Origin of the sequence: Pseudomonas sp. 2hn (genome assembly GCF_019646095.1) — a bacterium.
Classification (GTDB): domain Bacteria; phylum Pseudomonadota; class Gammaproteobacteria; order Pseudomonadales; family Pseudomonadaceae; genus Aquipseudomonas; species Aquipseudomonas peradeniyensis.
This window is the reverse complement of the sequence record NZ_CP081016.1, coordinates 4373556-4429133: the sequence shown is the minus strand read 5'-3', so window position 1 is coordinate 4429133 and position 55578 is coordinate 4373556. Positions and strand designations below refer to the sequence as shown.

Annotated in this window: 55 protein-coding genes (2 of these 55 running past the window's edge); 29 read left to right on the top strand and 26 right to left on the bottom strand. The window is 65.7% G+C overall.

Going from position 1 to position 55578, the window contains the following annotated elements; translation table 11 throughout:
• The 16 genes from cobO to K2O50_RS19965 form a co-directional block, all read left to right on the top strand.
• Positions 1-513: the 3' portion of a cob(I)yrinic acid a,c-diamide adenosyltransferase gene (cobO, locus tag K2O50_RS20035; protein WP_028690903.1), read on the top strand. The gene continues 99 nt to the left of window position 1, outside the view; 513 of the gene's 612 nt are visible here — the last part of the coding sequence; its start codon lies off the left edge, out of view; the stop codon is at positions 511-513.
• The gene (locus tag K2O50_RS20030) at positions 510-1805 is read left to right on the top strand and encodes a cobyrinate a,c-diamide synthase (protein ID WP_050704547.1); all 1296 of its coding nucleotides are present in this window, start codon (positions 510-512) and stop codon (positions 1803-1805) included. Before cobO ends, K2O50_RS20030 begins: the two co-directional genes overlap by 4 nt.
• Positions 1802-2452, top strand: a complete 651-nt coding sequence (bluB, locus tag K2O50_RS20025; protein ID WP_050704548.1) for a 5,6-dimethylbenzimidazole synthase — start codon at positions 1802-1804, stop codon at positions 2450-2452. The genes K2O50_RS20030 and bluB overlap by 4 nt, the downstream gene beginning before the upstream one ends.
• A complete protein-coding gene (gene cbiB / locus K2O50_RS20020; protein WP_050704549.1) occupies positions 2449-3357 on the top strand; it encodes an adenosylcobinamide-phosphate synthase CbiB in 909 nt (302 codons plus the stop codon). Before bluB ends, cbiB begins: the two co-directional genes overlap by 4 nt.
• The gene (cobD, locus tag K2O50_RS20015; RefSeq protein ID WP_050704550.1) at positions 3350-4342 is read left to right on the top strand and encodes a threonine-phosphate decarboxylase CobD; all 993 of its coding nucleotides are present in this window, start codon (positions 3350-3352) and stop codon (positions 4340-4342) included. The genes cbiB and cobD overlap by 8 nt, the downstream gene beginning before the upstream one ends.
• Complete coding sequence (locus K2O50_RS20010; RefSeq protein WP_050704551.1) at positions 4339-5793, top strand: cobyric acid synthase; 1455 nt, start codon at positions 4339-4341, stop codon at positions 5791-5793. Before cobD ends, K2O50_RS20010 begins: the two co-directional genes overlap by 4 nt.
• Before the next feature lies 1 nt (position 5794).
• A complete protein-coding gene (gene cobU / locus K2O50_RS20005) occupies positions 5795-6316 on the top strand; it encodes a bifunctional adenosylcobinamide kinase/adenosylcobinamide-phosphate guanylyltransferase (protein ID WP_050704552.1) in 522 nt (173 codons plus the stop codon).
• The gene (gene cobT, locus K2O50_RS20000) at positions 6313-7368 is read left to right on the top strand and encodes a nicotinate-nucleotide--dimethylbenzimidazole phosphoribosyltransferase (RefSeq protein ID WP_050704553.1); all 1056 of its coding nucleotides are present in this window, start codon (positions 6313-6315) and stop codon (positions 7366-7368) included. The genes cobU and cobT overlap by 4 nt, the downstream gene beginning before the upstream one ends.
• Complete coding sequence (cobC, locus tag K2O50_RS19995; RefSeq protein ID WP_050704554.1) at positions 7365-7934, top strand: alpha-ribazole phosphatase family protein; 570 nt, start codon at positions 7365-7367, stop codon at positions 7932-7934. The genes cobT and cobC overlap by 4 nt, the downstream gene beginning before the upstream one ends.
• A gap of 1 nt (position 7935) precedes the next feature.
• Entirely contained in the window at positions 7936-8670 is a 735-nt protein-coding gene (locus K2O50_RS19990; protein ID WP_050704555.1) for an adenosylcobinamide-GDP ribazoletransferase, read from the top strand.
• Between the two features lie 298 nt (positions 8671-8968).
• Complete coding sequence (locus K2O50_RS19985) at positions 8969-10093, top strand: glycoside hydrolase family 5 protein (protein WP_371263130.1); 1125 nt, start codon at positions 8969-8971, stop codon at positions 10091-10093.
• A gap of 42 nt (positions 10094-10135) precedes the next feature.
• Positions 10136-10540 carry a MarR family winged helix-turn-helix transcriptional regulator gene (locus K2O50_RS19980; protein WP_050704557.1) on the top strand — a complete coding sequence of 135 codons (405 nt, stop codon included), beginning with the start codon at positions 10136-10138 and terminating at the stop codon, positions 10538-10540.
• 64 nt (positions 10541-10604) lie between these two features.
• Complete coding sequence (locus K2O50_RS19975; RefSeq protein ID WP_050704558.1) at positions 10605-11807, top strand: MFS transporter; 1203 nt, start codon at positions 10605-10607, stop codon at positions 11805-11807.
• Positions 11804-11926 (top strand): hypothetical protein, encoded by a 123-nt coding sequence (locus K2O50_RS26740; RefSeq protein WP_256205968.1) that lies wholly within the window; start codon positions 11804-11806, stop codon positions 11924-11926. The genes K2O50_RS19975 and K2O50_RS26740 overlap by 4 nt, the downstream gene beginning before the upstream one ends.
• Before the next feature lie 46 nt (positions 11927-11972).
• Positions 11973-12533: a glutathione peroxidase gene (locus tag K2O50_RS19970; RefSeq protein ID WP_050704559.1), complete on the top strand. Its 561-nt coding sequence runs from the start codon at positions 11973-11975 to the stop codon at positions 12531-12533.
• 100 nt (positions 12534-12633) lie between these two features.
• Positions 12634-13536 (top strand): RHS repeat-associated core domain-containing protein, encoded by a 903-nt coding sequence (locus tag K2O50_RS19965; RefSeq protein WP_177330830.1) that lies wholly within the window; start codon positions 12634-12636, stop codon positions 13534-13536.
• 186 nt (positions 13537-13722) lie between these two features.
• On the opposite strand, the gene K2O50_RS19960 is transcribed toward K2O50_RS19965, so the two are convergent.
• From K2O50_RS19960 to K2O50_RS19950, 3 genes are all read right to left on the bottom strand, one after another.
• Complete coding sequence (locus K2O50_RS19960; RefSeq protein WP_050704560.1) at positions 13723-15000, bottom strand: OmpP1/FadL family transporter; 1278 nt, start codon at positions 14998-15000, stop codon at positions 13723-13725.
• A gap of 145 nt (positions 15001-15145) precedes the next feature.
• Positions 15146-15628: a hypothetical protein gene (locus K2O50_RS19955; RefSeq protein ID WP_050704561.1), complete on the bottom strand. Its 483-nt coding sequence runs from the start codon at positions 15626-15628 to the stop codon at positions 15146-15148.
• 258 nt (positions 15629-15886) lie between these two features.
• Positions 15887-16111 carry a hypothetical protein gene (locus K2O50_RS19950; protein ID WP_050704563.1) on the bottom strand — a complete coding sequence of 75 codons (225 nt, stop codon included), beginning with the start codon at positions 16109-16111 and terminating at the stop codon, positions 15887-15889.
• 941 nt (positions 16112-17052) lie between these two features.
• On the opposite strand from K2O50_RS19950, the gene K2O50_RS19945 reads away from it, so the two are divergent.
• Positions 17053-17472 (top strand): tetratricopeptide repeat protein, encoded by a 420-nt coding sequence (locus K2O50_RS19945; protein WP_050704594.1) that lies wholly within the window; start codon positions 17053-17055, stop codon positions 17470-17472.
• A 333-nt stretch (positions 17473-17805) separates the two neighbouring features.
• Positions 17806-19164 (top strand): DNA recombination protein RmuC, encoded by a 1359-nt coding sequence (gene rmuC / locus K2O50_RS19940; protein WP_162232952.1) that lies wholly within the window; start codon positions 17806-17808, stop codon positions 19162-19164.
• Here rmuC and K2O50_RS19935 read toward each other — a convergent pair.
• Together K2O50_RS19935 and K2O50_RS19930 are read right to left on the bottom strand one after the other, a co-directional pair.
• Entirely contained in the window at positions 19136-22612 is a 3477-nt protein-coding gene (locus K2O50_RS19935) for a PAS domain-containing hybrid sensor histidine kinase/response regulator (protein ID WP_050704565.1), read from the bottom strand. The genes rmuC and K2O50_RS19935 overlap by 29 nt on opposite strands.
• A gap of 120 nt (positions 22613-22732) precedes the next feature.
• Complete coding sequence (locus tag K2O50_RS19930; RefSeq protein ID WP_050704566.1) at positions 22733-23914, bottom strand: MFS transporter; 1182 nt, start codon at positions 23912-23914, stop codon at positions 22733-22735.
• A gap of 172 nt (positions 23915-24086) precedes the next feature.
• Between K2O50_RS19930 and K2O50_RS19925 the strand changes: the two genes are divergently transcribed.
• Positions 24087-25226 (top strand): TDT family transporter, encoded by a 1140-nt coding sequence (locus K2O50_RS19925; RefSeq protein WP_050704567.1) that lies wholly within the window; start codon positions 24087-24089, stop codon positions 25224-25226.
• Between the two features lie 198 nt (positions 25227-25424).
• Entirely contained in the window at positions 25425-27299 is a 1875-nt protein-coding gene (locus K2O50_RS19920; RefSeq protein ID WP_050704568.1) for an MFS transporter, read from the top strand.
• A gap of 16 nt (positions 27300-27315) precedes the next feature.
• On the opposite strand, the gene sugE is transcribed toward K2O50_RS19920, so the two are convergent.
• The 7 genes from sugE to K2O50_RS19885 all read right to left on the bottom strand — a co-directional run bounded on the left by sugE (position 27316) and on the right by K2O50_RS19885 (position 33103).
• Positions 27316-27633 carry a quaternary ammonium compound efflux SMR transporter SugE gene (gene sugE / locus K2O50_RS19915; RefSeq protein WP_050704569.1) on the bottom strand — a complete coding sequence of 106 codons (318 nt, stop codon included), beginning with the start codon at positions 27631-27633 and terminating at the stop codon, positions 27316-27318.
• Between the two features lie 235 nt (positions 27634-27868).
• Positions 27869-28522: an HAD family phosphatase gene (locus K2O50_RS19910; RefSeq protein ID WP_050704570.1), complete on the bottom strand. Its 654-nt coding sequence runs from the start codon at positions 28520-28522 to the stop codon at positions 27869-27871.
• A 13-nt stretch (positions 28523-28535) separates the two neighbouring features.
• Positions 28536-29525, bottom strand: a complete 990-nt coding sequence (locus tag K2O50_RS19905) for an ABC transporter ATP-binding protein (RefSeq protein WP_050704571.1) — start codon at positions 29523-29525, stop codon at positions 28536-28538.
• A gap of 1 nt (position 29526) precedes the next feature.
• On the bottom strand, positions 29527-30321 hold the full coding sequence (locus K2O50_RS19900; RefSeq protein ID WP_050704572.1) for an ABC transporter permease: 795 nt from the start codon (positions 30319-30321) through the stop codon (positions 29527-29529).
• The gene (locus K2O50_RS19895; protein ID WP_011532723.1) at positions 30311-31150 is read right to left on the bottom strand and encodes an ABC transporter permease subunit; all 840 of its coding nucleotides are present in this window, start codon (positions 31148-31150) and stop codon (positions 30311-30313) included. The genes K2O50_RS19900 and K2O50_RS19895 overlap by 11 nt, the downstream gene beginning before the upstream one ends.
• The gene (locus K2O50_RS19890; protein ID WP_050704573.1) at positions 31147-31953 is read right to left on the bottom strand and encodes an alkaline phosphatase family protein; all 807 of its coding nucleotides are present in this window, start codon (positions 31951-31953) and stop codon (positions 31147-31149) included. Before K2O50_RS19890 ends, K2O50_RS19895 begins: the two co-directional genes overlap by 4 nt.
• A gap of 91 nt (positions 31954-32044) precedes the next feature.
• Positions 32045-33103 carry an ABC transporter substrate-binding protein gene (locus K2O50_RS19885; RefSeq protein ID WP_050704574.1) on the bottom strand — a complete coding sequence of 353 codons (1059 nt, stop codon included), beginning with the start codon at positions 33101-33103 and terminating at the stop codon, positions 32045-32047.
• A 327-nt stretch (positions 33104-33430) separates the two neighbouring features.
• Here K2O50_RS19885 and K2O50_RS19880 point away from each other — a divergent pair, with 327 nt between their 5' ends.
• Positions 33431-34144, top strand: coding sequence for a UTRA domain-containing protein (locus tag K2O50_RS19880; protein ID WP_050704575.1), 714 nt, complete (start codon positions 33431-33433; stop codon positions 34142-34144).
• A 99-nt stretch (positions 34145-34243) separates the two neighbouring features.
• Here K2O50_RS19880 and K2O50_RS19875 read toward each other — a convergent pair whose 3' ends face one another.
• The 7 genes from K2O50_RS19875 to minC all read right to left on the bottom strand — a co-directional run bounded on the left by K2O50_RS19875 (position 34244) and on the right by minC (position 40876).
• The gene (locus K2O50_RS19875; RefSeq protein ID WP_050704576.1) at positions 34244-36397 is read right to left on the bottom strand and encodes a mechanosensitive ion channel family protein; all 2154 of its coding nucleotides are present in this window, start codon (positions 36395-36397) and stop codon (positions 34244-34246) included.
• 44 nt (positions 36398-36441) lie between these two features.
• Positions 36442-36612, bottom strand: coding sequence for a hypothetical protein (locus tag K2O50_RS19870; protein ID WP_167388396.1), 171 nt, complete (start codon positions 36610-36612; stop codon positions 36442-36444).
• Between the two features lie 134 nt (positions 36613-36746).
• Positions 36747-38036, bottom strand: coding sequence for a M18 family aminopeptidase (locus K2O50_RS19865; protein WP_028690868.1), 1290 nt, complete (start codon positions 38034-38036; stop codon positions 36747-36749).
• Positions 38037-38199: 163 nt separating this feature from the next.
• Positions 38200-38835, bottom strand: a complete 636-nt coding sequence (locus tag K2O50_RS19860; protein ID WP_050704577.1) for an RluA family pseudouridine synthase — start codon at positions 38833-38835, stop codon at positions 38200-38202.
• A 112-nt stretch (positions 38836-38947) separates the two neighbouring features.
• Complete coding sequence (gene minE / locus K2O50_RS19855; RefSeq protein WP_011532731.1) at positions 38948-39202, bottom strand: cell division topological specificity factor MinE; 255 nt, start codon at positions 39200-39202, stop codon at positions 38948-38950.
• 3 nt (positions 39203-39205) lie between these two features.
• A complete protein-coding gene (gene minD / locus K2O50_RS19850) occupies positions 39206-40018 on the bottom strand; it encodes a septum site-determining protein MinD (protein WP_050704578.1) in 813 nt (270 codons plus the stop codon).
• Between the two features lie 96 nt (positions 40019-40114).
• Positions 40115-40876 (bottom strand): septum site-determining protein MinC, encoded by a 762-nt coding sequence (minC, locus tag K2O50_RS19845; protein ID WP_050704579.1) that lies wholly within the window; start codon positions 40874-40876, stop codon positions 40115-40117.
• 100 nt (positions 40877-40976) lie between these two features.
• Between minC and K2O50_RS19840 the strand changes: the two genes are divergently transcribed.
• Together K2O50_RS19840 and K2O50_RS19835 are read left to right on the top strand one after the other, a co-directional pair.
• Positions 40977-41912 carry a lipid A biosynthesis lauroyl acyltransferase gene (locus K2O50_RS19840; RefSeq protein WP_050704580.1) on the top strand — a complete coding sequence of 312 codons (936 nt, stop codon included), beginning with the start codon at positions 40977-40979 and terminating at the stop codon, positions 41910-41912.
• A 144-nt stretch (positions 41913-42056) separates the two neighbouring features.
• Positions 42057-43205, top strand: coding sequence for a patatin-like phospholipase family protein (locus K2O50_RS19835; RefSeq protein ID WP_050704581.1), 1149 nt, complete (start codon positions 42057-42059; stop codon positions 43203-43205).
• 132 nt (positions 43206-43337) lie between these two features.
• Here K2O50_RS19835 and K2O50_RS19830 read toward each other — a convergent pair whose 3' ends face one another.
• Positions 43338-44153, bottom strand: coding sequence for a VacJ family lipoprotein (locus tag K2O50_RS19830; protein ID WP_050704582.1), 816 nt, complete (start codon positions 44151-44153; stop codon positions 43338-43340).
• The gene (locus tag K2O50_RS19825; protein ID WP_050704583.1) at positions 44146-45444 is read right to left on the bottom strand and encodes a serine/threonine protein kinase; all 1299 of its coding nucleotides are present in this window, start codon (positions 45442-45444) and stop codon (positions 44146-44148) included. Before K2O50_RS19825 ends, K2O50_RS19830 begins: the two co-directional genes overlap by 8 nt.
• A 217-nt stretch (positions 45445-45661) precedes the next feature.
• Between K2O50_RS19825 and K2O50_RS19820 the strand changes: the two genes are divergently transcribed.
• Positions 45662-46030, top strand: a complete 369-nt coding sequence (locus tag K2O50_RS19820; protein ID WP_050704584.1) for a hypothetical protein — start codon at positions 45662-45664, stop codon at positions 46028-46030.
• 88 nt (positions 46031-46118) lie between these two features.
• Here the strand turns inward: K2O50_RS19820 and K2O50_RS19815 are convergent, their stop codons facing one another.
• Positions 46119-47666: a beta (1-6) glucans synthase gene (locus K2O50_RS19815; protein ID WP_050704585.1), complete on the bottom strand. Its 1548-nt coding sequence runs from the start codon at positions 47664-47666 to the stop codon at positions 46119-46121.
• Between the two features lie 217 nt (positions 47667-47883).
• On the opposite strand from K2O50_RS19815, the gene K2O50_RS19810 reads away from it, so the two are divergent.
• The 3 genes from K2O50_RS19810 to K2O50_RS19800 all read left to right on the top strand — a co-directional run bounded on the left by K2O50_RS19810 (position 47884) and on the right by K2O50_RS19800 (position 50964).
• The gene (locus K2O50_RS19810) at positions 47884-48744 is read left to right on the top strand and encodes a glycine betaine ABC transporter substrate-binding protein (protein ID WP_050704586.1); all 861 of its coding nucleotides are present in this window, start codon (positions 47884-47886) and stop codon (positions 48742-48744) included.
• A 247-nt stretch (positions 48745-48991) separates the two neighbouring features.
• Positions 48992-49303 (top strand): DUF485 domain-containing protein, encoded by a 312-nt coding sequence (locus tag K2O50_RS19805; RefSeq protein WP_028690856.1) that lies wholly within the window; start codon positions 48992-48994, stop codon positions 49301-49303.
• Complete coding sequence (locus K2O50_RS19800; RefSeq protein ID WP_050704587.1) at positions 49300-50964, top strand: cation acetate symporter; 1665 nt, start codon at positions 49300-49302, stop codon at positions 50962-50964. Before K2O50_RS19805 ends, K2O50_RS19800 begins: the two co-directional genes overlap by 4 nt.
• A 77-nt stretch (positions 50965-51041) precedes the next feature.
• Here the strand turns inward: K2O50_RS19800 and K2O50_RS19795 are convergent, their stop codons facing one another.
• A complete protein-coding gene (locus K2O50_RS19795) occupies positions 51042-51194 on the bottom strand; it encodes a DUF3309 family protein (RefSeq protein ID WP_082337667.1) in 153 nt (50 codons plus the stop codon).
• A 201-nt stretch (positions 51195-51395) separates the two neighbouring features.
• On the opposite strand from K2O50_RS19795, the gene K2O50_RS19790 reads away from it, so the two are divergent.
• Both K2O50_RS19790 and K2O50_RS19785 read left to right on the top strand, forming a co-directional pair.
• Positions 51396-52211, top strand: a complete 816-nt coding sequence (locus tag K2O50_RS19790; RefSeq protein WP_050704588.1) for an SDR family oxidoreductase — start codon at positions 51396-51398, stop codon at positions 52209-52211.
• A gap of 124 nt (positions 52212-52335) precedes the next feature.
• Positions 52336-52521: a carbon storage regulator gene (locus K2O50_RS19785; RefSeq protein ID WP_050704589.1), complete on the top strand. Its 186-nt coding sequence runs from the start codon at positions 52336-52338 to the stop codon at positions 52519-52521.
• A 7-nt stretch (positions 52522-52528) separates the two neighbouring features.
• Here the strand turns inward: K2O50_RS19785 and K2O50_RS19780 are convergent, their stop codons facing one another.
• From K2O50_RS19780 to ngg, 3 genes are all read right to left on the bottom strand, one after another.
• Positions 52529-52756, bottom strand: a complete 228-nt coding sequence (locus tag K2O50_RS19780) for a YheU family protein (protein ID WP_050704590.1) — start codon at positions 52754-52756, stop codon at positions 52529-52531.
• A 201-nt stretch (positions 52757-52957) separates the two neighbouring features.
• Positions 52958-54142: an osmoprotectant NAGGN system M42 family peptidase gene (locus K2O50_RS19775; protein WP_050704591.1), complete on the bottom strand. Its 1185-nt coding sequence runs from the start codon at positions 54140-54142 to the stop codon at positions 52958-52960.
• A 67-nt stretch (positions 54143-54209) separates the two neighbouring features.
• Positions 54210-55578 carry the 3' portion of an N-acetylglutaminylglutamine synthetase gene (gene ngg / locus K2O50_RS19770; RefSeq protein WP_050704592.1) on the bottom strand. It continues 377 nt past the right edge of the window, so the window shows 1369 of its 1746 coding nt (coding positions 378-1746); its start codon lies beyond the right edge, outside the window; the stop codon is at positions 54210-54212.

Below are 55578 nucleotides of genomic sequence, written 5' to 3'. Positions count from 1 at the left end.
GGGCTGCTGCTGGTGCTGACCGGCAATGGCAAGGGCAAGAGCAGCTCGGCCTTCGGCATGCTCGCCCGCGCCCTGGGCCATGGCATGCAGTGCGGCGTGGTGCAGTTCATCAAGGGCCGCAACAGCACCGGCGAGGAGCTGTTCTTCCGGCGTTTCCCCGAGCAGGTGCGCTATCACGTGATGGGCGAGGGCTTTACCTGGGAAACCCAGGACCGCCAGCGTGACATCGCCGCCGCCGAGGCCGCCTGGGCGGTCTCGCGGCAGTTGCTGCAGGATCCGTCTATCCAGTTCGTCGTGCTCGATGAGCTGAACATCGCCCTCAAGCACGGTTACCTGGACCTGGATCAGGTGCTTTCCGATATCCAGGCCCGCCCGCCGATGCAGCATGTGATCGTCACCGGTCGCGCCGCCAAGCCGGAAATGATCGAATTGGCCGACACCGTCACCGAGATGGGCATGCTCAAGCACGCCTTCCAGGCCGGTATCCGCGCGCAGAAGGGCGTCGAACTGTGAGTGAGTCGCGCCACTGTCCCGCCGTGCTGATCGCCGCCCCGGCCTCGGGCCAGGGCAAGACCACGGTCACCGCCGCCCTGGCCCGTTTGCACCGCAACCTCGGGCGCAAGGTGCGGGTGTTCAAGTGCGGGCCTGACTTTCTCGACCCGATGATCCTCGAGCGTGCCAGCGGCGCGCCGGTCTACCAGCTCGACCTGTGGATGATCGGCGCCGACGAGAGCCGCCGCTTGCTCTGGGAGGCGGCGGGTGAGGCCGACCTGATCCTGATCGAGGGCGTGATGGGCCTGTTCGACGGCACCCCGTCGAGCGCCGACCTGGCGCGCCACTTCGGCGTCCCGGTGCTGGCAGTGATCGACGGCACGGCCATGGCCCAGACCTTCGGCGCCCTGGCCCTGGGCCTGGCGCGCTACCAGCCCGACCTGCCGTTCGCCGGGGTGCTGGCCAACCGGGTCGGCAGCCTGCGCCATGCGCAACTGCTTGAAGGCAGCCTGACCGAAGGCCTGCGTTGGTACGGCGGGTTGTCCCGCGAGCGCGGCATCGAGCTGCCCAGTCGTCACCTTGGCCTGGTCCAGGCCAGCGAGTTGAATGACCTGGATGCACGCCTGGATGCCGCCGCCGAAGCACTGGGCGACAGCTGCGATGCCGCGTTGCCGCCTCCGGTCCGTTTTGCCGGGCCTGAGCCGGTGAGTATGACCTCGTCGCTAGCTGGGGTGCGTATCGGCGTGGCCCGTGACGAAGCCTTCGCCTTTACCTACGGCGCCAACCTCGAGCTGCTGCGTGGCCTCGGCGCGCAGTTGGAATTCTTCTCGCCGTTGCATGATCGCGAGCTGCCCGTGGTGGACAGCCTCTACCTGCCCGGCGGCTACCCCGAGCTGCATCACCAGACGCTGGCCGCCAACGCACCGATGCTGGAAGCGATCCGCGCTCATCATGCCGCCGGCAAGCCATTGCTGGCCGAGTGCGGCGGCATGCTCTACCTGCTCGATGCACTGACCGACGTGGCAGGCGAGCGCGCCGCGCTGCTGGGCCTGCTGCCGGGTGAGGCGACCATGCAGAAGCGCCTGGCGGCCCTGGCCCTGCAGGCGGTCGAGCTGCCCGAAGGCACCCTGCGTGGCCACACCTACCACCATTCGCTGACCAGCACCGAGCTGGCGCCGATCGCCCGCGGCCTGAGCCCCAACGGTGGGCGGGGCAACGAGGCGGTCTATCGCCTGGGGCGCCTGACCGCCTCCTACGTGCACTTCTATTTCCCCTCCAACCCCGACGCGGCGGCGGCGCTGCTGCGACCATGAGCCGACACGCCTACAGCGAAGCCGAGCGCCAGGCCATCTACCGGGCCATTGGCGAACGCCGCGACATGCGCCATTTCGCCGGGGGCGAGGTGGCCCCCGAGTTGCTCGGGCGCCTGCTCGCCGCCGCCCATCAGGCGCCCAGCGTGGGCCTGATGCAGCCGTGGCGGTTCATCCGTATCAGCCAGCGTGCCTTGCGCGAGCGGATCCAGGCGCTGGTGGAGCAGGAGCGGGTGCGCACCGCCGAGGCCCTGGGCGAGCGCTCCGATGAATTCATGAAGCTCAAGGTCGAAGGCATCAACGACTGCGCCGAAGTGCTGGTGGCCGCGTTGATGGACAAGCGCGAGGCGCATGTCTTTGGCCGCCGCACCCTGCCCGAGATGGACCTGGCCTCGCTGGCCTGCGCCATCCAGAACCTGTGGCTGGCGGCACGCGCCGAAGGGCTGGGCATGGGCTGGGTGTCGCTGTTCGACCCCGAGGCCCTGGCCGAGCTGCTGGGCATGCCCGTAGGCGCCAAGCCCATGGCGGTGCTGTGCCTGGGGCCGGTGACCGAGTTCTATCCGGCGCCGATGCTGGTACTGGAAGACTGGGCCGAGCAACGGCCCTTGAGCGAGATGCTGTACGAGAACCATTGGGGAGAGCGCCCATGAGCGTGGCCTTGCTGACCGTGGCGGGCGTGGCCCTGGATGCGCTGCTGGGCGAGCCGCGCCGGCGTCATCCACTGGTGGGCTTCGGCAACTTCGCCTCGCGCCTTGAACAACGGTTCAACGCCGGTGGGCGCGGCTGGCGCAGCCATGGCGTTACCGCGTGGTTCCTGGCGGTGGTGCCGCTGACCCTGCTGGCGCTGATCCTGTCCTGGCTGCCGTACATCGGCTGGCTGGTGGATGTGCTGGCGCTGTACTGCGCCCTGGGCCTGCGCAGCCTGGGCGAGCATGTGCTGCCGGTGGCCCAGGCATTGCGCCAGGGGGACCTGGCCGAGGCGCGGCGGCGCGTCGGTTATCTGGTCAGTCGCGAGACCCGCGAGCTGGACGAGCCCGCCGTGGCCCGGGCGGCCACCGAGTCGGTGCTGGAAAACGGCAGCGACGCGGTGTTCGCCGCGCTGTTCTGGTTCGTCGTGGCCGGTGCGCCGGGGGTGGTGCTGTACCGCCTGAGCAATACCCTGGATGCCATGTGGGGCTATCGCAACGAGCGCTTCGAACGCTTCGGCTGGTGCGCGGCGCGCATCGACGATGGGCTGAACTATATTCCCGCCAGGCTGGTGGCGCTGACCTATGCGCTGCTGGGCAAGACCCGCCTGGCCCTGGCCTGCTGGCGCAACCAGGCGCCGCTGTGGGACAGCCCCAACGCCGGCCCGGTGATGGCGGCGGGGGCTGGCGCTTTAGGCGTGGAACTGGGCGGCCCGGCGGTGTATCACGGCGAGTTGCACGAACGGCCGCGCCTGGGTGAAGGGCCGATGGCCGACGCCGAGGCCATCGAGCGCGGCTGGAGCCTGGTGCAGCGCGGCGTGTGGCTGTGGGTGCTGTTGATCTGCGTGGGAGCCTATCTGAATGCTTGAACACGGTGGCCGCCTGCTGCGGGCGGTGAAACAGTACGCCATCCCACGGGAGCAGTGGCTCGACCTGTCCAGCGGTATCGCGCCATGGCCTTACCCGATACCGTCGATTCCGCTGGAGGCTTGGGCCCGCTTGCCGGAGACCGAGGACGGCCTGGAGACGGCGGCGCGGCAGTACTATGGCGCGCAGCCGTTGCTGGCGGTGGCCGGTTCCCAGGCAGCGATCCAGGCCTTGCCGTACCTACGCCCGAGCGGGCGGGTCGGGGTACTCTCGCCTTGCTATGCCGAGCACCCGCATGCCTGGGCACGGGCAGGGCACACGCTGGTCGAGCTGGACGAGAGCAAGGTCGAGGAGGTGCTCGACAGCCTCGACGTCCTGGTGCTGGTCAACCCCAACAACCCCACTGGCCACCGGGTAACCCGCCAACGCCTGCTGGCCTGGCATAGGCGTCTGGCCGAGCGCGGTGGCTGGCTGCTGGTGGACGAAGCCTTCATGGACACCGCGCCCGAACACAGCGTGGTCGAGCAGGCCGGGCAACCGGGCTTGATCGTATTGCGCTCGTTCGGCAAGTTCTTTGGCCTGGCCGGTGTGCGGTTGGGCTTTGTCGTCGCCCAGGCCGATGTGCTGCGGCGCCTGGCCGAGGCACTCGGGCCCTGGACCGTCAGCGGCCCGACCCGTGTGCTGGGGCAGGCCTGTTTCGCCGACGACGCGGCGCATAAGGCGCAGATTGCCCGTTGCGCCCAGGCCAGCCAGCGCCTGGCTTCGTTGCTCGACGACGCAGGCCTGCCACCCAGCGGCGGCTGCGATTTGTTCCAGTACGTGCGTGATGAGCGCGCCGCGCACCTGCATGACTTTCTCGCCCGCCGCGGCATCCTGGTGCGCCTGTTCGAGCAGCCGCCCGCGCTGCGTTTCGGCCTGCCCGCCACGGCCGCCGACGAACTACGCCTGGCCCAGGCCCTGGCGGACTACCAGAAGGAATCGGCATGACCACCCTCATGGTGCAAGGCACCACCTCCGATGCCGGCAAGAGCACGCTGGTTACCGCCCTGTGCCGCTGGCTGCTGCGCCAGGGCATCGCCGTGGTGCCGTTCAAGCCGCAGAACATGGCGCTCAACAGCGCCGTGACCGCCGACGGCGGCGAGATCGGCCGCGCCCAGGCGGTGCAGGCCCAGGCCTGCCGGCTGGCGCCGCACACCGACATGAACCCGGTGCTGCTCAAGCCCAACAGCGACACCGGCGCCCAGGTGATCGTCCATGGCCGCGCGGTGACCAGTATGAACGCCGTCGCCTACCACGACTACAAGTCCATCGCCATGCAGGCGGTGCTGGCATCCCACGAGCGCCTGAGCGCAGCCTACCCGGTGGTGATGGTCGAAGGCGCCGGTTCCCCGGCGGAGATCAACCTGCGTGCCGGCGACATCGCCAACATGGGCTTCGCCGAGGCGGTCGACTGCCCGGTGATCCTGGTGGCCGATATCAACCGGGGCGGCGTGTTCGCGCACCTGGTCGGCACCCTGGAGCTGCTGTCGGCGAGCGAGCAGGCGCGGGTCAAGGGCTTTGTCATCAACCGTTTCCGTGGCGACATCGCCTTGCTGCAGCCGGGCCTGGACTGGCTGGAGCAGCGCACCGGCAAGCCGGTGCTGGGCGTGCTGCCCTATGTCACCGACCTGCACCTGGAGGCCGAGGACGGTATCGATACCCGCCAAGGGGCGAAGGGCGAGCGCGTGCTCAAGGTGATCGTCCCGGTGCTGCCGCGGATCAGCAATCACACCGACTTCGACCCGCTGCGCCTGCATCCGCAGGTGGACCTGCAGTTCATCGGCCCGGGCCAGCCGATCCCGCCCGCCGACCTGATCATCCTGCCAGGCTCCAAAAGCGTGCGAGGCGACCTGGCGCAACTGCGCGAGCGTGGCTGGGACGCCGCCATCGCCCGGCACCTGCGCTACGGCGGCAAGCTCATCGGCATCTGCGGCGGCCTGCAGATGCTCGGCGAGCAGGTGCATGACCCACTGGGCCTGGAAGGGCCCGCCGGTTCCAGCGCCGGTCTCGGCCTGCTGGCCTACAGCACCGTGCTGGAGGCCGAGAAGCAACTGCGCAACGTGGCAGGCCTGCTCGGTCTCGAGCAGGCACAGGTGTCGGGTTACGAGATCCATGCCGGGGTTACCCACGGCCCGGCGCTGGAGCGTCCGGCGGTGCAACTGGCCGATGGCCGCGCCGACGGGGCCATCAGCGCCGACGGGCAGATTCTCGCCACCTACCTGCATGGCCTGTTCGAGGGCACACAGTCGTGTGCCGCGCTGCTGCGCTGGGCGGGTCTGGCCGAGGTGCAGCCTGTCGACTACGAGGCCCTGCGCGAACACGATATCGAGCGCCTGGCCGACCTGGTCGAGCAGCACCTGGACACCGCGCGCCTGCGCCAACTGTGTGGAGTCGCCTGACATGCGCAACCTGATCCTCGGCGGCGCCCGTTCGGGCAAGAGCCGCCTGGCCGAGCAACTGGCCGAGGCCAGCGGCCTGCCGGTGACCTACATCGCCACCAGCCAGCCGCTGGATGGCGAGATGAATGAACGCGTGCGCCTGCACCGCGAGCGCCGTCCGGCCCATTGGGGGCTGGTGGAAGAGCCCGTGGCGCTGGCCAAGGTGCTGCGCGCCGAAGCCGCCGAAGGGCGCTGCCTGCTGGTGGACTGCCTGACCCTGTGGCTGACCAACCTGCTGATGCTCGAGGATGACCTGCGCCTGGCACAGGAGCGCGATGCGCTGCTCGATTGCCTGGAACAGCTGCCGGGCACCCTTGTCCTGGTCAGCAATGAAACCGGCCTGGGCGTGGTGCCCATGGGCGAACTGACCCGTCGCTACGTCGACCTGGCGGGCACGCTGCACCAGGCCGTGGCCGAACGCTGCCAGCGCGTGGTGCTGACCGTGGCCGGCCTCCCTCTCATGCTCAAAGGACCTGCCCTATGACCCAGATGTGGTGGCGTGACGCCTGCCAACCCCTCGACACCGCCGCCATGGACCAGGCCCGAGCCCGTCAGCAGCAGCTGACCAAACCCGCCGGTTCCCTCGGCCAGCTCGAAGGCCTGGCGATCCGTCTGGCCGGCCTGCAAGGGCGCGAACGTCCCGGCCTGGAGCGGGTCGCCATCACGATCTTCGCCGGTGACCATGGCGTGGTGGAGGAGGGCGTCTCTGCCTACCCGCAGGCGGTGACCGGGCAGATGCTGCGCAACTTCGTCGGCGGCGGCGCGGCGATCAGCGTGTTGGCGCGCCAGTTGGAGGCGGACCTTGAGGTGGTTGATCTCGGTACGATCGACCCGACGCTGCAACTCCCAGGTGTCCATCACCTGAATCTTGGGCCCGGCACCGCCAACTTCGCCCGTCAGCCGGCGATGACCGACGCACAACTGGCTGCGGCGCTGCAGGCCGGGCGCGACAGTGCCCTGCGCGCACTCGACAACGGCGCCCAGCTGTTCATCGGCGGCGAAATGGGCATCGGCAACACCACCGCCGCCGCCGCGCTGGCCAGTACCTTGCTGGGCTGCCCGGCGCGCGAACTGAGCGGCCCGGGCACCGGCCTGGACAGCGCCGGTGTGCGGCACAAGGCCGAAGTGATCGAGCGTGCCCTGGTGTTGCACGGTCTGCGCGCCGATCAGCCGCTGCAGGCGCTGGCCTGTGTCGGAGGCTTCGAGATCGCCGCGCTGGCCGGTGCCTACCTGGCGTGCGCGCAGCATGGCGTGGCGGTGCTGGTCGATGGCTTCATCTGTAGCGTCGCCGCCCTGGTGGCGGTCCGCCTCAATCCGCAGTGCCGCCCCTGGCTGCTGTTTGCCCACCAGGGCGCCGAGCCGGGGCACAAGGCCCTGCTGGCGGCCCTGGAGGCCGAGCCGCTGCTGGTCCTGGGGCTGCGCCTGGGCGAGGGCAGCGGCGCGGCGCTGGCGGTGCCGCTGATCCGCCTTGCCTGCGCGCTGCACGGGCAGATGGCGACCTTTGCCGAGGCGGCGGTGGCGGATCGCCCGGCATGATCCTCGAACTGTTGCGTCACGGCGAGACCGAACTGGGTGGCGGCCTGCGCGGTAGCCTCGACGACGCCCTGACCGAAACCGGCTGGGCGCAGATGCGCCAGGCCGTCGCCGACGCCGGCCCCTGGGACGTGCTGGTCAGTTCGCCGTTGCAGCGCTGTGCGGTGTTCGCCGATGAGCTGGGGGCGCGGCTGAACCTGCCGGTGCTGCGCGAGGCCGGTGTACGCGAGCTGCACTTCGGCGAGTGGGAAGGGCAGAGCGCCGCGCAGATCATGCAGGTCGACGCCGATGCCCTGGGGCAGTTCTGGAATGACCCGTATGCCTTCACCCCGCCGGGCGGCGAGCCGGTGCTGGCTTTTGCCGAACGGGTGCTGGCGGCGGTCGAGGGCATGCGCCGTGCATACGCAGGCAAGCGCGTGCTGATGGTCACCCATGGCGGGGTGATGCGTCTTCTCCTGGCGCGGGCACGTGGCTTGCCACGTGAGCAATTGCTTCAGGTCGAGGTCGGGCATGGCACGCTGGCTCGTCTGATGCTGGAGAACGACGGCCAGATACGCGAGGTGGGTTGAGATGTTGCCGTTCTGGATCGCCCTGCAGTTCCTCAGCAGTCTGCCGGTGCGCTTGCCGGGCATGCCGGAGCCCCGGGAGATGGGGCGTTCGCTGTTGTGCTATCCGCTGGTAGGGCTGCTGTTTGGCCTGTTCCTGTGGCTGGCCAGCCATCTGTTGCATGGCACTGCAGCGCCCTTGCACGCGGCCTTGCTGCTGGCGCTGTGGGTGCTGCTCAGCGGCGGGCTGCACCTGGACGGCCTGGCTGACAGCGCCGACGCATGGCTGGGGGGCTTCGGTGATCGCGAGCGCACCTTGCAGATCATGAAGGACCCGCGCAGCGGGCCGATTGCCGTGGTCACGCTGGTGCTGGTATTGCTGCTGAAGTTCTGTGCCCTCTGGGTGCTGGTCGAGCGGGGCGCTGGCGGCCTGCTGGTACTGGCGCCTGTGGTGGGAAGGGCGGCGATGCTTGGGCTGTTTCTCGGCACGCCTTACGTGCGTGCGGGTGGACTGGGTGCGGCCCTGGCCGAACACCTGCCCCGGCGCGGCGCGACCTGGGTATTGTCGGTTTCTGCGCTGGCCGGACTGGCATTGGGAGGCTCGGCGGTGCTGTGGCCACTGCTGGCGGCGTTGGTGGTATTCGTGTGGCTGCGTAAGCTGATGTGCCGTCGCTTGGGTGGAACCACAGGAGATACGGCCGGGGCGCTGTTGGAACTGCTGGAATTGACGGTGGTAATTACCCTGGCACTACGCGCATAGCTTCAGACCGACACGTTCCCCTGTGTAGGAGCGGCCTTGTGCCGCGAAAGAGCCGCCTAGCGGCCCCAGGATTTCAGCGTTAATGCAATGATCGCCGGGGCCGCTTTGCGGCCCTTTCGCGGCACAAGGCCGCTCCTACAGAAAGCGGACGTGTCCTGCATGGATCTCGGAAACCATCCCCACGTATTGCGGCTATCCTCGTTCGCCCCTCCAAATATCAGGAGCCCCTGCCATGCACCCCTGGATACTCGCCAGCCTGCTGGCCCTTGCCGCCATACCCGCCACCGCCGCCGACCTGATCGATTTCTGGAACACCCCCCGCCACGGCGGCAACAGCTTCAACCGCCTGCCCCCGGACCAAACCTACTTCGATGCCCTGAAAGGCTACGGCGCCAGCTGGGTGCGCCTCTCCTACGATAAATGGCACCCGGCCGAACGCGATTTCCTGCTGGGCAACGCCGACGATTACCAGGGCTTGGCCGACGCCGACCTGAAGCAGCTCATTGCGGCGCTGGATCGCGCCCACGCTGCCGGCCTCAAGGTGGTCATCACACCACTGTCGCTCCCCGGCATGCGCTGGGCGCAGAACAACCAGAATCGCTTCGACGACAGGCTATGGCAGGACAAGCGCTACTGGACCCAGTCCGCCCGTTTCTGGCGAGACGTTGCCCAGGCCCTCAAGGATCACCCGGCCGTTGCCGCCTACAACCTCATCAACGAGCCCGCACCCGAGAAGCACGGCGGCCTGGCCGAGCACGCCGACCTTGATCGGATGAAGCAGTGGTACGCCCGCGAACAGGGCGGGGCGCGTGACCTGCCGGCGCTCTATCGGCAGTTGCTGGCGGCGATCCGTGAGGTCGACGGCAAGACGCCGATCATGGTCGATGCTGGCTGGTACGCCGCGGCCGATGCCTTCGGCTACTGGCCCAAGGCACTGGAGGATGAGCGTGTGCTGTACAGCGTGCACATGTACGAACCCTATGCCGCCACCAGTGCGCCTAATCTTGCCCGCCAGCAACCCTTCGCCTATCCGGGGCCAGTGCCGTTTGCCGGGCAGACCCGGCAGTGGGGTGCCGAACAGGTAGCCCGTTATCTTCAGCAACCGGTGGACTGGGCTGATTCGATCAAATTGCCGCGTTCGCGGCTGGTGGTGGGCGAGTTCGGCTGCATGCGCCGGCTGCCCGGGTGCCAGCAATACCTGGAGGATGTGCTCACAGTGCTGGATCGCCAGCAATTGCATTGGGCCTTCTACAGCTTCCGCGAGGACAGTTGGGATGGCATGGATTACGAGTTGGGTTCGGCCAAGGTGCCGTGGCGCTATTGGCAAGCCATCGAGAACGCCGCGCCGGACCCTTTGCCGCGCAAGGCCACGGCCGAGTTCGAGCCGATCCGCCAGCGCCTGCAGCCTGACCCGACACCGTGAAATTTCTTGCAACATCCATAATGCGGGTATATACACGTAACCATGCTGACCAGTGAATGCATCTGTACCCATCTGCGTCGCGCCGCCCGTGGGGTGAGCCGGCATTACGACGAGGCCCTTGCCGGCTTCGGCATCAATGTCGCCCAGTTTTCCCTGCTGCGCCATGTGCAGCGCCTCGACCGCCCCAGTATCACCTGCCTGGCCGAGGCCATGGGCCTTGAGCGAAGCACTCTGGGCCGCAACCTCAAGGTGCTCGAGGCCGATGGCTTGGTGCGTCTTGCCGACGGCGACGACCAGCGCAACCGCGTGGTGCTGCTGAGCGAGGCGGGCAGAGCGCGCCTGGACGCCGCCTACCCGGCCTGGCAGCAGGCCCAGGCGCAGTTGGTGGAGCGACTGGGTGAAAGCCAGCGTGACGAGTTGGTGCGCTTGCTGGAGCAGCTTGCCTGAACGACTACGACATAAAGCGGGTATATACCCGTATCAACCTTGCGATGGGCTGGAGACAACGACAATGACTTCCCTTTGGCGGAGCAGCGGTTGGGTACTTCTGGGGGCGGCGCTGATCCTGGCGCTGTCGCTGGGGGTGCGACATGGTTTCGGCCTGTTCCTGGCGCCGATGAGCGCCGAGTTCGGCTGGGGCCGCGAGGTGTTCGCCTTCGCCATCGCCCTGCAGAACCTGATCTGGGGCTTGGCCCAGCCGTTCACCGGCGCCCTGGCCGACCGCCTGGGCGCGGCCAAGGTGGTGGTGATCGGCGGCATTCTCTACACCGCCGGCCTGGTGATGATGGGCATGGCCGATTCGGCCTGGTCGCTGTCGCTGAGCGCCGGCCTGCTGATCGGCATCGGCCTGTCCGGCACCTCGTTCTCGGTGATCCTCGGCGTGGTCGGGCGCGCGGTGCCGCCGGAAAAGCGCAGCATGGCCATGGGCATCGCCAGCGCCGCCGGCTCCTTCGGCCAGTTTGCCATGCTTCCCGGCACCCTCGGCCTGATCCAGTGGCTGGGCTGGTCGGCGGCGTTGCTGGTGCTGGGCCTGATGGTGGCGCTGATCGTGCCGTTCGTAGGTATGCTGCGTGACCGACCGCTGCCCAGCCATGGTGCCGAACAGAGCCTTGGCCAGGCGCTGCGCGAGGCCTGCTCGCACTCCGGTTTCTGGCTGCTGGCGTTGGGCTTTTTCGTCTGCGGCTTCCAGGTGGTGTTCATCGGCGTGCACCTGCCGGCCTACCTGGTCGACCAGCACCTGCCGGCGATCACCGGCACCACCGTGCTGGCGCTGGTCGGCCTGTTCAACATCGTCGGCACCTACACCGCCGGCTGGCTCGGCGGGCGCATGTCCAAGCCGCGTTTGCTGACCGCCTTGTACCTGCTGCGCGCCGTAGTCATCGTGCTGTTCCTCTGGGCGCCGGTGACCCAGTTCAGTGCCTACCTGTTCGGTATCGCCATGGGCCTGCTGTGGCTGTCCACGGTGCCATTGACCAATGGCACCGTGGCTACGCTGTTCGGCGTGCGCAACCTGTCGATGCTCGGCGGCATCGTGTTCCTGTTCCACCAGTTGGGCGCGTTCCTGGGTGGCTGGCTGGGCGGGGTGGTGTATGACCAGACCGGCAGCTACGACCTGGTGTGGCAGATCTCGATTCTACTCAGCCTGCTGGCCGCGGCGTTGAACTGGCCGGTGCGCGAGCGCCCGGTCGCCCGCCTGCAGGCCCAGGCCGCATGAACCGCCTGCTCGGGCGTGGCCTGCTGCTGGTCGCCGCAGTGCTGGTGCTGGCGCTGGTGTGGTGGGGCTGGCACAAGGGCGGGCTGGCGTTGATGCAGTTGGGCATGAGCCTGTGTTAAGCGCTACCCTGCACAGTCAAGGAACCATGTGCAGGAGACCGCTATCATGCATGCCCGTTGGCTGACCCTCCCCCTGCTGGCCCTGGCCGCCGCCACTTCGAGCTGGGCGGCCGATTGCCCGGCGCTGCTCCAAGGCAGCCTGCCGGAGCTGCGCGGCAAGGAGCAGATCGACCTGTGCCAGCGCTTTGCCGGCAAGCCGCTGGTGGTGATCAACACCGCCAGCTACTGCGGCTTCGCCCCGCAGTTCGAAGGCCTCGAAGCGACCTACAAGGACTACCGCGAGCAGGGCCTGGAAATGCTCGGCGTGCCGTCCAACGACTTCAAGCAGGAAGATGCCGACAGCGACAAGACCGCCAAGGTCTGCTACGCCAACTACGGCGTGACCTTCACCATGACCAAGGCCCAGCCGGTGCGCGGCAAGGACGCGATCCCGCTGTTCGTCGAACTGGCCCGGCAGAGCAGCGCGCCGAAGTGGAACTTCTACAAGTACGTGGTGGACCGCAAGGGCAAGGTGATCGGCAACTTCTCCAGCCTGACCAAACCGGATGATCCGGCGTTCAGGGCGGCGATCGACAAGGCGATTGCTTCGCAGCCTTCAGAGCAATAGGTCCGGCCTGGGCCGGTAATGACCTGATATTTTTGCCAGTTTTCCTCGGTGGCGAAGGGGTTCAGCCTTGCTGAAACATCTCGTTCGCCCGGAGGGCATCATGGCAATGAACTATCTAACGGCATGCGATCAGCAACATTCCGTTCTGGCGACGGCAGATACTGCTCGAAGCTATCCGCCTTATGGTGCATTGTCAGCAGCTACTGGCCCACGGTTGGCATACTGTGGGCAACTCCGTGAGACATTGACGGGGGCTTATTACCTGGGTAATGGACATCGCAGTTACACCCCCCGTTTGATGCGGTTTATATCTCCAGATGCGTTAAGCCCGTTTGCAAAAGGAGGGGTTAATGCGTACGCCTATTGTACGGGCGATCCGATAAACTATCAGGATCGTACTGGTCGTGCGCCTGGGCCCGTGCTTCGACGTAATTATACTTTGCCGGACATTGGTGAGCCTGGTTGGAATCTTCGAGGTAATATGTTCCGTAACGTTACTGGATCTGAGGGTAATTACCCAATATCGAGCTCGACGCAAACTTATAGCTCGAGCTCTGAGTCCGTGCTGGTAGATCCCTCGTGGGGAGATGATGCTGCTCAGGCATGGATGTATAGTTCAGCAGCTTTAGCCGTTGGTCATACATTGGCTGGATTTAGACAGATGAGCCATAACCCAAGGGCAGCGGTTGCTAACTTTGGCGCAGCAGGTGTTCATGCCGTCGGTACCGGAGTCGCGGGGGTAGTATATTCAATGGGGGTAGCTGGTTCTTTGCCGATGAGTACTGCTGATCAATGGTTATATGGGCTTGGTTCCGGTCTTGTGCTGGGGGCACAGATTGCAAGTACCAGTGCTGCAGTTCACATGTCTAGGTCTACGCCAAGTGCTAATGGCGGGCGGTCGGATAATAGTGTCGAAATGCGAGTATTAAATTCAGGTGATAGTTCTTCGACAGTTCCAGCTGGAAATAGTGATGCGAGCAGGCTACTGCGCGAAAACAACTGAGCACCTTTTGGAAACAGTCAAAATCGAAAGGTTCGTCCAGATTCCAGGGGCCGGGTGACGACTTTACTGCATCGGCGCACGCTTGTTGGGGTGTGAAGTTCATGCTTATGGATCTGGGCGAACAATGGCCTGTGCAGGCATGAAAAAACCGCCACGAGGGCGGTTTTTTCATGCAGCGGGTGCCACTCAGAAGCGGTAGGTCAGCGAAGCACCAACGCCGTGGGCGCTGTTTTCGTACTTGGCCTGGTAGCTGCCCTTGAGGCCAGCTTCGGTCGCGCTGTGCGGCTGGTTGTTGACCTTGGTGTCCTCTTCCCACAGGTAGGAGTAGGCCACGTCGATGGTCATGTCGTCGGTCGGGCTCCAGCCGGCGCCGATGCTGAAGATCTTGCGATCGCCAGTAGGGATGCGCGGGGAGCGGTTGGTATTGTTGGTCGGCGACTGGTCAACCGAGAAGCCGGTACGCAGGACCCACTCCTTGTTCACCTTGTAGGAGGCGCCGATGGCGTGAGCCCAGGTGTCGTGCCAGTTCTGTTCCTCGGTGATGGTCGCGAACTGCCCGGCAGGGCCTGCCGGCACTTCGTTGTTGACCGTGATGTTCTCCAGGCGGCTCCAGCGGGTCCAGGTGCTGCCCGCGTACAGGGTCCACTGGTCGTCCAGTTCGTGGGTGACCGAGAAGTCCACCGACTCGGGGGTCTTGATCTTCAGGGTGGCATCGAACTTGTTGCCGTCCAGGCCGAGCAGCGGGTAGCTGACCTTGGTCTTGCCTTCGAGCTTGTAGTCGACCATCGAGTGGTAGGTCAGGCCGACGCGTGTGCGATCGGTGGCCTGCACCAGGATGCCGATGTTGTAGCCGACGGCGGTGTCGTCGCCCTTGATCTTCACCTCGCCATCAGCCGGACGCAGCGGCGAGATACTGGCCAGGTTCGAACCCAGCTCGCCCTTGATGCGGTTGATGGTCGGGCCGAAACCGATCGAGACCTTGTCGTTGAACGCATAGCTCACGGTCGGCTGGAAGGTCACGACCTCGACATGGCTCTTCTTGCCCCAGTAGCGTGCGGCATCGTCGCTACCGTAGTCGGTGACCAGGCCGAACGGCACGTAGACGCCGAAACCGACGCTCCAGTGATCATCGATGGACTTGACGTAGTAACCCATCGGCACGCCGACCACGGGCACCATGTCACCGTCCATTTCCCCCCCTTTGTTACTGCCGCGTCCGGAAATATCGGACTTGGCGATGACCGCGGCACCACCGACGGTCATCTGGTCGCGCTTCAGGCGGGCCATGCCCGCCGGGTTGCCATACACGGTGCTGGCATCTTCGGCAGAAGAAGAACGACCCGCGAAACCTGTCCCCATGCCGCTGACGCTCTGTTCGTTCAGGGCAAAGCCGCTGGCGAGCAATTGGCTGGAAGCGAGGGCAACGGCAATGCCGAGAGAGGTTTTGAGCATAACTTTTTTCATTATTAGAAAACTCCTTGGGATCTCCGGGGCGAAAAGCTACCAACAAATGCCGCGCTGCGCTATAGGCTGAAACTCAGGAGATAGAGCGGTTTTGTAGGACAATCCGACCAAAATTCCGTTTATTCCGGTTGTAGGACGCGGTTGCTCAGGAGGCTGGGGTGAGCATCGGTTCGATACAGTGGTGCCAAGCCTGGGTGAAATCCCGCAGGCGCCCCTGGGGCTGGAAGGTCTGCCGCCAGATCCGCGCCAGGCCCAGCAGATCGTCGGCCGCCGGCAAGGGCATGGCCTGCTCTTCGATCAGCATCCAGGCGATGGCGGTGGCGTAGCGCAGGTTGACGGTGAGTTCGAGGTGCGGGCCGCCGAGGAAGGCGTGCTGACTGGCCAGGCCACGCACCAGGCTGGCCAGATCGGGATCGCGGGCCAGGTATTCGTCCCACAAGCAACGGTGACGATTCCCACCGATCCTGTAGAGTCCATGGCCACGTCGGTCATGCAGGGCGGCGCCCAGTGCGGACTGGCTCGCGGCAACGCCCAGTAACAAAGCTTCGGCGCTGTCGCAGTGGCGACCCAGGTAGATCAGGGTCGGCCGGATCACGTATCGACTCAACTCGTTCGCAGCGATGCCCATGATGCCCTCTGCTGGATGCCCTCTGCTGGAAAGGGCCGACGGGCGCTGGAGCTTGGCAGCTGGTGAGTGGTCAGGCCCGCCGGAAGCGGCAGGAGCCGCTCGAGTTGAAGTGTAGTGTGATAACTGTGGTGTAAAGGGCTGTTTTTAAATCGATTGCAGCCCGAAGGCGCGGGGCATATGCCCGCTGGCGATTAGGCCAATTACCTTCAGGCTGGGTGTTGCATGGCGTATTCATGGCGTGAATCACCCGCCATTCGTTCATGCGGTCAGCGACTGGCGGGTGCGCTCGATCACCGCCTGCAGCGGTTCGGCCCGGTTGTATTGTTCCGGGTAGAGGCGCTCGCTGTGGCAGGCGATGCCATGCTCGTCGACCAGGGTGAAGCTGAAGCTGCCCTTGCGAGGGGCAACGATAAGGCACTTCAGTGGGGCGAAGGCCTGGGAAAGGGTGCCAAAGGCAGCCTGGATCTGTTGATGGTTACTCATATTGTTGGATGTTCCTGCGTAAGACACGGTGTTTGATCCGTGCACAATAGAAACGTTCCAGTGACGTCTTTATTAAGGAGACGCAGAACCTGACTGGAACAGGGCAGCCAGAGGGGCGCATGCAATAGGTGGGCGCTGGGCTGACTGGTAGGTACGACAGAAGGCAGGCAGCACACCGACACCAGGGTTCTGGGCGTCGGGGAAGATCCTGATCAATCTGAAACGTGATTCGTGCTGGGCAAGGTCTGCCGAGTGAATCATCGAATGGGCCGGTCCCGATGGGGCAGCGTCTGCTCGGTGTCGAGCACAGTGCTGCAGGGACTGAGTGGCCAGAATGACTTCAGCTGGGTACTAACGGGGCGCAACCCTACACGAACTTTTCGGGGTTGGCAAGCTTTTGGCTTTTCTGGCGGGAAGCCGATCATTATGTCGTCAATCGTGCCTGCTGTGAAGAGGGGGAAATGCCCGGCCAATTGCCCGCTTGTCCCGTTTTCGTGCACTGCGATGCCGTTTGTTGGTGCAGTTGTACACACTCGGCTGAACAGTTGTAACCCTCCTGCAACATCCTGTGGACGGCTCGCCAATGACTTGACTGGGGGCTTAAGTCAATGAAAAAAAACACTAATTTTTGCTGGTGAAAAAATCGACAGTTTGACTGAAAGCCCCATTTCACAGGGGTTTGCGGGCTGCCTCAAGGGGTTGTCCACCGAGTTATCCACAGGTTCTGTGGATTGTCCCGGGCGCTTGCTCTAGTACGGGCGTGCCAGCTGTTTCATCGATTGTCCGACAATTGGTGGGTGAGGGTGGCATGCGCATTTTCCCTGGGAAAACGTCAAGAAAAAATCATGGAAAAAAATGTCGATCAGCCGAAAGTCGCTCGGGCCAGTCCGCAAAAAATGGAGTAGAGTGGCGCGCCTCTCGAGTCACCCTTGCTGTTGGTCATGAAGCTTCGCGGTAAACACCTCGCCAGTCCTGATGCCTCGTCATCGCTGCCTTCCCCCAAGCGCTTTTCCCTGAAAGTGGCCCTGTGGCTGCTCGACAGCCCGCGTCTGGGCGACAAGCCCAGCGTCAAGCACCTGGCCGGGCGCATGCTCAAGCAGCCGGCGCGCCAGGGCGTGGTGGTGGCGCAGAGCCGCCTGGGGCAGATGCTTTGCCGCGATTGCGGCAATGCCCGCGACCGGCGCATCGGCCATGAACTGCTGCGCCAGGCGGCCCGCGCCGGTGATCGCCGGGCCCAGTTGGAATATGGGCGGTTGTGCCAGGCCCAGGAGCCGGAGCAGGCCCGCTATTGGCTGGAGCTGGCGGCGGGGCAGGGCTCGCAGGAGGCGCGGCGGTTGTTGCGCCAGTGGTTTAGTTGTTAGCCGGATATCAATTTTCGCGTTCCCCCCTGTAGGAGCGGCCTTGTGCCGCGAAAGGGCCGTGCAACGGCCCCGACGATCTTTGCGTCAACGCTGAACCTCGGGGCCGTTAGACGGCCCTTTCGCGGCACAAGGCCGCTCCTACAGGGGGCACCGACCAGGCAACCCCGCCACCAGGCTGATAAGCTGCGCAGCATTCGTCAATGTTCGATCGGGGTAAGCATGACAGTGGATCTGACCAGCATTCTGCTGGGCTTGGTGGCGGGCGCCGTGCCCTGCCTGGGCTGGGTCATGCAGGTGCAGCGCGGCCAGGGCGCGCGCAAGGCCGAGCAGGCCTTGCTCGAAGAACGCCTGAATGCCGCCCAGCTGACCCAGGCCGGCCTGCAGGCGCAGCTGGAGGCCAGCCGCGACGAGATCAGCGACCTCAGCGAGGCCAACGCCGTCAAGCAGACCCAGCTGGCCGCCCAGGGGCGGGAACTGGAACTGCTGCAGATCGACCGCGACAACGCCCGTGACGCCGCCCATGCCTGGCACCTCGAGCGCGCCAACCGTGAGGCCGAGCTGCGCCGTCTGGAAGCCCAGACTGCGCGCCTGGAGGCCGAGCTGCGCGAGCAGCAGGAGAGCCACCAGCAACGCCTCGAGGACTTGCAGGAAGCCCGCGACACCCTGCGCGCGCAGTTCGCCGACATGGCCACCAAGATCTTCGACGAGCGCGAGCAACGCTTCGCCCAGACCAGCCAGCAGCACCTGGGCCAATTGCTCGACCCGCTCAAGGAGCGTATCCAGGCGTTCGAGAAGCGCGTCGAGGAAAGCTACCAGCAGGAGGCCCGCGAGCGCTTCTCCCTGGGCAAGGAACTCGAGCGCCTGCAGCAGCTCAACCTGCGCCTGTCCGACGAGGCCACCAACCTCACCCAGGCGCTCAAGGGCCAGAAGACCCAGGGCAACTGGGGCGAGCTGATCCTGGAGCGGGTGCTGGAGCACGCGGGCCTGGAGAAGGGCCGCGAGTACCAGACCCAGGTCAGCCTGCGCAGCGCCGATGGCGAGCGCTTCCAGCCCGATGTGCTGATCATGCTGCCGGGCGACAAGCAGGTGGTGGTGGACGCCAAGGTCAGCCTGACGGCCTACCAGCAGTTCGTCGGCAACAACGACGAAGCCGCGCTCAAGCAGCACGTGCAGTCGCTGCGCAACCACGTCAAGGGCTTGTCGAGCAAGGACTACAACCGCCTGGAAGGCCTGCACAGCCTCGACTTCGTGCTGCTGTTCGTGCCTATCGAGGCGGCCTTCTCGGCGGCACTGCAGGCCGAGCCCAACCTGTTCCAGGAGGCCTTCGACCGGCAGATCGTCATCGTCAGCCCGACCACCTTGCTCGCCACCCTGCGGGTGATCGACAGCTTGTGGAAGCAGGAACGCCAGGGGCAGAACGCCCGGGAGATCGCCGAGCGCGCCGGCTGGCTGTACGACAAGTTCGTGCTGTTCATCCAGGACCTGGACGAGCTCGGCGCACGCCTGGCCCAGGTGGACAAGGCCTACGCCGCGGCGCGCAACAAGCTGTGCGAGGGGCGCGGCAACCTGGTCAGCCGCAGCGAGCAGCTCAAGCTGCTCGGCGCCCGGGCCAGCAAGAGCCTGCCGGCCGATTTGATCGAGCGCGCCCTGAGCGACGAGGCGCTTACTGAACCAGGCTCAGATGCCGATTGAGCAGGGCGCGCAGGGCCGCCGGCTTGACCGGCTTGGCCAGGTAGTCGAGGCCCGCGGCATGCACCAGGGCGATGGTCTCGTTGCGTCCGTCGGCGCTGATCACCACGCCGGGCACCGGCTCGCCCAGGCGCGCCCGTAGCCAGCCCATCAGCCCGGTGCCGGTCTCGCCGTCATCCAGGTGGTAGTCCACCAGTGCCAGGTGCGGGCGCAGGCCCTTGCCGAGCAGGGCCTCGCATTCGGCCTGGTTGCGCGCGGTCCACACCTGGCAGCCCCAGCGGCTGAGCAGGCTGTTCATGCCGATCAGGATGCTGTCCTCGTTGTCCACGCACAGCACCTGCAGCCCGGCCAGGGGTTGCCCGGCCTGCTCCACGGGGGCGGGCGTCGCGGGCGCGGGGCTGTGGGCGATGGGCACGCTGACGCGGAACACGCTGCCCTTGCCCGGCCAGGAGCGTACCTCCAGCGGATGCCCGAGCACCCGGCACAGGCCGTCGGCGATCGCCAGGCCCAGGCCCAGGCCCTTCTCGGCGCGGGTCTGGTGGCTGTCCAGGCGCTTGAACTCCTGGAAGATCACCTGCAGCTTGTCGTCGGCGATGCCCGGGCCGCGGTCCCACACCTCCAGCCACAGGCGTCCGCCCTGGCGCCGCGCACCCAGCAGCAGCGGGCTCTTGCCGTAGCGAAGGGCGTTGGTGAGGAAGTTCTGCAGCACCCGGCGCAGCAGTTTCATGTCGCTGTCCACCCGCAGGCGGCTGCCGCGCAGGCGGAACTCCAGGCCTTTCTCGGCGGCCAGCACCTTGAACTCGGCGCCGAGGGTGTCGAACAGCTCGTTGAGGGCAAAGGGCTTGATGTCGGGGGTGACCTTGCCGTTCTCCAGGCGCGAAATGTCGAGCAGGTCGCTGATCAGCTCTTCGGCCGAGCGCAACGAGCTGTCCATGTGCTGCACCAGTTGCCGGGCCTCGTCGTTCATGGCCTCGGCCTGCTGCGACAGGGCGGCGGAGAACAGCCGGGCGGCGTTGAGCGGCTGCATCAGGTCGTGGCTGACGGCGGCGAGGAAGCGGGTCTTGGACTGGCTGACCGCCTCGGCGCGGCTCTTGGCCTCGGTCAGCGCCTGGTTGAGCTGCGAAAGCTCATGGGTGCGCTCGGCGACGCGCTGCTCCAGGCCCTCGTTGGAGTCGCGCAGGGCCTGCTCGGCCTCGCGGAACGGGGTGATGTCGGTGAAGCTCATGACGAAGCCGCCGCCGGGCATGGGGTTGCCGATCAGCTCGATCACCCGGCCATTGGGGAACAGCCGTTCGGAGGAGTGGGCGCGCCCCTGGCGCATCCAGTGCAGGCGCCGCGCCACATGCACCTGGGCCTCGCCCGGCCCGCACAAGCCGCGCTCGGCGTTGTAGCGGATGATGTCGGCAATCGGCCGGCCGACGCTGATCAGCCCGTCGGGGTAGTTGAACAGCTCCAGGTAGCGGCGGTTCCAGGCCACCAGGCGCAGGTTCTGGTCGACTACGCTGATGCCCTGGTTGATGTTCTCGATGGCGCCCTGCAACAGCGCGCGGTTGAACTGCAGCACCTCGCTGGCTTCGTCGGCGATGCGCACCACGTCCTCGAGCTGCATGTCGCGGCCTTCGATGGCGGCCTTGACCACGGCGCGGGTCGAGGAGGTGCCGAGTACGCCGGCCAGCAGCCGTTCGGTGTGCTCGATCCAGTCGCCGTCGGCGTTCTGGTTGGGGTTGAAGCCCTTGCCCTGGCGGTAGGCGAAGCGGATGAAACTTTGCCGGGCGCGCTCCTCGCCGACGAAGCGCGCGGCCAGCTTGAGCAGGTCGTCGATCTGCACCGCCAGCAGGGGTTTGCTGGAGGGGCGGGCGCTGGTCTGCTGGCCGATGAAGCGTCCGGCCTGCCAGTGTTCGGAAACCCGCGTGCGCGACAGGATCGAGACCCAGGCGAACAGGGTGAAGTTGCCCGCCAGCGACAGCACCACGCCCTGGGTGAGCGGGGTGATCGGCAGGTTGAGCGGGTTGCCGTGCAGCCAGGCCAGGCCCGGGAACAGTTGCAGCGACCAGCCCAGGCTGTGGGCGGCGATCGGCAGCACCAGGGTGTAGAACCACAGGAAGATGCCGGCGGCCAGGCCGGCGAACACGCCACGGCGGTTGGCCTGCTTCCAGTACAGCGCGCCGAGCATCGCCGGGGTCAGCTGGGTCACCGCGGCGAAGGCGATCTGGCCGATGGTCGCAAGGCTTGCGGTGGAGCCGAGCAGGCGGTAGCTGACGTAGGCCAGCAGCAGGATGACGACGATGGTCACCCGGCGCACCGAGAGCATCCAGTGGCGGAACACCTCAAAGGGTCGCTCGGCGTTGTTGCGCCGCAGCAGCCAGGGCAGCAGCATATCGTTGGAGACCATGGTCGACAGCGCCACGGCCTCGACGATGACCATGCCGGTGGCCGCCGAGGCGCCGCCGATGAACGCCAGCAGGGCCAGGCTCGGGTGGGCCTCGGCCAGCGGCAGGCTGATCACGAACGAGTCGGAGATCACCGTGCCCGGCAGCAGCATCTGCCCGGCCAGGGCGATGGGCACCACGAACAGCGCGGCCAGGGCCAGGTACAGCGGGAACACCCAGCGCGCCAGGCGCATGTCCTGGGGCTCGATGTTCTCCACCACGGTGACGTGGAACTGCCGTGGCAGGCAGATGATTGCCATCATCGCCACGGCGGTCTGCACCACCATCGACGGCCAGTTGATGGTCTCTTCCCAGTAGTCGCTCAGGTGCACCGACTGCTGGGCCTGGGTGAACAGGTCGTCGAAGCCGTCATACAGGTTGAACACCACGAAGGCGCCCACGGCGAGGAAGGCCAGCAGCTTGACCAGCGACTCGAAGGCGATCGCCAGGACCATGCCGCGGTGGTGCTCGGTGACGTCCAGGCTGCGGGTGCCGAAGACGATGGCGAACAGCGCCAGCACCAGCGACACCACCAGCGCGGTGTCCTGCACCCGGCTGCCGGTGGCATCGGCGTTGGCGCCGATCAACAGGTTCACCCCCAGCACGATGCCCTTGAGCTGCAGGGCGATGTACGGCAGCACGCCGACCAGGCAGATCAGCGCCACCACCACCGCCAGGGTCTGCGACTTGCCGTAGCGGGCGGCGATGAAGTCGGCGATCGAGGTGATGTTCTGCTGCTTGCTGATCAGCACCATCTTCTGCAGCACCCAGGGCGCGAAGATCAGCAGCAGCACCGGCCCCAGGTAGATGGGCAGGAACGCCCAGAGCTGCTCGGCGGCCTGGCCGACCGCGCCGAAGAAGGTCCAGCTGGTGCAGTACACCGCCAGCGACAGGCTGTACACCCAGGCACGCAGGCGCGGCGGCAACGGCGTGCTGCGGCGGTCGCCATAGAAGGCGATGGCGAACATGATGGCCATGTAGGCCAGGGCGACCACGGCGATCAGCCCGCTGGACAACGACATGCAAACTCCGGAGCAAAAATAGAAACGCGGTCCCGATCAATCAGTCTGGCACGCAGGGCGCGGTTCGTCAGCGCCGACCATGGTCGCAGTGGCAGGACGTCGCAGGGCCCCGCGCTGGCATCACTCGGGTCGGCGCGTCCCCAGCCAGTAGAACACACCTGCCAGTATCACCGACCCGATCAGCAGATAGAACACCGCCACCGGCACCAGGTGCCCCAGGGCGGCGCCCACCAGCACCGGCCCCAGTGCCGCGCCCAGGTTGCCCAGGTTCTGCGCGCCGTAGTAGATACCGCGCAGGTGCTCCGGGGCGATCAGGTCGATGAACATGTACTCTGCCGGAATCACGATGATCTCGCCCAGGGTGAACACCAGCATCGCCAGGCACCAGGCCAGCGCCGTGCCGGCCAGGGAAAAGCCCAGCAGCCCGGCGACGAACAGGCCCATGCCGGCCATCAGCCAGGGCATCAGCCGGCGCCGGTCGATGCGCTTGCCGATCAGGTACTGCAAGGCGATCACCGTCACTGCGTTGGTGGTCACCAGGTAGCCGACCAGCCGCGCCGCCTCGGCGGGGTTGCGGGTCACCACCAGGTACTGCGACAGGTAGGCGGTGAACTGGCCGAACACCACCGCGCTGAGCACACCGCCCAGGGTGAAGCACACCAACCGCCGGTCGCGCAGCAGGCCCAGGGCCACCTGGCCGAAGCCGGCGCCGGGTTGCGGCCGGTCCTGGGGCTGCAGGTCGCGAACGCCCAGGCGTTGGTAGGCCAGGCACATGGCGAGGCCGATCAGTGCCGAGACCACGAAGGGCAGGTGGCCGTCCACCTCGATCAGGGCCACGCCGAGCATCGGCCCCACGGCATAGGCGATGTTGCTCAGGGTGTACTTGATGGCGAACACCTCGGCGCGCTGCTCCACCGGCAACAGGGCGCAGAAGGCGGCCTTGGCGGCGATGTCGACCAGCGCCAGGGCCAGGTTGATCACCACCAGGCAAAGGAAGAACAGCGCGGCTGAGCGACTGGCGATGGCGCCGACGAAGGCCAGGGCGAACACCAGCAGGCTGGCGATCACCAGGGTGTGGTTGCGCACGGTGTCGACCAGGTGTCCGCCGTACAGGCTCAGCAGCGAGGCGACGATCAGGGCGCCGCCGATCACCAGGCCGATACGGCCGACCGAGAGCTGGAAATTGTCGGCCAGGTAGACCACCAGGTAGGGCAGGGTGATCGCTCGGGCCATGGTCAGGGTGAAGGTGGTGAGCAGGAGCAGGCGTACCGGGTTGGGGTAGCGCTTGAGGGCGGTGAGCATCGACAGGTCCTTGTCATTATTGTCATCAGGAAAACCGCGCCAAGCATATTCCAGGGGCTATACGTTTAGCTATATCTGCAAAACAGATAACAGATAGAGAAATTACCCGTTATATAGATATTCTTCGAAGGCATAAGATAAATCCACCTTACACAAGGCCAGGAGACATCCCATGCCATGCACCCAGACCCGCGCCCCCTCGTGGCGCCCGTTGAGCCATCTGGCCCATCCCCGCGAAGTGATTCGCCAGTTCACCCCCAACTGGTTCGCCGCGACCATGGGCACCGGCGTGCTGGCCCTGGCGTTGCACCAGGTGCAGGTGCCAGTGCTGGATACCCTTGCCCAGGGCCTGTGGTGGCTGACCATTGGCTTGTTCACCCTGTTCTGCGTCTTGTATGGCGCCCGTTGGGTGATGTTCTTCGACGAGGCGCGGCGGATCTTTGCCCACTCCACCGTATCGATGTTCTTTGGCACCATTCCCATGGGCCTGGCCACCATCCTCAATGGCGCCCTGGTGTTCGGCCTGGCGCGTTGGGGCGAGGCGGTGGTGCCGTGGGTGGAAATGCTCTGGTGGCTGGACGTGGGCCTGGCGCTGCTGTGCGGCGTGGCCATTCCCTACCTGATGTTCACCCGTCAGGAGCACAGCATCGACCAGATGACCGCGGTGTGGCTGCTGCCGGTGGTGGCGGCGGAAGTCGCCGCCGCCAGTGGCGGCTTGCTGGCGCCGCACCTGGTGGATGCGCATCGGCAGTTCCTGGTGGTGATCACCAGCTATGTGATGTGGGCGGTGTCGTTGCCGGTGGCGTTCAGCATCCTCACCATCCTCATGCTGCGCATGGCCCTGCATAAATTGCCGCCGGCGAACATGGCCGCCTCCAGCTGGCTGGCGCTGGGCCCGATCGGTACCGGCGCGCTGGGCATGCTGGTGCTCGGCGGCGATGCCCCTGCAGTATTTGCCGCCAATGGCCTGGGCGGCCTCGGCGAGGTGGCCCGCGGGTTGGGGCTGGTGGCCGGTATCGTGCTCTGGGGCGCCGGCTTGTGGTGGCTGCTGACGGCGGTTCTGATCACCGTGCGCTACATGCGCCAGGGCATGCCGTTCAACCTGGGCTGGTGGGGGTTCACCTTCCCCCTGGGGGTGTACTGCCTGGCCACCCTGAAGCTGGCGGCCTGGTTGGGACTCGGTTTCTTCAGCGTGTTTGGCCTGGTACTGGTGGTGGCGCTGGCCTTGCTCTGGGCGGTGGTGGCCAGCCGTACCGTGCAGGGTGCCTGGCGCGGCGAGCTGTTCGTATCGCCGTGTATCGCGCAGCACTGACTTTATTGTGCTTTGTGGGGGGCTTTGTGGGAGCGGGCTTGCCCCGCGATAGGGGCGACAGGCCTTATCGCGGGGCAAGCCCGCTCCCACAAACCCGCCCTCACAAGTTCCTTGTGCCTATGGACATTCCCGTGCAGATTTGTGGCTTATCACGCTGTACGTGCCTCCAATGACAAAGCCCAACCAGGTACAAGGACGATGAGTCACCCCTCGCAATTCACCCTGCTCGGCAAGCGGCGCTTCCTGCCGTTCTTCATCACCCAGTCGCTGGGCGCCTTCAACGACAACCTGTTCAAGCAGTCGCTGATCCTGGCGATCCTCTACAAGCTGAGCCTGGAAGGCGACCGCTCGATCTGGGTCAACCTCTGCGCCTTGCTGTTCATCCTGCCGTTCTTCCTGTTCTCGGCGCTGGCCGGGCAGTTCGGCGAGAAGTTTGCCAAGGACCGGCTGATCCGCGCGATCAAGCTGGCCGAGATCGTCATCATGGCCATCGGCGCGACCGGTTTCGTTACTCATCACCTGGAGTTGATGCTGGTGGCGCTGTTCGCCATGGGCACCCACTCGGCATTGTTCGGCCCGGTGAAGTACTCGATCCTGCCCCAGGCCCTGCGTGAGGAGGAACTGGTGGGCGGCAACGGCCTGGTGGAGATGGGCACCTTCCTGGCGATCCTGGCCGGGACCATCGGCGCCGGGATGCTGATGTCCTCCAGCCAGTACGCGGTGCTGGCCGCCGTCGGGGTGGTGGGCACCGCCGTGCTGGGCTACCTGGCCAGCCGCTGGATCCCCCGCGCCGCCGCCGCCGCGCCACAGATGAAGCTGGACTGGAACATCTTCAAGCAGTCCTGGCTGACCCTGCGCCTGGGCCTGGGCCAAACCCCGGCGGTGTCGCGCTCGATCGTCGGCAACTCGTGGTTCTGGTTCGTCGGCGCCATCTACCTCACGCAGATCCCGGCCTACGCCAAGGACTGGCTGCACGGCGACGAAACCGTGGTGACCCTGGTGCTGACCCTGTTCTCGGTGGGCATCGCCGTCGGTTCGCTGCTCTGCGAGCGCCTGAGCGGGCGCAAGGTGGAGATCGGCCTGGTGCCGTTCGGCTCGTTCGGCCTGACCCTGTTCGGCCTGCTCTGGTGGTGGCATTCGGGGGATGTACCGGTTGGCGTCGTGCCCCACGACTGGCTGGCGTTGCTGGGCATGAGCCAGGCCTGGTGGATCATGCTGTCGATCGTCGGCCTGGGCATCTTCGGCGGCTTCTACATCGTGCCGCTGTACGCCCTGATCCAGGCGCGCACCCCGGAAGACCAGCGGGCCCGGGTGATCGCCGCCAACAACATCCTCAACGCGCTGTTCATGGTGGTGTCGGCGATCATCACCATCGTCCTGTTGAGCCTGGCCAAGCTGAGCATCCCGCAGCTGTTCCTGGTGGTGTCGCTGCTCAATATCGCGGTCAACGCCTACATCTTCCGCATCGTGCCGGAATTCACCATGCGTTTCCTGATCTGGCTGCTCAGCCACTCGATGTACCGGGTCGAGCACCGCGAGCTGCAGCGCATTCCCGACGAGGGCGCAGCGCTGCTGGTGTGCAACCATGTGTCGTTCGTCGATGCGCTGCTGATCGGGGGGGCGATCCGCCGGCCGATCCGTTTCGTCATGTACTACAAGATCTACAACCTGCCGGTGCTCAATTTCGTGTTCCGCACCGCCGGCGCCATTCCCATCGCTGGGCGCGGCGAGGACGAGGCCACCTACGAGCGCGCCTTCGCCCGTATCGCCCGGTACCTGGCCGACGGCGAGCTGGTATGCATCTTCCCCGAAGGCAAACTGAGTTCGGACGGTGAGATCGATGTGTTCAAGGGCGGGGTGAACCGCATCCTGCAGGAGACGCCGGTGCCGGTGATTCCGCTGGCGTTGCAGGGGCTGTGGGGCAGTTTCTTCAGTCGCGACCCGAACAAGGGCTTCTTCAAGCGCCTGTGGTCGCGGGTGACCCTGGTGGCCGGCGCCGCCATCCCGGTGGAGGCGGCGCAGCCCGAGGCGCTGCGCGAGCAGGTGAGCCTGCTGCGCGGCGACGTTCGCTAAGAGAAACGGAGGAAGGTCAGCTGGCGCTGACCTTCAGGCCGACCAGGCCGGTGATGATCAGGGCGACACTGGCCAGGCGGATCAGCGCCATGGATTCGCCGAACAGGATGATCCCTGCGATCACCGTGCCGACCGCGCCGACGCCGGTCCAGATGGCGTAGGCGGTGCCCAGCGGCAGTTCCTTCATGGCCAGGCCCAGCAGGCCAAGGCTGATGACCATGGCACCGACGGTGAGGATGGTCGGCATCGGGCGAGTGAAACCGTCGGTGTACTTGAGGCCGACAGCCCAGCCGACTTCGAACAGGCCGGCGAAGAACAGGATGATCCAGGACATGGTGAGTCTCCATCGATTCAATGATGGGGCCGTCCCCGGTATGTTCACGCACAGCGTCGTGAGGCCGTCCTCACAGTGCGCACTACACTGCACATTTGTGGCGGGAGAGGCAAGTGTGACGGATCAATGGTGCCTGTGCCGGCCTCTTCGCGGGTAAACCCGCTCCCACAGGATCACCACAGGCTTGATGCTACGCAATACCTGTGGGAGCGGGTTTACCCGCCAAAGGGCCGGTTCAAGACCAGCTCAGAATCGGCCAGCCATTGATCTGCGCATGCTCGCGCAGCACCGGGTCCGGGTTCACCACGTGCGGGTGATCGACCTTCAGCAGCAGCGGCAGGTCGTTGCGTGAATCCGAGTAGAAACTCGCGCCCTCCAGGTTCTCCTGCTCCTGGTCCAGCCACTCCAGCAAACGGGTGATCTTGCCCTCGCGGTAGGTGAGCACGCCGTGGGTCTTGCCGGTGAACACGCCGTTGACCGCCTCCAGCTCGATGGCCAGGTACTCATCGACACCCAGGCGCGCCGCGATCGGCCCGACCAGGTGGGTGCCGCTGGCCGAGATGATCAGGATCCGGTCACCGCGCTTGCGGTGTTCGGCGATGCAGCGGCAGGCGTCGCCGTAGATGATCGGCTCGATCACGTCCTCCACCCAGGGCTCGACCAGATGCTCCACCTCTTCCAGGGTACGTCCGGCGATGGGCTCCAGGCTGAAGGCCATGTAGTCCTCCATGGCCAGGTGGCCCTTGCCGTAGGCTTCCATCAGCTCATGGTCGCGCTTGAGGAAGGATTTGCCGTCCACCCAGCCCAGCCGGGCCATCTGCTCGCTCCACAGCGACGCGCAGTCACCGTGGATCAGGGTTTCGTCCAGATCGAAGATTGCCAGTGCCATGCGTTGCTTCTCCTTAGGCCACTTCCCGTAGCGCCGTGGGGTCGATCGACAAGGATACCCGCTGGCCGTCTGCGTGCAGGTCGGCCGCGCAGCGGTTGAGCACGTCCACCACCAGCTCGACGTCGCGCACCCGTACCCGGTAGCGGATGACGTTGCCCAGCAGGCTGTGGCTGCGGATCTCGCCGTCCAGTTCACCGTTCAGGCCCAGGGTGATGGACTCCGGGCGGATCGCCAGGCGACCGCTGACCGGGCGTTGCAGCAGGCGGCTGGCGCTGTCGGCGTCGAGCAGGTTGTAGTTGCCGATGAAACCCGCGGCGAACAGGTCCACGGGCGCGGTGTAGAGGGTCTCGGCATCGCCGCTCTGGACGATGCGACCCTGGTTCATCAGGACGATGCGGTCCGACATGGTCAGCGCCTCTTCCTGGTCGTGGGTGACGAAGATGGTGGTCAGCCCCAGCTCGCGCTGGATGGCGCGGATCTGTTCGCGCAGGTGCTTGCGGATGCGCGCATCCAGCGCCGACAGCGGCTCGTCGAGCAGCAGCAGGCGCGGGCGGGTGACCAGCGAGCGAGCCAGGGCCACGCGCTGGCACTGGCCACCGGACAGCTGGTGCGGGTAGCGTCCGGCGAAGCTGCCGAGTTCGACCAGATCGAGTACTTCACGCACCCGCGCCTGGCTTTCGTCGGCCTTGACCTTCTGCATGCGCAGGCCGAAGGCGACGTTCTGCTCCACGGTCATGTTGGGGAACAGCGCGTAGCTCTGGAACACCATGCCGATGCCGCGCTTCTGCGGGCTCACTGGCACGATGTCCTGGCCGTCGAGCAGGATCCGCCCGCTGTCCACCGGGGTCAGCCCGGCGATGCAGCGCAGCAGCGTGGACTTGCCGCAGCCCGACGGGCCAAGCAGGGTGACGAATTCGCCGCGCTCGATCTGGCAGTCGATGTTCTCGAACACCGGGCTGCCGGCGTAGCTCTTTTGCAGTTTCTGTACGCTGACGAAGCTCATGTCAGGTCTTGTCCTTGTTCAGGCGGTTGGCGACCCAGGTCAGTACCAGCACGAAGGCGAAGTAGGAGATGACCAGCGCGCTGTTGAAGTGGCCGCTGCTGTTGCGCATGTTGTTCAGGTACACCTGCAGGGTCTCGTAGCGGGTGCCCACCAGCAGGTTGGCGAACACGAACTCGCCGAACAGGAACGAGAACGACAGCAGCAGCGCCACCATCAGGCCCTTGCGCAGGTTGGGCAGCACCACCAGGAACGCCGCCTGCCAGGTGCTGGCGCCGAGCAGCTGGGCGGCGTCCATCAGGTCGCGCAGGTTGATGGCCTGCAGGTTGTTGGTGATGGCCCGGTACATGAACGGCAGGGCGATGGTGAAGTAGCAGCCGATCAGGATCCACGGGGTGCCGACCATGGCCATTGGCCCGCTGCCGTACAGCTGCAGCAAGCCCACCGACGACACCACCGGCGGCACGGCGAACGGCAGCAGGATGAGGATGTTCATCAGCGCGTCGAGCTTGGGGAAGTGGTAGTGGACCACGAACAGCAACGGCAGGATCAGCAGCACCGACAGCAGCAGCGCGCCGACGCACACCAGCAGCGACTGGCCGAAGGCGGCGAGAAAGCGCGGCTCGCTCCACAGCGCGAGGTACCACTTGAAGGTCAGCCCGCTGGGCAGCAGGGTCGCTGACCAGCTGGTGGCCAGCGAGTAGAGCAGGGTGCCGGCCAGCGGCAGCAGCAGGATGAGGAACAGCAGGTACACCACCACTCGGTGGTAGAGCCCGCCGGCGTTGTTTTCAGCGCGCATGGTAGCTCCTCTTGAGCAGCCATTGATGGACCACCGTGACCACGGTCATCAGGCCCACCAGCACCATCGCCAGGGCGCTGGCCAGGTTCGGGTCGAGGCTGATGTCGCCGGCCACCAGGCCCGCGATGCGGATCGGCAGCACGTTGAAGTTGCCGGTGGTCAGGGCGTAGACGGTGGCGTAGGCGCCCAGGGCGTTGGCCAGCAGGATGACGAAGGTGCCGAGCAGCGCCGGGGTGAGCACCGGCAGGCCGATATGCCGCCAGAACTGCCAGTGGCTGGCGCCGAGCAGTGCGGCGGACTCGCGCCAGTCCTCGCGCAGGGCGTCGAAGGCCGGGTAGAGCAGCAGCACGCCGAGGGGGATCTGGAAGTAGGTGTACACCAGGATCAGGCCGGTCTTGGAGTAGATGCTGAAGTCACCGAGCAGGCCCATCTGCTTGAGCAGCAGGGTGAGCGCGCCATTGAAACCGAGCAGGATGATGAAGGCGAAAGCCAGGGGCACGCCGGCGAAGTTGCTGGTCATGTTGGCGAAGGCGCTGACGAAGTCGCGCAGTTTCGAGTCGACCCGGCGCAGCGAATAGGCGCCCAGGGTGGCGATGACGATGCCGAACAGGCTCGACCAGAAGCTGATCTCCAGGCTGCGTTGCAGCGCCTGCAGGTAGAACTTCGAGGCGAAGATCTTGCTGAAGTTGGCCAGGCCCCAGCCGCTCTCGCTCTGCAGGCTGTTGAGGGCGACCCAGGCCAGCGGCGCGACCTGGAAGATGATGAAGAACACGGCGAACGGCAGCAGGCAGAGCAGGGCCAGGTAGCGGCCGCGATGGCTTGCATTCACTTGAGCAGCTCCCGGCAGACCGGTTTGTCGTGGGCGGCGCCGAGCAGCTCGCAGATCGTGCCACACAGCTCGGTCTGCAACGGCTTGGCCGCGGGGTCGAGGCTGAACGCCTCGCCGAACACGAACAGCGGCACTTCGCGTTCCTCGGCCAGCAAGCCGTTGTGCGAGCGGTCGTTGTTCATGCCGTGGTCGGCGGTGACCAGCACCTGGTAGCCCTCTTCGAGCCAGCGCGGCAGGTAGTCGGCCAGGAGGATGTCGGCGTTGCGCGCGGCATTGCGGTACTGGCTGCTGTCCAGGCCGTGGCGGTGGCCGGCGTCGTCGATGTTCATCGGGTGCACCAGCAGGAAGTTCGGCGCATGGCGGCGGCGCAGGTATTCGGCGTCGGCCAGCAGGTGCGAGTCGGGGTAGTGGTCGGCGTAGTAGAACAGGCCGTGCTGGATCGGCAGCTTCGGCGCGTGGGTGTGGCGGTCGCGCAGCGGGTCGAAGGGCGAGCGGTTATACAGCTCGCTCATCCAGTGATAGGCCGCCGCCGCAGTGCCCAGGCCGGCCTCGCGAGCGTAGTGGAACACGCTGCGCTGGTTGGACAGGCGATTGACGTTGTTGTGCACGATGCCGCTGTCGATCGGCGGCACGCCGGTGAGGATGCATTCGTACAGCGGTCGCGACAGTGACGGCAGTTCGCATTCAAGCCGGTACAGCGCGGCGCGGTCGGCCTCGACGTAGGCGTGCAGATGGCCCATGGCATGGTGCGCGACCTGGTGGTTGAGGCCGTCGAGCAGAACCAGGATGACGTTGTGTTGCATGTTGGCTCCAGGGAAACGAGGCTTCGTGGGAGCGGGCTTGCCCCGCGATGGCGATCACGGGGCATGCCCGCTCCCACGAGGATGATGGCGTTTATTCCATCTCGATGATCACCTGCTCCTGCCACTTCTGCGGCAGGGCCTTGGAGGTCGCTTCCCAGGCTTCGGCGTTCTTGATCGGCTGGGCGGCCTTGTACTGCTCGTTGGGCAGCAGCTTGGCCTGCACATCCGCCGGCAGTTTCAGGTGCTCGGCGCGGATTGGCCGGGCGTGGCCGATGGCCAGGTTGGTCTGTCCGGCATCGCTGAAGATGTACTCACGCGCAAGCTTCGCCGCGTTCGGGTGCTTGGCGTACTTGTTGATGATGGTGGTGTAGCCGGAGGTGATCGAGCCGTCCGATGGGATCAGCACCTCGAAGCGTTTCGGGTCGATCTGGTCGCGGTAGCTCAGGCCGTTGAAGTCCCACACCACGCCGACTTCCACCTCGCCCTTCTCGAGGGTCTGGATGGTCGGGTTGGCCAGCGACAGGCGCTTTTGCTGGGCCAGCTTGGTGAACAGCTGCAGGCCCGGCTCGATGTTGCTCTCGTCGCCCTTGTAGGCGATGGCGGCGGCGAGCACGCCATTGGCGGCCTGGGCGGCGGTGCCGACGTCACCGATGGCGACCTTGTACTTGCCCTTTTCCAGGTCGTGCCAGGTGGTCGGGCGCTCGCCTTCCTTGACCAGATCCTTGTTGATGATGAAGGCGATGGTGCCGGTGTAGGCCAGCGCCCAGTGGCCGTCCTGGTCCTTGGCCCACGCCGGCACCTGGTCCCAGGTGCTCGGCTTGTAGGCCTGGGTGACGCCCTTGGCGACCGCGATCGGGCCGAAGGCGGCGCCGACATCGCCGATATCGGCGCTGGCGTTGTCCTTCTCGGCGTCGAACTTGGCGATCTCCTGGGCCGAGCTCATGTCGGTGTCGCTGTGCTTGAGGCCGTATTTTTTCGCCAGGTCTTCCCAGGTGCCTTTCCAGTTGGCCCAGGCATCGGGCATGCCCACGCTGTTGACGGTGCCTTCCTTGCGGGCGGCGTCTTCAAGGGCCTTGAGGTCCTGGGCCATGGCCGAGGTGCAAAAAGCGATGGCCGAACCGAGCAGTGACGCCATGAACAACTTTTTCATCCGAAGCTCCTTTGGTGGGTGCCTTGCATTCGTTGTTATGAACAGAAGCGGTGCTTGCGAACCCTTGGTCTAGGTCAGCAAACCTTGAGCCAAGGTAGGCCTGTTGCGTGACAGTTTGATGTAAGGAGAGGGCGTGGGTGGCAGGCCGATGGCTCTGGGAATACAGCGTAGACCACATCGAAAGCCTTGAATCGCGTGGCCTGGCCCGGATCTGGCAAGTCCCTGTACGAGGCTTTGTCACAGGATGTTCATCAGCCTTGCCTAGGCTTGTAGCCATCGCCACATGCCCCTTTATGGGGCTGGACTAGTCCAGATAGGTAACCTTTGATGCAAGCGACGCCACCGCGCGCGGTAACAGCCATCTGCCATGCCCTGCAGGAGCAGATCGAACACGGCCTGCTGGCTCCCGGCGGCAAGCTGCCGGCCGAGCGCAGGCTCAGCGAAGTGTTCGACACCACGCGCATCACCCTGCGCGAGGCGCTGGTGCAGCTGGAGGCCCAGGGCCTGATCTATCGCGAGGAGCGCCGTGGCTGGTTCGTCGCGCCCGAGCGGCTGACCTACGACCTGATCGAGCGCAGCCACTTCCATGCGATGGTGCGCGACCAGGGGCGGGTGCCGAGCACCGAGTTGCTGTCGGCGCGCCTGCAGCCGGCCTCGGCGGCGATCTGCGCGCGCCTGCGCCTGTCGGCGTTGTCCAGCGTGGTGCGGATCTGCCGTCTGCGCCGCATCGACGGGCGTGCGGTGCTGTATGCCGAGCACTATCTCAACCCGCGCTACTTCCCGGGGATCCTCGAGCTGGACCTGGCGCGGTCGCTGACCGAGATCTATGCGCGGGAATATGCCATTCACTATGGAAAGGTGTGCTTCGAGATCCTGCCGACCGCGTTGCCGGTGGCGGCGGCGGGGGCACTGAAGGTTTCGGCGGGCAGCCCGGGTTTGCACATCACCCGGGTCAACAGTGACCAGCATGGGCATCTGATCGACTGTGACCTGGAATACTGGCGGCACGACGCGATCCGCATCCGTGCCCAGGCGGGATAAGGTGCTGGATTCTTCGCGGGTAAACCCGCTCCCACAGGGACCCCACAATTTTCGAATGTGTGGCAATCCTGTGGGAGCGGGTTTACCCGCGAAAGGGCCCTAACTGGAGGACCCGGTTTCCGCCATCTGGCCCCCTCCGGCCGTCACCACCTGCACCGACAACCTTGGCGTCGCCAGATCCAGCCCCGCCTCGTCCAGCTGCCTTTTCAGCGCCAGGTTGAACGCCCGCGACACCTCCCACTGCTTGATCGGCGCGGTCTTGAACCGCGCCCGCAGGATCGCCGAGCCCGACTCGAAGCTCTCCACCCCCTGAAGCTCCAGCGGCGACCAGATGTTGCGGCGCATCAGCGGGTCGTTGCGCAGCTTCTGGCCCACTTCGCGGATCAGCGTGATGGCCTGGTCGATGTTCATGCTGTGCGGGATGGCCACGCGGAAGATCGCATAGCCGAACTCCCGCGAGTAGTTCTTGATGCTCTTGATCTCGCTGAACGGGATGGTGTGCACGATGCCGTCGATGTCCCGCAGGCGCACGGTGCGGATGGTCAGGCCCTCGACCGTGCCCAGGTGGCCGCCGACGTCGACGTAGTCGTCGATCGCCAGCGAGTCCTCGATGATGATGAACAATCCGGTGATCAGGTCGGCCACCAGCGACTGGGCGCCGAAACCGATGGCCAGGCCGATGACGCCGGCACCGGCCAGCAGCGGGGTGACGTTCATGCCCATGTTGGCCAGGGCGACGATCACCGCGATGATGAAGATCACCACGAACATCACGTTGCGGATCAAGGGCATCATGGTCTGCGCCCGGGCGTTGGCCAGGCCGCGGCGCGAGCGCACCAGGGCATGGTGCACGGCGGTGTCGGCGAGGATCCACACCAGCCAGGCGACGATCAGCGTGCCGGCCAGGCCCAGCAGGCGCAGGCTGACTTCATGGCCGTCGCCTTCGGCGAAGCTGATCATCGAGCGGCCCCAGACGCGCAGGCCCAGTTCGATGAACACCAGCCAGATGAACAGGTGTACCAGCACGTAGCCGAAGTTGCGCAGGCGCTCGGTGTAGACCGCCTGGCGCTTGTTGGCGCGCCGGGGCTTGGCGGCGTGGCGCCGGACCAGGCCGTTGAGCACCATGCACACCACCACCAGCACCGTGCACATCAGCGACTGGCGCAGGGCGGTGCTGGTGTCGCCGGCGGAGACGAAGGTGGCGAACAGCGAGATCGCCACCAGGATCAGCGCCGGGACGTACCAGAAGCTGCCGAGCAGCTCGATGGTGTCGCTCAGGGTGCGCCGGGTCAGGCGTCGGGACAGCGGCTGGTTGCGGATCAGGTGGGCGATCGGGCGGCGAAAGCGCAGGATGAACAGCCCGGTGCACAGCGCGGCGACGACGTTGGCCAGGGTGGCCAGGGCATGGGCCAGGTGGCTGCCCAGGGCGGTGGTCAGGCGCGGGTCGCTCATCGCCTCGCCGAACGCGGCGAAGCTGCCGATCAGCCACAGCGGACGAAATGCCTGGTGGCGCAGGATGTACAGGGCGCGGTGGCGGTGCGGGCCGTCGAGGAGCGAGAAGGCGATCACGCAGATCGCCGAAAACAGCGTGCCGACCACCAGCGCGTAGGCCAGCACCATGGCCATCGACTTGCCCAGCGAGGAGGGCAGGGCAAAGCTCAGGTACACGGTGAACACCAGCGCCACCAGCCACGGCCCCAGCTTGCGCAGGGCGAAGCGCACCAGGTCCCAGGTGCGCGGGTGCTGGGGCAGTTCCTCGGTCAGGCCGAAGCGCAGGCGCACGCGGTGGCCGATCCAGTTGAAGGCGTAGGCCAGCAGGCTCCAGACCAGGATCACCCCGGCGAAGCCGAACAGGATCGCCGGCCACTGGTGCACCGGCACCACCAGCGCGGCCAGCTCGTCCTGTGCCTGGTCGATTTCCAGCGACCAGCGCTTGAACGGGCTGGCATCGCCGCTGAACTGCTGCTCGAAGTCATGCAGGGCGCCGCCGATCAGGCCGAGCACGCCCTGTTCGACGGTGGGTTGCGATTGTTTGCTGGCGTCGCGTAGCTTCTTCAGGTCGGCCAGCAGCTTGGCCCGTTGCTGGTCGTTCTCCAGGTTCTTGATCACCTCGTCCAGCGACTTGCCCAGCGGTTCGCTGGCTTCGGGTTGGGCGGGGGGGCTGGAGCCGAGCAGGCCCGGCAGGCCGGCGGCGTGCACCGGGGTGACGAACAACAGGAACAGCAGCGTGATGCAACGCAGGAGGGCTGGCACCGGAAACTCTACCTCAGGTCAAACGTTTGCCCGAGTGTAGTGGTTTACGACGGCAGTTTCTCGAGGATCTTCCAGCAGGTGAGGCCGAAGATGCCGAGGGTGCCGATCCACATCATCAGCACGCCGACATTGCGCTCGCGCAGGCTGAAGCCGATGGTCAGCAGCATCAGGAACAGGAACACCGGCACGAACAGGGACAGGAAGGGGGATGACATGGACGGCAATCCTTTTGCTGTGGGGCATGTCTTAAGCATAGCGCTTTGCAAGCGCAGCGGATTGATCGGGGGCAGGCAACTCCCGAATCGCGGGGCAAGCCCGCTCCCACGGGCCTTTGGGAGCGGGCTTGTCGTCAGGGCAGTTCGCGGCTGCGGTAGAAAGCCGAGAGGACTTTCACCAGATGCGCCAGGTCATGGCTGCCGCACAGCTCGCGGATCGAGTGCATGGCGAAGGTCGGCAGGCCGATGTCGACCGTGCGCACGCCCAGGTGGCTGGCGGTGATCGGGCCGATGGTCGAGCCGCAGCCCATGTCGCTGCGCACCACGAAGCTCTGCACCGGTACTTCCTCGGCCATGCACAGGTGGCGGAAGAACCCGGCGGTTTCGCTGTTGGTGGCGTAGCGCTGGTTGTTGTTGACCTTGATCACCGGGCCTGCGTTGAGCTTGGGGCCGTGGTTGCCGTCGTGCTTGTCGGCGTAGTTGGGGTGCACGCCGTGGGCGTTGTCGGCCGAGACCATCAGCGAGCGCTGGATGGTGCGCACGTAGTCGTCGCCCTCGGGCAGCAGGCGCTGCAGGGTCTGCTCGAGCATCGGGCCGTCGGCGCCGCAGGCCGAGCACGAGCCGACTTCCTCGTGGTCGTTGCACACCAGCACGCAGGTCTCGTCGCTGTCGGCGCCCAGCAGCGCCTGCAAGCCGGCGTAGCACGACAGCAGGTTGTCCAGGCGGGCGGCGGCAATGAAGTCGCCGTTCAGGCCAATCAACGCGGCGTCCTGGGTGTCGTAGAAGCTCAGCTCGTAGTCGAGCACCACGTCGGCGTTGAGGTCGTGCTCGCGGGCCAGCTGCTCGGTGAGCAGGGCGCGGAAGTCGACGCGCTCGTCGCCGGCCACCTGGGCCAGGATCGGTGGCAGCTCGGTCTGCGGGTTGATCTGCCAGCCTTCGTTGGCGGTGCGGTTGAGGTGGATCGCCAGGTTCGGGATCACCGCGATCGGCAGCTTGAAGTCGATCAGCTGGCTCTCGACCTTGCCATCACGGCGGAAGGTGACCCGGCCGGCCAGCGACAGGTCGCGGTCGAACCAGGGGGCGAGCAGGGCGCCGCCGTACACTTCCACGCCCAGTTGCAGGAAACCCTGGCGTTGCAGCTCGGGCTGCGGCTTGACCCGCAGGCACGGGCTGTCGGTGTGGGCGCCGACCATACGGATGCCGCCCAGCAGCGGGGAGAGCTTGCCGAGCTTGATGGCGATGATCGAGGAATCGTTGCGGGTCACGTAGTAGCGACCACCGGGCACGGTGGCCCAGCTGTCGCGTTCGTCCAGGCGCTGGTAGCCGGCGGCCTCGAGGCGCTGCGCGAGGCTGGCGGTGGCATGGAAGGGCGTCGGGGAGGCCTTGAGGAATTCGATCAGGCCGGCATTCAGGGCATCGCGCATAAGTCACTCCAGACAGCAGTGGCGCGAGTTTAGCGTAAATACTCGAAAATTTGTGTCGGCGCTATCGCGGGGCAAGCCCGCTCCCACAGGTACCGCGCAGATTTCAAGTTAGGCACTCTCCTGTGGGAGCGGGTTTACCCGCGAAGAATCCAGCGCCGATGGATCAGAACGGTGCCGGACACTCGAACTTCAACCGCTCGCCCGAAACCGGATGGGTAAAGCTCAGCATCGACGCATGCAGGCACAGCCGTTCATGGGCCGCCAGCGCCTCGGGGTTGGCGTAAAGCCGGTCGCCCAGCAGCGGGTGGCCGATCGACAGCATGTGCACGCGCAACTGGTGCGAGCGCCCGGTGATCGGTGTCAGCTCGACCCGGCAATGATCGGCGCAGCGTTCGACGATGCGCCAGAAGGTCAGGGCGTGCTTGCCCTGTTCGTGGTCGACCACATGGCGCGGTTTGGTCGGCGGGTCGTAGCGCAGCGGCAGGTCGATGCTGCCGCTGTCCAGGTTCGGTTGGCCCCAGCACAGCGCGGTATAGGCCTTTTCCGTCTCGCGGTCGTGGAACTGGCGCGACAGTTCGCGGTGGCTGTCGGCGTCGCGGGCGAGCAGGATGATCCCCGAGGTTTCCCAGTCCAGGCGGTGGACGATCAGGGCGTCGGGGTAGCCGTTTTCCTGCAGGCGGGTGATCAGGCAGTCCTTGTTGTCCTCGGCGCGGCCCGGCACCGACAGCAGCAGGGTCGGCTTGTTGATCACCAGGATGGCGGCGTCTTCGTGAAGGATCTGGATGTTCGACAGCGGCATGTTCAGGTGTTCTCTGCAAAGCATTGTGGGAGCGGGCTTGCCCCGCGATGGCCATTGAAGGCCATCGCGGGGCAAGCCCGCTCCCACAAGGTAACCCTGAGCTACTGAAAGATCAGCGCTCGGGCAGGGTGATGTTCAGCTCGAGGATCGAGCAGCTGCCCTGGTTCTCCAGCGCCACCTGCACATCGTCGTTGCCGATGTTGACGTACTTGCGGATCACCTCGACCAGCTCCTTCTGCAGGGCGGGCAGGTAGTCCGGGGTGCTGCGCTGGCCGCGCTCGTGCGCCACGATGATCTGTAGACGCTCTTTCGCTACCGACGCGCTGGTCTGTTTCTGTCTGCCACGAAAGAAGTCAAAAAGGTTCATGGTTTACTTGCCTCCAAACAGACGCGCGAAGAATCCTTGCTTCTGCACGTCAATGAACCGCAGGGGCTTCTCTTTGCCCAGCAGACGGTCGACGGTGTCACTGTACGCCTGGCCGGCATCGCTCTGGTCGTCAAGGATGACCGGGATGCCCTGGTTGGAGGCCTTGAGAACGGCTTGCGACTCGGGAATCACACCCTTGAGCTTGATCGCCAGGATCTCTTCGACGTCGGCGATGCTGAGCATTTCGCCCTTCTCGACGCGCTCGGGGTGGTAACGGGTGATCAGCAGGTGTTCCTTGATCGGCTCCTCGCCGTTCTCGGAGCGGCGCGACTTGCTCGACAGGATGCCCAGCATGCGGTCGGAGTCGCGTACCGAGGAGACCTCGGGGTTGGTCACGACGATGGCTTCGTCGGCGAAGTACATCGCCAGGTGCGCGCCTTTCTCGATACCGGCCGGCGAGTCGCAGATGACGTAGTCGAACTGTTCTTTCAACTCCATCAGGACCTTTTCCACGCCTTCCTGGGTCAGGGCGTCCTTGTCGCGGGTCTGGCTGGCGGCCAGCACGAACAGGTTCTCCAGGCGCTTGTCCTTGATCAGGGCCTGCTGCAGGTTGGCCTCGCCGTTGACCACGTTGACGAAGTCGTACACCACGCGGCGCTCGCAGCCCATGATCAGGTCGAGGTTACGCAGGCCGACGTCGAAGTCGACGATGACAGTCTTGTAGCCGCGCAGTGCGAGGCCGGTACCGATGGCGGCGCTGGTAGTGGTCTTGCCCACACCCCCCTTGCCGGAAGTGACGACGAGAATCTTGGCCAAGGTGTTTCACCCCTAAATAAACGGGACGCGGGTCCCTGCAAATACAAAAAACGGCAACGGGAAAAAAGTTGCGCTAAAAATGCCGGCAAGTATCCGTTAAAGACGGGTGATGTTCAACACGTCACCGGACAGGCTGACCTGCACGCCCGAGCCCCACAGCGGGTCGCGGCGCAGGTCCTCGCAGACCTTGTACTGGCCGGCGATGGAGACCATTTCCGCGGTCATCTGCTGGCAGAAGATGCGCGCCTTGGTGTTGCCCTTGATACCGGCCAGGGCGCGGCCGCGCATGGCGCCGTACACATGGATGTTGCCATCGGCGAGAAGTTCCGCGCCGGGGCTGACCGAGCCTGTCACCACCAGGTCGCCGCCCTGGGCGTAGATCTGCTGGCCGCCGCGCACCGGCGAGGTGATGATGCGGGTCGGGCGCACCTCGGGTTCGGCCGGCGCCGCTGGTGGAGCGGGTGCAGGCTCGGGCGTCTTCACTTCCGGCTCGGGTTCCAGCGGGCGTTCGCGGGCGCCGGACGGCGGCAGCACCGGCAGATCGATGGCGATCGCCGCGGCGATGTCCTCGATGCGGCTGGCACGGATCGCCAGGGTGCGCAGGCCATGATGACGGCAGATGCGCATCAGCCCGGGCAGGTCGATGGCGCCCGAGTCATGGGGCAGCTTGTCCAGGGCCAGCACCAGCGGGGTGTTGCTGAAGAAATTCGGCGCCTGCGCCACCTTCGCCGCCAGCTGGCGGTCGAGGGATTCGAGGTCGTTGCGCGCCAGTTCCAGCACGGTGATGGCAAGCATGCTGCCCTTGAGCTGGAACACGGGGGCGTTGTCGGGTGTCTGGTTGGGGCTCATGGTCTGCATAGACGGCTTGTTGCGAAAAAAGTGCCCTGACTTATAGCGATAAGACCGATTGCCCGCAACCGATGTAGAATGCCGGGCTCATGTCTTGCCGGAAGCTTCAATGGAACGCCCGCGTTTTCGATCCTCATTCCTCCACCCGCGATTCTGGGGCCTGTGGCTGGGCCTGGGCCTGCTATGGCTGGTCGCCCAGCTGCCGTACCGCGCCCTGCTGGGCCTGGGCCGCGCCCTGGGCGCGGTGATGTACCGGGTGGCCGGCGAGCGCCGGCGCATTGCCGCGCGCAACCTCGAACTGTGTTTCCCCGAACTGTCCGGCGACGAACGGCAACATCTGCTCAAGGAAAACTTCGCCTCCACCGGCATCGCCTTCTTCGAGATGGCCATGAGCTGGTGGTGGCCACAGGCCCGGCTGGCGCGCCTGGCTCACATCGAAGGCATCGAGCACCTGCAGGCCGCCCAGCGCGAAGGCGAGGGCGCCATCCTCATGGCCGTGCACTTCACCACCCTGGAGATCGGCGCCGCGCTGCTGGGCCAGGCCCATACCATCGACGGCATGTACCGCGAGCACGGCAACCCGGTGTTCGACTTCATCCAGCGCCGCGGCCGCGAGCGCCACAACCCCGATTCGCTGGCCGTGGAGCGCGACGATGTGCGCGGCATGCTCAAGCTGCTGCGCAAGGGCCGGGCGATCTGGTATGCGCCGGATCAGGACTACGGCATCAAGCAGAGTATCTTCGTGCCGCTGTTCGGTATCCCGGCGGCCACCGTCACCGCCACCACCAAATTCGCCCGGCTGGGCAAGGCCCGGGTGATTCCGTTCACCCAGCGGCGCCTGGAGGACGGCAGCGGCTATCGTCTGGTGGTGCATCCGCCGCTAGAGAACTTCCCCGGCGAAACCGAGGAGGCCGACTGCCTGCGCATCAACCAGTGGGTCGAAGGCGTGCTGCGCGAGTGCCCGGAGCAGTACCTGTGGGCGCACCGACGCTTCAAGTCGCGGCCCGAGGGCGAGCCCCGGCTGTACGACAAGAAGAAACGCTGACTGTTGCTATAGCAGGGCCGGCCTCTTCGCGGGTAAACCCGCTCCCACAGGGGGTATGTATATGCTAAGGCCGGCACTGTACCTGTGGGAGCGGGTTTACCCGCGAAGAGGCCAGACCTGTCAACCATGATCCAGGAAGGAAGCATGTCCCCAACCACCGGCCTGATCCTCTCTGGCGGCGGTGCCCGCGCCGCCTACCAGGTCGGCGTGCTGGCCGGCATCGCCGAACTGCTGCCCCCTGGGGCGGCGAACCCCTTCCCGGTGATCGTCGGCACCTCCGCTGGCGCCATCAACGCCGTCAAGCTGGCCAGCGGTGCCACCCGCTTCGCCGAATCGGTGCAGCACCTGACCGCCTTCTGGCAGAACTTTCGCAGCCACCTGGTGCTGCGCAGCGACTGGCCCGGGGTGATCCGCCAGGCCAGCCGCTTCGTTGGCCACAGCCTGCTGGGGCTCGGCGGCCAGGTGCCGGTGGCGCTGCTCGACAGCCGCCCGCTGCGCCGCCTGCTGCATGAGCACCTGGACCTGGACGGCATCGCCCACTCCCTGGCGGCCAATCAGCTGCGCGCCATCGCCGTGACCGCCTTCGGCTACGAGTCCGGCCAGGCGGTGACCTTCTACCAGGGCCGCGACACCATCGAACCCTGGCTGCGCCACCGGCGCATCGGCATGCCCACGCCGCTGACCATCGACCATCTGCTGGCCAGCTCGGCAATCCCGCTGCTGTTCGCGCCAGTGCGCCTGGGCGATGAGTTCTTCGGTGACGGCGCGGTGCGCCAGTCGGCACCGATCAGTCCGGCGCTGCATCTGGGCGCCAGTCGCGTGCTGGTGGTCGGCGTCAGTGGCAACCCCCAGCGCCCGGCGCCGCCCTTGCCGACCCAGCGCGTGTTCAGCGGCCAGCAACCAAGCCTGGCGCAGATCGGTGGACACATGCTCAACAGCACCTTCATCGACAGCCTCGAGGACGATATCGAACTGCTGCAGCGGCTCAACCACCTCAGCCACCTGATGCCGGCGCACCTGGACGCCCGGCGTCTGGGGCTGGCGCCGATCGAGGTGCTGGTGGTGGCGCCCAGCCAGCCGCTGGACGAGATCGCCGCCCGTCATCGGCGCGAACTGCCGGCGGCGTTGAGGCTGTTCCTGCGCGGGCCTGGCGCTACCAAGACCAGCGGCGCGGGGGTGCTGAGCTACCTGCTGTTCGAGGCGAGCTATTGCAGTGAGCTGATCGAGCTGGGGCGCAAGGATGCGTTGGCCAAGAAGCGGGAGTTGTGTCAGTTCCTGGGATTGCCCGGCTGACCCTGTAGGAGCCTTGTGCCGCGAAAGGGCCGCAAAGCGGCCCCGGCGATATGTGCTTTGGCTAAGAACTTGGGGCCGCTGCGCGCCCCTTTCGCGGCACAAGGCCGCTCCTACAGGGGATCGGGGTTGCGCTTACTCGGCAATCTGCAACTTGCGCGCCTGGGTATACACGTACCGCAGTTTCTCGTACTCGAACGGCGAGTTGGTCTGCCCGTAGCGGAAGTTGGTGGTGTAGCGCTTGTCCACCGCCCGCAGCACGGTGAGTTCCGGATGGTCACTGGCGGTGTCGGGCACGTTCAGGTAGTTGATCTCCTTTTCCCCCACGTAGTCGACCACCAGCCCGGTGGTATCGCGCAGGTTCGACGGCCCGAGGATCGGCAGCATCAGGTATGGCCCGTCCGGCACCCCGTAGAAGCCCAGGGTCTGGCCGAAGTCCTCGCTCTGGCGGGGCAGGCCCATCTTGGTCGCCGGGTCCCACAGGCCGCCGACACCGATGATGGTGTTGAACATCAGCCGCGCGGTGATTTCCGCTGAACGCTTGGGCTTGAGCTGCAGCACGCTGTTGAACAGGTTGGGCACATCGCCCAGGTTGTTGAAGAAGTTGCTGACCCCGGTACGCACGAAACCGGGGGTGACGTAGCGGTAGCCATCGACCACCGGCAGGAACACCCATTGGTCGAAGCGGTAGTTGAAGTGGTAGATGCGCCGGTTCAGCGACTCCAGCGGGTCGTAGATGTTCAGTGCGGCCAGGGTCGAGCGTTCGAACTCGCGCTGGTCCAGGCCAGGGTTGAACTTGAGCTCGCGCAGCGGATCGACGAAACCGTCGGCCTCCACGGTGAGGGTTTCGGTCTTGTCGGCCTCGACCACGCTGGCACGCGGCGCGACTTCCTCGGCCAGGGCGCAGCCGCTGGCGAGCAGGGCGGTGACGAGCAGCAGTCTGTTAACCACGGAAGAACTCCAGCATGGCGTCGCTGTTGACGCGGTAGTTGAGGTTGCCGCAATGGCCGCCATGGGGGTAGAGCGTCAGCCGTTCGCCGAACACCCGGCGCAGGAAACCGATGTCGCCGGGGCCGAGGATCACGTCGTCGGCGTTGTGCATCACGGCGATCTTGGGGCTGGCGCGCAGGTAGTCCTCCAGCGCGTACAGGCTCACCTGGTCGACCAGTTGCAGCAGGCTGTTGCCGTCTGTGCGCGCTCGCCACATGGGGATCACCTGCTCGGTCAGGTAGCAGTCGAAGTCGCATTGCAGCGCCCGTTTGAAGAAGGGCTCCAGGCTGCTGCCCTCGGTGATCGGGAATTTCGGCGGAATGATCAGGCCGCGGCGGTTGATCAGGTCGGAGGTGAAGGCAATGTCGGCGGCCGAGAAGCGGAACGAGGTGCCGATGAGCATGGCCATCTGTTCGTTGGAAAGGTGCTGGCGCGACTTCTGGAAGTCATACAGCAGCGCTTCGTTGAGGTCGATGTAGCCCTTGTCCTGGAAGTAGCGGGTGAGTTTCTCCAGCATCAACTCGTAGAAGGTGGTGCTGCGGTCGATGCCCTTGACCCGGGTCTGCACCAGCTTGTCCAGGTTGGTGATCGAGGTGTACAGGTTGACCGGCGGGTTGAGCAGCAGCACGCGCTTGAAGTTGAAGCTCTGGCGGGTTTCGTCGAGCTTGCTGACGAACGCGGCGTCCAGCGCACCGAGGCTGTAGCCGGTGAGGTAGTACTCGCTGACCGGCAGGTGTGCCTGCTGGGCGCGCACTGCCTGCATGACCCGGTACAGGTCCTTGGCATCCTCGCTGGTCACCCCGGGGGTAGCGAAGCGCGAAGCGGCGCTCATGAAGTCCCAGCTGGTCGGCGACGACAGCTGCACCACGTGGTAGCCGGCCTGGTAGAACAGCTTCTTCAGGTACTCGTTGATGCTGCTGGAATAGGGCGCGCCGGTACCGGCGATCAGGAAGATCAACGGCGCCTCGTGGTCCTGCTTGGCCAGGCGGTAGCGCAGTTTCTTCACCGACCAGAAGTTGTCGGGCAGGGTGAACTCGCGCTCCGGGCGCAGGGTAAGGCTGTAATCGGCCTGGTCGATGTCGTCGTCGCTGGGCAGCGTCGGCCGCTGCTCCGGCGGCGTGGTGGCGATGGTCGCCTCGAACGGGTTGGTCAACGGATAGCCGTAGCTCGCCGCGTCTATATCCCGCGCCGATGCGGCCGCAGCCATGAGCAGGCCGCCGAGCAGGGCGGCGAGGCGCAAAGATCGAAGCATTTATGTCCCCCAGGGAAAACGCAAGGTCGTGCAGTACGCAGGCTAGGACCACGGCATGTCGGACAAAGTTGCCCGTCGCCCTGTCGTTCGTCGCACAAGATGTTGCCGCGCCGGACAACGTTTGTCTTGTGCAACATAGCTGCAGGGCCATGATTTTGCCTTGTCGCGGCCCCTGGGCGATCATGCAACGTTTCGATTACCGCTATTGGAGATCCGCATGGCGCGTTGGTGGCCGGTCGTTGCCCTGTTGCTGTTCCTGCCGCTGTGGCTGGCGGCCAGTTATGGCGTGCGTTATGGGCTGATGGAAGATGCCCGGTGGGTCGGGCTGTGCAGCGTGCCGGGGGAGGTCTGGCAATGCCAGGCGCGATCGCTGCTGGGCCTGGGGATACATTTCCAGATCATTGCCTGGGGGGCATTGGGGTTGGCGTTGCTTTGCCAATTCGTGTCTGACCGAGGTGGGTGGTGGCTGGCGGCGCTGGCGCTGCTGTTCGGGATTCCGGCGCTGGTGCTGTATACCGCCAGCATTGCGGTGTTTGCCGTGGTGCTGGCGGGGTTGCGGCTGGTGCGGCGATCATCCGTTGCCTGACAGGGCCCTATCGCGGGGCAAGCCCGCTCCCACGTTGAGGACAACGTCTTGTTTGAGCGTGGGAGCGGGCTTGCCCCGCGATGGGCCATCAGGCTTTGCGCAAGCTGCGCCACAACGCGCCAACCATCAACACGCTGACCACTGCCCAGCTCCAGGCCTGTCGATTCGCCAACCCTTCCTGGAACAACTGCGGCGCCACCCCGGCCCCCACGATAAAGGCCAGCAACGCCACCTCCGCCCGTCGCGCCGGCACCGGCCGCAGCAGATAGACCACCGCCGGCAGCAGCAACGCCGCGCTGGGGAAGCTGCGATAGCGCGGGTCGAACACCATCGCCAGCATGCTCACCGCCGCTGCGAATCCGGCCGCCAGCAGCCATGTGCCGGCATGCTTTTCCAGCCAGGCGAACAACCGTTGGCGCCAGCCGTCTCGACGGGCCAGGGCCAGCGCGCCATGGGCCAGCACCAACAGGTTCAAGCCGGCCAGGGCCACCGCCCACAACCATTCCCCGGCAAAGCGGGCATTGGTGCGCATCAGTTCCCCCCACAGTCCCAGGCTGCCGGCACCCAGGGCCGCCAGCAACGGCAGCAGCAGGGCGGCGCGGCGGCTTGCCGGGCGTCCGGCCAGGGCCTGGGTCGCCAGCATCAGCAACACGCTGGCCAGCAACCACTGCGGCCACCGCGCCAGGTTGCTCACCGGCCCTTCGAGCACGCCCTTGTCCTGGCGGTCGGCATCGTACAGCCCCCAGTAGCCGCCCACGGCACCTTCGCTGGCGCGCTTCCAGGGCTGGTCGAAGGCCTCGATCAGGTTGTAGCGCCAGCCGTTGGCCTCGGCCAGGGCGACGAAGCCACGGATGAAACGCGCCTCGTTGACCCGGCTCGGTTCCGCCGTCTCGCGCTGGCGTCCTTCGCTGGGCCAGCCGGTCTCGCCGATCAGGATGTCCTTGGGCGCGAAGCGGTTACCGAACACCTGGCGCACCTCGGCCACATGGGTCAGCGCCGCATCGATGCCACGCGGGTCGTCCTCCCAGTAGGGCAACAGGTGGATGGTGAGGAAGTCCACCGCCGGCGCGATCTGCGGGTGTTGCAGCCAGAATTCCCAGACGTCGGCGTAGGTCACCGGTACCTTCACCTGGCTTTTCACTTTCTTGATCAGCCCGGCCAGGCGCTCGCCGGTGACTTCCTTGCGCAGCAGCGCCTCGTTGCCGACGATCACCGCGCTGACCACGTCGGGGTTGGCGTTGGCCGCGGCGATCAGCAATTCGATTTCCTTGTCGGTGTCCACGGGGCTTGAGTTGACCCAGGCACCGAGCATCACCTTCAGGCCGTGCTTGCGGGCCAGCGCCGGGATGGCCTCGAGGCCGGTCATCGAATAGGTGCGGATGCACTGGAATCGCTCGCTCAGCAGCGCCAGGTCGGCGTCCATGCGCGCCGGGCGCAGGCGAAACGGCTGGTCGAACGGCGACTGGTCCTTGTCGAACGGGGTGTAGGACGCGCACTGCAACTTGTGCGTCGGGCTCGCCGCATCGGGCAGGTGCACCGGCTTGCCGAGGCCGTACCAGAGCGCCCACAGCCCGATGAGGGCGAGCAGGCAGGCGAGCAGGTACGCAGGCAGGAGCAGTCGGGTGTTAATGGGCATCGGGCGGTCCGTCGGCAAGCACAAAGGGCTAGATGATAGCCGCAAATGACCGGCGCCAAGCCTTTGGCATGCAAGGATCGCGCAGGCCGCTCGGGTGGCATGACGTTAATGGCACAGTGCTGTCGCTGATCGTTCGCTGGAGGTCGCTGACAGAGCAGGTCGTGCGCGGGGGCAGGTCGATGATGCTCTCTCCAAGACCTGACGAGGGGATGCTTTGATGGCGACTTTTACAAGAGTACGACGTTTCCTGAGTGTGGGCGCCGCCCTGGTATTGACCATGAGCACTGCGCAGGCCATGGCCAAGGAAGTGAGCATCGGTTACGTGGACGGCTGGTCGGACAGCGTGGCCACCACCAACGTGGCCGCCGAGGTGATCAGGCAGAAGCTTGGCTACGACGTGAAGCTGCAGGCCGTGGCCACCGGGATCATGTGGCAGGGCGTGGCCACCGGCAAGCTCGACGCCATGCTCTCGGCCTGGTTGCCGGTGACCCATGGCGAGTACTGGGCCAAGAACAAGGACAACGTCGTCGACTACGGGCCGAACTTCAAGGACGCCAAGATCGGCCTGATCGTTCCCGAGTACGTCAAGGCCAACAGCATCGCCGACCTCAAGACTGATACCAGCTTCAAGAACAAGATCGTCGGCATCGATGCCGGCTCCGGGGTCATGCTCAAGACCGAGCAGGCCATCAAGGACTACGACCTGGCCGGCTACAAGCTGACCGCCAGCTCCGGCGCGGCGATGACCGCCGAGCTGGGCCGCTCCTACGCCAAGCAGCAGTCCATCGCCGTGACCGGCTGGGTGCCGCACTGGATGTTCGCCAAGTGGAAACTCAAGTTCCTCGAGGATCCCAAGGGCGTGTACGGCGCCGCCGAAACGGTCAACAGCATCGGCAGCAAGGAGCTGGCGAGCAAGGCGCCGGAAGTGGCCGAGTTCCTGAAGAAGTTCCAGTGGCAGTCCAAGGACGAGATCGGCGAGGTGATGCTGGCGATCCAGGAAGGCGCCAAGCCGGAGGCGGCGGCCAAGGACTGGGTGGCCAAGCATCCGGAGCGGGTCAAGGAGTGGACCGGCAAGTAACCCCGCCGTAGAAGCCAGTACGACTATTTCGCGGGTAAACCCGCTCCCACAGGATCACCACAAACTTGAACATTGTGGCTTACCTGTGGGAGCGGGTTTACCCGCGAATGGCCCTACTCGGGTTTTGGTTGTTGCGAAATCTGTAAAACACCGTTGCATCTAAGACTAAGGTCGTCTGGTTGGCGTCCAGCGGCAGCATAAAGTTGGAGTCGGGTTCTCCCTACTCTGTGCTGCTAGGACAAAAACAATGAATGACAGCATTTACCAATCGATACAGAACAGTCCGCGCTTCAAGGAACTGGTCACCAAGCGCGAGCGCTTCGCCTGGATTCTCTCGGCGATCATGCTCGGCCTCTACTGCGCCTTCATCCTCCTCATCGCCTATGGCCCGCACGTGCTGGGCGCCAAGCTCAGCCCCGACTCGTCGATCACCTGGGGCATTCCCCTGGGCGTCGGCCTGATCGTCTCGGCCTTCGTGCTCACCGCGCTCTACGTGCGTCGCGCCAACGGCGAGTTCGATGAACTGAACAAGGCCATTCTCGAGGAGGCCAAGCAATGATCCGTCACGCCAAAACCCTGGCCGTCCTGGCCTGCGGTGCCTTCGCACCCGCCGTGTGGGCCGCCGATGCCCTGACCGGCGAGGTGCAGAAACAGCCGCTGAACGTCTCGGCGATCGCCATGTTCGTGGCCTTCGTCGCCTTCACCCTGGGCATTACCTACTGGGCCTCCAAACGCAACAAGTCGGCGGCCGACTACTACGCCGCCGGCGGCAAGATCACCGGCTTCCAGAACGGCCTGGCGATCGCCGGCGACTACATGTCGGCGGCCTCGTTCCTGGGTATTTCCGCGCTGGTGTTCACCTCGGGCTACGACGGCCTGATCTACTCCATCGGCTTCCTGGTCGGCTGGCCGATCATCCTGTTCCTGATTGCCGAGCGCCTGCGCAACCTGGGCAAGTACACCTTCGCCGACGTGGCCTCGTATCGCCTCGGGCAGAAGGAAATCCGCACCCTGTCGGCCTCGGGCTCGCTGGTGGTGGTGGCGTTCTACCTGATTGCGCAGATGGTCGGTGCCGGCAAGCTCATCGAGCTGCTTTTCGGCCTGGACTACCACGTGGCGGTGATCCTGGTGGGCATCCTGATGTGCCTGTACGTGCTGTTCGGCGGCATGCTCGCCACCACCTGGGTGCAGATCATCAAGGCGGTGCTGCTGCTGTCCGGTGCCAGCTTCATGGCGCTGATGGTGATGAAGCACGTCGGCTTCGACTTCAACACCCTGTTCTCCGAGGCGATCAAGGTGCACGCCAAGGGCGAGGCGATCATGAGCCCGGGCGGCCTGGTCAAGGACCCGATCTCCGCGTTCTCGCTGGGCTTGGCACTGATGTTCGGTACCGCGGGCCTGCCGCACATCCTGATGCGCTTCTTCACCGTCAGCGACGCCAAGGAAGCGCGCAAGAGCGTGCTGTACGCCACCGGTTTCATCGGCTACTTCTACATCCTGACCTTCATCATCGGCTTCGGCGCGATCCTGCTGGTCAGCACCAACCCCGACTTCAAGGACGCCGCCGGCGCCCTGATCGGCGGCAACAACATGGCGGCGGTGCACCTGGCCGATGCCGTGGGTGGCAGCGTGTTCCTCGGCTTCATCTCGGCGGTGGCCTTCGCCACTATCCTGGCGGTGGTCGCCGGCCTGACCCTGGCCGGTGCCTCGGCGGTGTCCCATGACCTGTACGCCAGCGTCTGGCGCAAGGGCAAGGCCAACGACAAGGACGAGATCCGCGTGTCGAAGATCACCACCATCGCCCTGGGCGTGCTGGCGATCGGCCTGGGGATTCTGTTCGAGAAGCAGAACATCGCCTTCATGGTCGGCCTGGCCTTCTCCATTGCCGCCAGCTGCAACTTCCCGGTGCTGCTGCTCTCGATGTACTGGAAGAAACTGACCACCCGCGGCGCCATGATCGGCGGCTGGATGGGCCTGGTCAGCGCGGTGGGCCTGATGATCCTCGGCCCGACCATCTGGGTGCAGATCCTTGGTCACGAGAAAGCCATCTACCCGTACGAGTACCCGGCGCTGTTCTCGATGATCATCGCCTTCGCCGGCATCTGGTTCTTCTCGGTCACCGACAAGTCCAAGGCTGCCGAGAACGAGCGCGCGCTGTTCTTCCCGCAGTTTGTCCGTTCGCAGACCGGCCTTGGGGCCAGCGGGGCGGTTTCCCACTGATCCTGGTTGCTGTCTGAACGACGCCCCGGCTTGCCGGGGCGTTTTCGTTCAACGGGGAGCCAGCTGCAATGCCTGGCTCATATCCGACCGAGCAGCAACAGGATCAACAACACTACCAGCACCACGCCGATGATGCCGGAAGGACCGTAGCCCCAGCTGCGCGAGTGCGGGAAGACCGGTAAGCCACCGACCAGCAGCAGGATCAGGATGATGATGAGGATCGTGGTCATGATGGAGTCCTTGCGTGGTTGAGGGTCAAGGGCCTCGGAATGCTGGGCGCTTACTGTTCCGACTGTGGGCGGTGGGCAAAGATTCCATCGGCTGTGCAGGCCCGGGTGGATGAATCCCCATTCAGCATTCTGATGCTGCACCGCTGTGGCCCGCGTTCTGGCTAGACTCCAGGCCAATCCCACTGTTCAAGGCAGCTGACCATGCACAACCGAATGATGATCACTGGCGCAGGCTCCGGCCTTGGCCGCGAGATCGCCCTGCGCTGGGCCCGCGATGGCTGGCGCCTGGCCTTGGCCGATGTCAATGAAGCGGGCCTGCGCGAGACCCTGGAGTTGGTGCGTGGCGCAGGCGGTGATGGCTTCATCCAGCGCTGCGACGTGCGCGACTACAGCCAGCTCACCGCCCTGGCCCAGGCCTGCGAGGAGAAGCTCGGCGGCATCGACGTGATCGTCAACAATGCCGGGGTGGCTTCGGGCGGGTTCTTCGCCGATTTGTCCCTGGAGGACTGGGACTGGCAGATCGCGGTCAACCTGATGGGCGTGGTCAAGGGCTGCAAGGCGTTCCTGCCGCTGCTCGAGCGCAGCCGCGGGCGGATCATCAACATCGCCTCCATGGCCGCCCTGATGCAGGGGCCGGGCATGAGCAACTACAACGTGGCCAAGGCCGGGGTGCTGGCCTTGTCCGAGAGCCTGCTGGTGGAGTTGCGTCAGGTCGAGGTGGCGGTGCACGTGGTCTGCCCGTCGTTCTTCCAGACCAACCTGCTCGACTCGTTCCGCGGGCCGGATCCGGCGATGAAGGCACAGGTGGGCAAACTGCTGGAAGGCTCGCCGATCAATGCCGCCGATATCGCCGAGCACATCTATCAACGGGTCGCCGCCGGCGAGTTCCTGATCCTGCCCCATGAAGCCGGGCGCCAGGCCTGGCAGCTCAAATGCCAGGCGCCTCAGCGGCTGTACGACGAGATGGCGGACATGGCGGTGAAAATGCGGGCGAAGGCACGCAAGACCGCGCATTGAGGGAAGTTTCTGTAGGTTTTTTTACCTTCGCCGGTAGGTTATGTCTATTTATCCGAAGAAGGATTGAGTAGGCCAAAGCTGGCGGGGCAGTCTCCGATTTTCCATTGAGCGGGAGGATCGGAGCATGCTGGTAATCGGACGAGAAGTGGGCGAGGTCATCGTCATTGCCGAAAACATCAGGATCCAGGTGATGTCCGTGGAGAACGGCCAGGTCCGTTTCGGTATTTGCGCGCCGCGCGAGGTGGAGGTGCACCGGGTCGAGGTGTACAAGCGCATCAAGGCACTGGAGCTGGAGAAGCAACAAGCTTGAAGGCCTGCTACTCGAACAACTCCTGCGGCACCTCATGCTTGGCCAGCAACTGGCACTGCTGGCTGTCCATGTCGAACAGGATGAACGCCTGCCCCTTGGCCAGGGCCTGGCGCACCCGCAGCACGCGGGTTTCCAGCGGCGTGTCGTCGCCGTTGTCGGTGCCGTCGCGGGTGACGAAGTCTTCGATCAGGCGGGTCAGGGTTTCGGCTTCGAGTTGGTCGTAGGGGATCAGCATGGTCTGGGCGGCGGTTGTGGGAATGGGGGCATGCTACGTGAATTTGCAATTCCCTTGTAGGAGCGGCCTTGTGCCGCGAACGGGCCGCAAAGCGGCCCCGGCAATATCAACTTGATGCACAGATCTGGGGGCGCTTCGCACCCCTTTCCGACCGGTCCGACGCCTCGGCAAGGCCGCTCCTACAGGGGTAGGCGTATGAGCTTAGCCTTTGTTGCCCACCAGGCTGTCCACCGCCGGCACACGGGTATCGCTTTCCATCTGCGCGTCGTGTTCCAGCTGGTGGCTGAAGCGCTCCAGTGAGGCATTGGCCGGCTGCGAGTCGCTGGCGAACACCGGCGGGCTGAGCAGGTAGGCGCCGAGCAGCCGGCTGAGCGCCGCCAGGCTGTCGATATGGGTGCGCTCGTAGCCATGGGTGGCATCGCAGCCGAAGGCCACCAGGGCAGTGCGGATATCATGCCCGGCGGTCACCGCCGAATGGGCGTCGCTGAAGTAGTAGCGGAACAGGTCGCGGCGTACCGGCAAATCAGCATCGCCGGCCAGCTTCAGCAAGTGGCGCGACAGGTGATAGTCGTAGGGCCCGGACGAATCCTGCATGGCCACGCTCACCGCGTGCTCGCTGGATGCCTGCCCCGGCGCCACCGGGGCGATGTCGATGCCGACGAACTCACTTACGTCCCAGGGCAGGGCGGCCGCGGCGCCCGAGCCGGTCTCCTCGGTGATGGTAAACAAGGGGTGGCAGTCGATCAGTGGTTGGCGACCGCTTTCCACCACGGCCTTGAGCGCCGCCAGCAAGGCCGCCACGCCGGCCTTGTCGTCCAGGTGGCGGGCGCTGATATGACCGCTTTCGGTGAACTCCGGCAGCGGGTCGAAGGCGACGCAATCACCGATGGCGACCCCCAGCGCCTCGCAGTCGGCGCGGGTGGCGCAGTAGGCGTCCAAACGCACCTCCACGTGTTCCCAGCTGATCGGCATCTGGTCGATGGCGGTGTTGAACGCGTGCCCGCTGGCCATCAGCGGCAGTACGCTGCCGCGGTAGACGCCGGTGTCGGTAAACACGCTGACCCGGCTGCCCTCGGCGAAACGGCTCGACCAGCAGCCCACCGGCGCCAGGGCCAGGCGACCGTTGTCCTGCAACTGGCGCACGCTGGCGCCGATGGTGTCCAGGTGCGCCGAAACGGCGCGGTCGGGCGAGCTCTGGCGGCCCTTGAGGGTGGCGCGGATGGTGCCGCGACGGGTGAGCTCGAAGGGGATGCCCAGTTCGTCCAGGCGCTCGGCGACATAGCGCACGATGGTGTCGGTGAAACCGGTGGGGCTGGGGATGGCGAGCATCTCCAGCAGTACACGTTTGAGGTAGTCGAGATCGGGTTCGGGGTGTTTCGCAGGCATCAGGATTACTCCTTTGATTCGAGGGCCTCATCGCGGGGCAAGCCCGCTCCCACGTGGTTGCGTGGGTTCAGGCCAAAGCCCGGCTATGCGGGAACAGCAGGTCGACGAAGCGCTCAGCCGTAGGCTGCGGTTCATGATTGGCCAATCCCGCACGCTCGTTGGCCTCGATGATCACGTAGTCCGGGTGCTCGGCATCTCGGACCATGAAGTCCAGGCCCACCACCGGGATTTCCAGGGCGCGGGCGGCGCGTACGGCGGCATCGACCAGCACTGGGTGCAGGCGCGCGGTGACATCCTCCAGGGTGCCGCCGGTGTGCAGGTTGGCGGTGCGGCGCACGGCCAACCGTTGCCCGGCGGGCAGGATGTCGTCGTAGCCAAGCCCGGCGTCCTTGAGCGTGCGCTGGGTTTCTTCGTCCCGCGGGATTCGGCTCTCGCCACCCGTGGCTACCTGGCGGCGCCGGCTCTGGGCCTCGATCAGTGCGCGCAGGCTCTGCCTGCCGTCGCCGATCACCTGGGCCGGATGGCGGATCGCCGCGGCCACCACCTCGTAGCCGATCACCACGATGCGCAGGTCGACGCCTGCATGGAAGCTCTCCAGCAGCACGCGGCTGTCGAAGGCGCGGGCTTGCTCCACGGCGTGGCTCAGCGCTTCGAGGGTGGTGATATTGACCGCCACCCCCTGACCCTGCTCGCCATCCACCGGCTTGACCACTACCGCGCCATGCTCGTCGAGGAACGCCTGGTTGTCATCGACGCTCCCCGCCAGTTGCTGCGCCGGTACCTGCAGGCCAGCGTTGTGCAAGGCCTGGCGGGTCAGGCGCTTGTCCTGGCAGAGGGTCATGGTCACGGCGCTGGTCAGGTCGCTCAACGATTCGCGACAGCGGATGCGTCGTCCGCCCAGGCTCAGGGTGAACAGCCCGGCATCGGCGTCATCCACCTGGACCTCGATGCCTCGGCGCAGCGCTTCGTCGACGATGATCCGCGCATAGGGGTTGAGCCCGGCTTCGGGACCGGGGCCGAGGAACAACGGCTGGTTGATGCCGTTCTTGCGCTTGATGGCGAAGGTCGGCAGGGTGCGGAACCCCAGCTTTTTGTACAGCCGCTTGGCCTGGCGGTTGTCGTGCAGCACCGACAGGTCGAGGCAGGCCAGGCCACGACTCATGAAGTGCTCGATCAAGTGACGCACCAGCACTTCGCCAACGCCCGGGCGGGTGCAGTGCGGGTCCACCGCCAGGCACCACAGGCTGCAACCGTGCTCGGGGTCATCGAACGCCTTGCCGTGGTCCAGGCCCATGACGCTGCCGATCACCGCGTGGCTGTCTTCGTCCTCGGCCAGCCAGTACACCGGCCCGCCGAGGTGGCGGGGGGTGAGCAGCTCGGGATCGACCGGCAGCATGCCGCGGGCCTGGTACAGCGCATTGATCGCCTGCCAGTCC

Bases quoted from the DNA above. Each gene is read 5' to 3' on its own strand.
- K2O50_RS19860 (WP_050704577.1), bottom strand. From the start codon at position 38,835: ATGCCGCTGTCGAACATCCAGATCCTTCACGAAGACGCCGCCATCCTG.
- K2O50_RS19800 (WP_050704587.1), top strand. From the start codon at position 49,300: ATGATCCGTCACGCCAAAACCCTGGCCGTCCTGGCCTGCGGTGCCTTC.
- K2O50_RS19785 (WP_050704589.1), top strand. From the start codon at position 52,336: ATGCTGGTAATCGGACGAGAAGTGGGCGAGGTCATCGTCATTGCCGAA.
- K2O50_RS19980 (WP_050704557.1), top strand. From the start codon at position 10,136: ATGCTGACCAGTGAATGCATCTGTACCCATCTGCGTCGCGCCGCCCGT.
- K2O50_RS19935 (WP_050704565.1), bottom strand. From the start codon at position 22,612: ATGTCGTTGTCCAGCGGGCTGATCGCCGTGGTCGCCCTGGCCTACATG.
- K2O50_RS19925 (WP_050704567.1), top strand. From the start codon at position 24,087: ATGCCATGCACCCAGACCCGCGCCCCCTCGTGGCGCCCGTTGAGCCAT.
- K2O50_RS19910 (WP_050704570.1), bottom strand. From the start codon at position 28,522: ATGGCACTGGCAATCTTCGATCTGGACGAAACCCTGATCCACGGTGAC.
- cobC (WP_050704554.1), top strand. From the start codon at position 7,365: ATGATCCTCGAACTGTTGCGTCACGGCGAGACCGAACTGGGTGGCGGC.
- K2O50_RS19795 (WP_082337667.1), bottom strand. From the start codon at position 51,194: ATGACCACGATCCTCATCATCATCCTGATCCTGCTGCTGGTCGGTGGC.
- K2O50_RS19890 (WP_050704573.1), bottom strand. From the start codon at position 31,953: ATGCAACACAACGTCATCCTGGTTCTGCTCGACGGCCTCAACCACCAG.
- K2O50_RS19900 (WP_050704572.1), bottom strand. From the start codon at position 30,321: ATGCGCGCTGAAAACAACGCCGGCGGGCTCTACCACCGAGTGGTGGTG.
- K2O50_RS19780 (WP_050704590.1), bottom strand. From the start codon at position 52,756: ATGCTGATCCCCTACGACCAACTCGAAGCCGAAACCCTGACCCGCCTG.
- K2O50_RS19970 (WP_050704559.1), top strand. From the start codon at position 11,973: ATGCATGCCCGTTGGCTGACCCTCCCCCTGCTGGCCCTGGCCGCCGCC.
- cobT (WP_050704553.1), top strand. From the start codon at position 6,313: ATGACCCAGATGTGGTGGCGTGACGCCTGCCAACCCCTCGACACCGCC.
- K2O50_RS19835 (WP_050704581.1), top strand. From the start codon at position 42,057: ATGTCCCCAACCACCGGCCTGATCCTCTCTGGCGGCGGTGCCCGCGCC.
- K2O50_RS19920 (WP_050704568.1), top strand. From the start codon at position 25,425: ATGAGTCACCCCTCGCAATTCACCCTGCTCGGCAAGCGGCGCTTCCTG.
- minE (WP_011532731.1), bottom strand. From the start codon at position 39,202: ATGAACCTTTTTGACTTCTTTCGTGGCAGACAGAAACAGACCAGCGCG.
- K2O50_RS26740 (WP_256205968.1), top strand. From the start codon at position 11,804: ATGAACCGCCTGCTCGGGCGTGGCCTGCTGCTGGTCGCCGCAGTGCTG.
- cobD (WP_050704550.1), top strand. From the start codon at position 3,350: ATGCTTGAACACGGTGGCCGCCTGCTGCGGGCGGTGAAACAGTACGCC.
- K2O50_RS20010 (WP_050704551.1), top strand. From the start codon at position 4,339: ATGACCACCCTCATGGTGCAAGGCACCACCTCCGATGCCGGCAAGAGC.
- K2O50_RS19960 (WP_050704560.1), bottom strand. From the start codon at position 15,000: ATGAAAAAAGTTATGCTCAAAACCTCTCTCGGCATTGCCGTTGCCCTC.
- K2O50_RS19790 (WP_050704588.1), top strand. From the start codon at position 51,396: ATGCACAACCGAATGATGATCACTGGCGCAGGCTCCGGCCTTGGCCGC.
- cobU (WP_050704552.1), top strand. From the start codon at position 5,795: ATGCGCAACCTGATCCTCGGCGGCGCCCGTTCGGGCAAGAGCCGCCTG.
- K2O50_RS19880 (WP_050704575.1), top strand. From the start codon at position 33,431: ATGCAAGCGACGCCACCGCGCGCGGTAACAGCCATCTGCCATGCCCTG.
- K2O50_RS19870 (WP_167388396.1), bottom strand. From the start codon at position 36,612: ATGTCATCCCCCTTCCTGTCCCTGTTCGTGCCGGTGTTCCTGTTCCTG.
- K2O50_RS19945 (WP_050704594.1), top strand. From the start codon at position 17,053: ATGAAGCTTCGCGGTAAACACCTCGCCAGTCCTGATGCCTCGTCATCG.
- K2O50_RS19815 (WP_050704585.1), bottom strand. From the start codon at position 47,666: ATGCCCATTAACACCCGACTGCTCCTGCCTGCGTACCTGCTCGCCTGC.
- cbiB (WP_050704549.1), top strand. From the start codon at position 2,449: ATGAGCGTGGCCTTGCTGACCGTGGCGGGCGTGGCCCTGGATGCGCTG.
- bluB (WP_050704548.1), top strand. From the start codon at position 1,802: ATGAGCCGACACGCCTACAGCGAAGCCGAGCGCCAGGCCATCTACCGG.
- K2O50_RS19950 (WP_050704563.1), bottom strand. From the start codon at position 16,111: ATGAGTAACCATCAACAGATCCAGGCTGCCTTTGGCACCCTTTCCCAG.
- minC (WP_050704579.1), bottom strand. From the start codon at position 40,876: ATGCAGACCATGAGCCCCAACCAGACACCCGACAACGCCCCCGTGTTC.
- K2O50_RS19930 (WP_050704566.1), bottom strand. From the start codon at position 23,914: ATGCTCACCGCCCTCAAGCGCTACCCCAACCCGGTACGCCTGCTCCTG.
- K2O50_RS19990 (WP_050704555.1), top strand. From the start codon at position 7,936: ATGTTGCCGTTCTGGATCGCCCTGCAGTTCCTCAGCAGTCTGCCGGTG.
- K2O50_RS19955 (WP_050704561.1), bottom strand. From the start codon at position 15,628: ATGGGCATCGCTGCGAACGAGTTGAGTCGATACGTGATCCGGCCGACC.
- K2O50_RS19865 (WP_028690868.1), bottom strand. From the start codon at position 38,036: ATGCGCGATGCCCTGAATGCCGGCCTGATCGAATTCCTCAAGGCCTCC.
- K2O50_RS19885 (WP_050704574.1), bottom strand. From the start codon at position 33,103: ATGAAAAAGTTGTTCATGGCGTCACTGCTCGGTTCGGCCATCGCTTTT.
- K2O50_RS19825 (WP_050704583.1), bottom strand. From the start codon at position 45,444: ATGCTTCGATCTTTGCGCCTCGCCGCCCTGCTCGGCGGCCTGCTCATG.
- K2O50_RS19965 (WP_177330830.1), top strand. From the start codon at position 12,634: ATGGCAATGAACTATCTAACGGCATGCGATCAGCAACATTCCGTTCTG.
- K2O50_RS19820 (WP_050704584.1), top strand. From the start codon at position 45,662: ATGGCGCGTTGGTGGCCGGTCGTTGCCCTGTTGCTGTTCCTGCCGCTG.
- K2O50_RS19905 (WP_050704571.1), bottom strand. From the start codon at position 29,525: ATGAGCTTCGTCAGCGTACAGAAACTGCAAAAGAGCTACGCCGGCAGC.
- K2O50_RS19975 (WP_050704558.1), top strand. From the start codon at position 10,605: ATGACTTCCCTTTGGCGGAGCAGCGGTTGGGTACTTCTGGGGGCGGCG.
- K2O50_RS19775 (WP_050704591.1), bottom strand. From the start codon at position 54,142: ATGCCTGCGAAACACCCCGAACCCGATCTCGACTACCTCAAACGTGTA.
- K2O50_RS19840 (WP_050704580.1), top strand. From the start codon at position 40,977: ATGGAACGCCCGCGTTTTCGATCCTCATTCCTCCACCCGCGATTCTGG.
- sugE (WP_050704569.1), bottom strand. From the start codon at position 27,633: ATGTCCTGGATCATCCTGTTCTTCGCCGGCCTGTTCGAAGTCGGCTGG.
- K2O50_RS19810 (WP_050704586.1), top strand. From the start codon at position 47,884: ATGGCGACTTTTACAAGAGTACGACGTTTCCTGAGTGTGGGCGCCGCC.
- K2O50_RS19805 (WP_028690856.1), top strand. From the start codon at position 48,992: ATGAATGACAGCATTTACCAATCGATACAGAACAGTCCGCGCTTCAAG.